Origin of the sequence: Streptomyces sp. 7N604 (assembly GCF_052245475.1) — a bacterium.
GTDB lineage: Bacteria > Actinomycetota > Actinomycetes > Streptomycetales > Streptomycetaceae > Streptomyces.
Genome location: NZ_JBQQBX010000003.1, coordinates 112,003 through 166,958, shown reverse-complemented (window position 1 = coordinate 166,958; position 54,956 = coordinate 112,003). Strand labels below are relative to the sequence as shown.

Sequence of the window (54,956 nt, the reverse complement as noted above, 5' to 3'; positions counted from 1 at the left end):
CCCACCAGCTCGGCCGCCGGCTCGTCCGCCTCCGCCTCCGTGCCGTCGTATCTGCGGCCGCCGCCGATGGCCACGGTGAAGTGCAGCGGATCCGGCGGCCGCGGCACCGGCTCCGCGCGCAGCCGCCGCAGCCGCTCCCGGGCGTTGCGCACCCGCCCCGACAGCTGCCCCTCCACCGACCTCTGGTGCCTGGTCCAGGCAGGCCGCTCGCTCATCCGCCAGCCGGCCGCGATCCGCGCCGCGCCCGCCGAGGCCAGCTCCTCCTGCCGCTCGACCTCCTCGCGCCACTCGCGGTACCGCTGCTCCCAGCGGTGCCGGACCGCGGCCTTCTGCTGCAGGAAGCCGGGCCAGCCGCCGCCGTAGCGCTCCACGGCCCGCCGGTCGCCGTCCACCTCCACCACGGTGTCGGCCACCCGGTCCAGGAACTCCCGGTCGTGGGTGACCGCCACGACTGTGCCCTTGTGGGCCCGCAGCCGCTCCTCCAGCCAGCCGACCGCATCCTCGTCCAGGTGGTTCGTCGGCTCGTCGAGCAGCAGCAGCTCGGGCGAGGAGGTCAGTACGCAGGCCAGCGCGAGCCGGGACTGCTCGCCGCCCGAGAGGGTGCCGAGCCGCCGGTCGCGATCGAGGTGCGGCAGGCCGAGCGCGTGCAGCGCGGTGTCCAGGCGGGTCTCGGCGAGATAGCCGTCCCGCGCCTCGTACGCCGCGACCAGGTCGCCGTACGCCGCCACCTGCTGCGCGTCCGCCGTGCCCAGGGCGGCCTCGGCCGCGCGCATCCGCCGCTCCAGGTCCCGCAGATCCGCGAGCGCCTCGTCGATGACCTCCCGTACGGTCGCCCGCGCCGGAAGTTCGAGGCTCTGCGGCAGATAGCCGGTGCCACCGTCGGCATTCACCGTCACCCGGCCCTCGTCCGGCGCCTGCCGCCCGGCGATCAGCCGCAGCAGCGTGGACTTGCCCGAGCCGTTGTCGCCGATGACGCACACGTGCTCGCCGGGAGGTACGCGCAGCGAGACGTGCTCCAGCACCGGGCGGCCGGGGTATCCCACCGACACCTGGTCCACCACCAGCTGGGACGTCATTCGCGGTCCTTCCCTGGGGCCGTCCTTCCGGCGGCGCTCTCACTGTACGGGCCCGGGCCGGTGCGGCCGGGCCGGCTCAGGCCGAGGGAGCCTTCCCCACCAGCTCCCGCAGGACGTCTTCCATGGTGACGAGCCCGCCGAGGCGCCCGTCGTCGCCGATCACCGCGGCGAGGTGCGTACCGGTGCTCTGCATCGCCCCCAGCGCGTCGTCCAGCGGCAGCGACGCCTTCACGCGCGCGATGGGCCGCATCGCCCCCCTGGCGAAGGGCAGGTCCCTGGGCCGCGCGTCCAGCGCGTCCTTGACATGCAGATAGCCCACGATCCGGCCGTCGTCGTCGACGACGGGAAACCGGGAGTAGCCGGACTCCGCGGACAGCTGCTCGAGCTCCTCGGGCGTGACCCCGAACCGGGCCGAGACGACCTGCTCCACCGGGACCACCACCTCGCCCACGGGACGGCGGCTCAGCTCGAGCGCGTCGCGCAGCCGTTCGGTCGCCCGCTCGTCCAGCAGCCCCGCCTGGCTGGAGTCGGCGACCATGCCGGCCAGCTCGTCGTCCGAGAACGTCGCGGGCACCTCGCCCTTCGGCTCCACGCGCAACAGCTTCAGCAGCCCGTTCGCGAAGGCGTTGACCGCGAAGATCACCGGGCGCAGCGCGCGCGTCAGCGCGACCATGGGCGGCCCCAGCAGCAGCGCCGAGCGCACCGGCTCCGCGAGCGCGACGTTCTTCGGCACCATCTCGCCGAAGAGCATGTGCAGATATGTCGCGGCGCCGAGCGCGATGACGAACGCGACCGGGTGGATCAGCCCGTCGGGCAGGCCCACCGCGTGGAACAGCGGCTCCAGCAGGTGCGCGATCGCCGGTTCTGCGACCACACCCAGCACCAGCGTGCACAGCGTGATGCCGAGCTGCGCCGCGGCCATCAGCGCCGAGACGTGCTGCAGGCCCCACATCACGCTGCGGGCGCGCCGGTCGCCCTGCTCGGCGAGCGGCTCGAGCTGGTCCCGGCGCACCGAGATCAGCGAGAACTCGGCGCCGACGAAGAAGGCGTTGACGACGAGGGTCAGCAGACCGATGAAGAGCTGCAGCAGAGTCATCGGGCCGCCTCCCCGTCATCGGAGGATTCGGTCCCGGGCAGCGGCGCGCTCAGCCGTACGCGCGCGGCCCGGTGGCCGGTGGCGTCCACCACGTCGATCCGCCAGCCGGCCACCTCCACGCTGTCCCCTTCCTCCGGGATCCGGCCGAGCTCCGTCGCGAGCAGGCCGGCGAGCGTCTCGTACGGGCCCTCGGGGACGCGCAGACCGATGGCCGCCAACTGGTCGGTACGGACCGCGCCGTCCGCGTCGTACAGCGCGCGGCCGTCCTCGTCGGTGCCCGCGGGCGCCAGGTCGGGCACCTCGAGCGGGTCGTGCTCGTCGCGGACCTCGCCGACGACCTCCTCGACGATGTCCTCCAGCGTGACCACGCCCGCCGTGCCGCCGTACTCGTCGATGACCACGGCCATGGCGTGCTTGGCGGACAGCCGGTCCAGCAGCCGGTCCACGGTCAGCGACTCGGGGACGAGGACCGGCTCGCGCAGGATCTCGGAGACCGGGCGCCAGGCGCGCTGGTCGGCGGGTATGGCCAGGACGTCCTTGATGTGCGCGGTCCCGATGACGGTGTCGAGGCTGTCCCGGTAGACCGGGAAGCGGGAGAGGCCGGTCGCGCGGGTTGCGTTGGCGACGTCCTCCGCCGTGGTCTGCTCGTCGAGGGCGACAACCTGGACCCGCGGCGTCATCACGTTCTCGGCCGTCAGCTCCGCGAGGCCGAGGGTGCGCACGAACAGCTCCGCGGTGTCCGCCTCCAGGGCGCCCTCCCTCGCGGAGTGCCGGGCCAGCGCGACCAGCTCCTGCGGCCCGCGCGCGGAGGCCAGCTCCTCGGCCGGCTCCAGGCCCATGCGTCGCACCAGGCGGTTGGCGGCATTGTTGAGGTGCCCGATCAGCGGGCGGAAGGCCGTACTGAAGGCGTGGTGCGGCCCCGCCACCTGCCGGGCCACCCGCAGCGGGCTGGAGATCGCCCAGTTCTTGGGGACCAGCTCGCCGACGACCATCAGCATGACCGTCGAGACGGCCGTGCCGAGGATCAGGGCGACGGAGGAGGAGGCGGAGGCGGGTACGCCGACGGCCTCCAGCGGACCGGCCAGCAGCCTGCCGAGCGACGGCTCGGCGAGCATGCCGATGACCAGGCCTGTGACGGTGATGCCGAGCTGTGCCCCGGAGAGCTGGAAGGTGAGGGTCCGTACGGCCCTGAGCGCGGTGTCCGCGCCCCGCTGGCCCTCGGCCACGGCCCGCTCCAGCACGCTGCGCTCGACCGTCGTCAGCGAGAACTCGGCCGCGACGAAGACGCCGCAGGCGAGCGTCAGGAGGATGGCGAGCGCCAGCAGAAGCACTTCGGTCATCGGTACACCTCCCACCCATGATCCGGCAGGGGAGGGAGGACTGCGCGATCGGCTCGAGGACGGGGACTACTGGGAGGCTCGCCCATGGGCGGACGCTCACACCTTTCACATCGCGGAATGTGCACCCATGGTAAAGGACGGGCAAAGGGTGCGGCCCGGGTTCCCGGGGGAGGGACGGCGGTTCAGGCGCCCAGGGGCTTGACCCAGCGGCTCCACTGGGGCTGCCGCGCGTAACCGGCGGCGCTCCACGCGTGGTGGGCGAGCGCGTTGCGATCCAGCACCATCGCATCCCCGCGCCGACCGCCGAGCGAAGTGAACCGGTCCTCGGCGGCCTTCAGCAGCGCGCTCGCCACGCCCTGCCGCCGGTGGTCCGGGTGCACCGCGAGCCGGTAGAGGTGGCAGCGCCAGCCGTCGAACCCCGCGATCACCGTGCCGGTGAGCGCGCCCGCACGCTCGGCCAGCAGGAGGGCCCCGGGGTCGCGGGAGATCAGCCGCGCCACCCCGTCCGCGTCGTCGCTGATACTCGCGCCCTCCGCCGCTTCTTTCCAGAAGGCGAGCACGGTGTCCACATCCGCGGCCGACGCGGCCCGTATCCGGAGATCGCTCATGGCGCCATCCCACCACCGCGAGCGGCGCGGCGGCGACCGGATTTCCGGCATCCGGTCGCTGCTCCTCGGAAAGGTCCGGCGCGTGTGCGGCGAGTTCGCCCGCCGCCCGCGCATTCCGGACGACCCGGTGTCCGTGCCGAGGGTGAACACCGGCCTCACTCATGGGCGATGGCGGCGAGCACGTTCATCCGCGACGCCCGCAGCGCGGGCAGCAGAGCGGCCGCCAGACCCACCAGGACGGACCCGGCGACCACCGCCGCGACCACCGGCCAGGGGACCGCGAAGGCCTTCATCCCCTCAAGCGCCAGCACCTGCTGGACCGCCACGCCCCACACGAGCCCGAGTGCCAGGCCCAGTACGGCGCCGAAGACCGCGATGACCACCGACTCCAGCCGGATCATTCGCCGCAGCTGTCTCCGGGCCAGGCCGATCGCCCGCAGCAGGCCGATTTCGCGGGTGCGCTCGACGACCGACAGGGCGAGGGTGTTGACCACACCCAGCACCGCGATGACGATCGCCAGGCCCAGCAGCGCGTACACCAGGTACAGCAGGACGGCGATCTGGCCCCGGATCAGCTCCTTGTAGTCGGCCTGGTCGCGCACCTGCACCTGCGGGAAGGCGTCGAGGGCGCTCTCCAGCCGGTCGCGCAGCGCCTGCGGATCGGTGCCGTCCGCGGCGTTGGCGTACACCGCGGCGTCCTGGCCGCCGGGGATGTGCTTCTCCAGGGTGTCCATGCTCATGAAGAAGCCGCCCTGGGTCCCGAACCCCTCGCCCGACTCCATGTCCGTCAGAGCACCCACCGTCAGGTCCGCCCTCTGCCCGTTCGCGAAGGTGGCCTGGATCCTGCTGCCGATGCGGATCCGGTGGTCGTCCGCGTACGCCTTCTGCAGCCCGATCCGGCCGTTCCCGAGGGCGGAAGCCGTGTTCCCGGCCGCGTACTCCATGTTCACGACCTCGTCCAGGCCACGGTCGAAGCCCGCGCCCGTCGTTCTGGCCGTCGTCCCGTCGGGCAGCTTCAGGCGCATCGGTGCGAACCGCTCCCGTACGACCGTGCCGACCCCGTCCACCTCCCGCACCCGCTCGGTGATCTCCTGCGGGAACGGCGCGAAGTTCCTGTTCTGCACCACGAAGTCGGCGCCGAGCTGCCGGTCGATCTGCCGGTCGAAGGACTGCGTCATCGACTCACCGGCCACGGACATGCCGGTGACGAGGGCGAGTCCCACCATCAGCGCGGCCGCGGTCGCCCCGGTGCGGCGCGGGTTGCGCAGGGCGTTGCGCTGGCTCATCCGGCCCACCGGGCCGAACACCCGCGGGAAGGCCCCGCCCAGCACCCGGATGACCGGGCGTACGAGCAGCGGGCCCGCGACGACCGTGGCGACCAGGGTGAGGACGAGCCCGAGCAGCAGCAGCGAGGATGCCTGCTGGGTCTGTGTGGCCTTCGCGCAGCCCGCCAGCGCCGCCGCCCCGCCGGCCCCCAGCACCGCGCCCGCGACGGCGCGGATCCGCAACGGCCGCCCCACGCCCGCCACTTCGATGTCGGCGAGCGCGGCCATGGGGGAGACCCGGGCCGCCCGCCGGGCGGGCAGATAGGCGGCGACGAAGGTCACGCCCACCCCCACCACGTACGCGGACACCGGCGTCTGCCAGCCGATCACCATCTCGGCCGCGTCGAGGTTCATCCCGAGCAGGCTCATCAGCGATATCAGCCCGGCCGCGAGGCCGACTCCCGCGGCCAGACCCAGCGTTGAGCCGGCCAGGCCGAGGAGCAGTGCCTCGGTGAGCACCGAGCGCCGCACCTGGCGGCGGTCGGCGCCCAGCGCGCGCAGCAGCCCCAGCTCGCGGGTGCGCTGAGCGATCAGCATGGAGAAGGTGTTGACGATCAGGAAGACACCGACCAGCACCGCGATCCCGGCGAAGCCCAGCATCACGTACTTGATCACGTCGAGGAAGCCGCCCAGTTCTGCGGCCTGGGACTCCGCCCGCTCGTCACGCGTGCTGAGCTCGTAACCGGACCCCAGCTCGTCGGCGATGCGCTGCTTGAGCACCTCGTCACTGGTGGCGGGCGCCGCGTCCGCCATGATCGCGGTGGCGGCCCCGGGCTTGCCGAGCAGCTTCGTCTGGGACGTCGGCGTGTCGAGGGCGACCAGCGCCGCGCCCGGGTTGGTCGTGGTGAAGGCCATGATGCCCACGACCTTGACCGGGAAGGTGCCCGGCGGTGCCACCACCCGCAGCGTGTCGCCGATCCCGATACCGTCGCGGTCGGCCGTGTCGGCGTCCAGCAGCGCCTCGCCCGCGCCGCGCGGGAGGTGCCCGCTGCTCAGCTTCACCGGACTGCGCTCGGTGTCGTTCCAGTTGGTGGCGATGGTCGGCGCCCCCGACGTGGGCCCGACCGGCTCGTTCCGCTCGTCGACCAGGGTCACCCGCTCCACCCGGACGTCGACCTGCGCGTCCGCGACCCCGTCCACGGCGGCGACGCGCTCGCGCAGCGCGGCGGGCAGCGTCTCCACCCGGCCCGACGACAGGCCGCCGGCCTCGTCGAACTCCGACCGCGGTGCCACGGTCACATCCGCCGACGTCGAGGCGAAGAGCCGGTCGAAGGTGCGGTTGACGGTGTCCGAGAAGATCAGGCTTCCGGCGACGAACGCCACCGACAGCACCACGGCGAGCGCGGAAAGCAGCAGCCGTCCCTTGTGGGCGAGAAGGCTGCGCAGGGTGGCCCGGAGCACCGGGACTCAGCTCTTCCCGGCCGAGCTGATCGAGTCGAAACGCTTCATCCGCTCCAGCACGGCCTCCGCGGTCGGTTCCGGCATCGCGTCGACGATCCGCCCGTCTCCGAGGAACAGGACGAGGTCGGCGTGTGCCGCGGCCCCCGGGTCGTGCGTCACCATCACCACCGTCTGGCCGAGATCGTCCACCGCCTCGCGCAGGAACCGCAGCACCTCGAGGCCGGACCGTGAGTCCAGGTTGCCGGTCGGCTCGTCGGCGAAGATCAGCTCCGGACGCGAGGCCAGCGCTCGCGCACATGCCACGCGCTGCTGCTGGCCGCCGGACAGCTGCGCGGGGCGGTGGCTGAGCCGGTCCCGCAGCCCGAGGGTGTCGATGACCTTCTCCAGCCACTCCCGGTCCGGCTTGCGGCCCGCGATGTCCATGGGGAGCGTGATGTTCTCCGCCGCGTTCAGCGTCGGCAGCAGGTTGAACGACTGGAACATGAAGCCCACGCGGTCGCGCCGCAGCCGGGTGAGCTCCCGCTCGTTCAGCCCGGTGATCTCCGTCTCGCCCAGCCACACCTGACCCGCCGAGACCGTGTCCAGACCCGCGAGGCAGTGCATGAGCGTCGACTTGCCGGAGCCCGAGGGACCCATCACCGCCGTGAACCGGCCGCGCGCTATCGCCACGTCCACCGCGTCCAGGGCGAGTACGGCCGTCTCGCCCGAGCCGTACGCCTTCGTCAGGGCAGAGGCGCGGGCGGCGATCTCCGCACCCTCCGCCACGCCGTATGCCTTCTGTGCCGCAGGTGTGGACAAGGCCGCCTCCCTGGACCGGGATCCACCGTCCGTACGCGACCGAGAGTAAGGCGGTGCCCGGACATCGGCATCCCCCTCCGGTACGGTCTCGCGCGCCCCGTCTCGTACCGGCGTATGACCCGGCCCCCAAGGGCACCCCGGGCGCCCCGCCCTCTGCGCTTGCCATTGCTAGCGGATGGGCGCTAGCTTGGTGCCGTGGCCAAAACCCAGCTGAACGTCCGTGTGGACGAGTCCACCGCCGAGACCGCGAGACAGCGCGCCCTCCAGCGGGGCCTGAGCATGAACCGCTACATCGAAGAGCTCGTCCGCCAGGACGCGGGCGAGGCGGGCCATACGTTCGTGGAAGCCGCGGCCGACTTCATGAAGCAGTACGAGCACGTGTTCGCTGAGGAGTTCGGCGAGGAGCGCAAGCCCCGTTGACCCTGCGCATCGATCTTGCCTGGCTCCTCATGATCGCCGAACAGCACATCCCCGGTGATCCGCCCGTCACCGACTGGGGGTCACTGGTCGCCGCCGTCAGCAGGCACGAGGCGGAGATATTCGGCGTGCCGGTCTACACCGACCCGCAGGACCGCGCGGCGGCCCTGCTCCAACTCCTGCTGCACGTACCGGCCTTGGAGCGGTCGAACGCGATGTTCGCCACCGCGGTCGCGTACGGCTACCTCGTCGCGAGCGGACTGAAGGTCACCACCTCGCCGGAGCAGGTCCGTGATCTCGCCCGCCTGGTCAAGGACGGCACGGCCGACGTCCGCGCCATCGCCAACGAGTTGCGCAGCTGGAGTCTTTGACGCGCTTCACTGCGACCGTCGCGTTCGGCGGGGGCTACGCGCTGGGCCGCCGGGCCACGCCGAGCACGTGCGCGGAGGTCGGCAGCTGCGGGCCCTGCTCGGGAACCCGCAGCCGCCGGTACGCGCCGATCTCGAATCCCGCGTCCTCCAGCGCGGAAAGGGTGTCCCGGCCCGTGTGGCAGCCGCCGAACAGCAGGGGCCACACGGTCCTGTCGAGGGCCTGCTGCGCGGTCGCCATGGCCCTGCCCTCCGCGCGCCCGTGCTCGAAGAAGCGCAGCTCGCCGCCCGGCCGCAGCACCCGGCGGATCTCCCGCAGGGCCCGCGTCAGATCGCGCACGCTGCACAGCACCAGCGAGGTGACCGCCGCGTCGAACGCCTCGCTCTTCACCGGCAGCGCCTCCGCCACACCCGGTACGACATCGACCGGCACGTCGGCGCGCAGGGCCGACGTGGTCGCCATCCGCCGCAGGGTGCGCTCCGGCTCGATCGCCACTACCTCGGAGACCTGCCGGGGGTAGTGCGCGAAGTTCAGACCGTTCCCCGCGCCGATCTCGATCACCCGCCCGGACAGCCCGGCGAGCAACTCCTCGCGGTGCGCGCCGATCCCCGCCCTCTCCTCGGCGACCACGCTGACGCGGGCGTAGACGCGGGCGAACAGCGGGTGGTGTACGGCATCCCGCGGAAGTCTGGTGCTGCGCAGTGGCATGGCGGACCCCTTCTTCTGCGGAGGGCGGCTACCAGGATTCTCCCCCGGCGGGGCCGGATTGCACCGCCGTGCTCTGCGGGTCGCGACGTGGGCCACGGGGGTTCACGTGTGCTGCATGATCATGATGCAGGTCGTGTCCGGCTCCAGCGCCTGGCAGATGTGCGGTACGTCGCCGGGGTACGAGAGGTAGTCCCCAGCGGCGAGTTCGACCGGCTCGTCGTCCGGACCCGCCAGCACCCGCCCGGTCCCGACGATCAGGTGCTCGACGGTGCCCGGCGTATGCGGATCCGACTCCCGCGCGGGACCTGGCTCCACGCGCAGGAAGTAGATGTCCCGGCGCGCGCCCGGCGGGCTCGCGGACAGCAACGTCGCGGCGTAGTCGGCCCGTTCCGAGGGTACGGTCGGCCCTTCCCCGGCCCGGATGACCTGGACCGCGGGCCGTGGCGGCTCGACCAGCGTGCTGAACGGCACCCCCAGCGCCACGCCCAGCGCCCACAGCGTCTCCAGGCTTGGGTTGCCGGTCGCCGATTCGAGCTGGGACAGCGTGGATTTCGCGATCCCGGCGCGCTTCGCCAGCTCGGAGAGCGAGAGCCCGGCCCGGGTGCGCTCCCGCCGCAGGGACGCGGCGATCCGGTCGAGCGGCAGGCGGGGCGTGCCATCAGTCATGTTCGCTCCAGAAGTCCGATCGTTCGCCTTGACGAACAGTGCCTCTCTGTCCATCCTAGAAAACATGCGTTCGTTTCTCCGAACACAGGATCGCGGCCTGCTGCGCGACGTGGCCCTGGTGTGCCTGGCCGACGGGGTGATCGGCCTCTCGTTCGGCGCGATCGCGGTCGCCGGTGGGCTGCCGGTCTGGCTGCCGGTGGTCATGTCGCTCGTGGTGTTCGCCGGCGCCGCCCAGTTCAGCGCGGTCGGCATCCTGCTGGCGGGCGGCGGCCCGGTCGCCGCCGTCGCGGCCGCGCTCCCGCTCAACACGCGCGTCGTGCCCTTCAGCCTGGCCGTCGCGGACGTCCTGGGAAAGGGCCGCTCGGGCCGGTTCTTCGGGGCCCACCTGATCACCGACGAGACGGCCGCCTTCGCGCTCGCCCAGCCGGACCCCGCCCGGCGCAAGGCCGCGTTCTGGATCTCCGGCCTGGGCCTGTTCGTCACGTGGAACGTCTGCGTCCTGGCCGGCGCCCTGGCCGGGAAGGCGGTGGGAGACACCGGCGCGTTCGGCCTCGACGCGGCGTACCCGGCGGTGCTGCTCGCCCTCGTGCTGCCCACGCTGCGCGAGGCCGGAACCCGCCGCGCGGCACTGCTCGGCGCCGCCGTCGCCCTGGCCGCCACGCCAGTCCTGCCCCCGGGCCTGCCCGTACTGCTCGCACTCGCCGGACTTCTCACCGCCCGGAGGAAGCCGTGACGGGGAAAGCCGTGACGGGGGAAGCCATGACGGGAGAACCCGTGACGATCGCCGCGATCCTCGTACTGGCCGTGGGCACCTACGCGTTCCGGCTGGCCGGCCCGCTGCTCCACGGCCGGGTCGAGCTGTCCGCGCGGGTCCGGCAGCTGCTGTCCACCGGTGCCGCCGTGCTGCTCGTCGCCCTCGCGGCCACCGCGGCGCTCACCGAGGCCCAGGGCTTCGCCCACTGGGCCAGGCCCGCGGGCGTTTTGGCCGGCGGGGTCCTCGCCTGGCGCAGGGCGCCGTTCGTGGTCGTCGTGATCGCGGCGGCCGCCACGACGGCGCTGCTCCGCTGCGCGGGCGTGCCCTGATCCGGCGCCGCGCGGTCCGGCGCCCGTCCGAGGGGCAGGCGCCGTGCGATACCGCGCCATGCCGCGCGGGCACCCGTGATCACACCGCTGGATGCCCGGGCTGCATGCGGGCGGTGAACGCGGACGCGTCCCACGTGCCGCCCAGCTGCGGGGCCAGCCAGGACCTCGCCGCCGCGCGGAAGTCCGCGGGCGGCAGGGCCCCTGCGCCCTCCGGCACGGCGCCCAGCAGCGGGGCCGCCGCGGCTTCCGGAAGGTCGGCGAGGTTGCAGCGCTCCGCGAGGTCCGGGCGGGCGGGCCAGCTGCCGACCAGGACACCCGCGCACTCGATCCGCCGTGCCCGCAGCGCCTCCGCCGTCAGCGCTGTCGCGTTGAGCGTGCCGAGCCCGGCCGGGGTGACGACCAGCACGGGGGCGCCCAGCAGGCGCGCCGCGTCCGCCAGCGTCCCGCCCTCGTCGTCGAACCGTACGAGCAGCCCGCCCGCGCCCTCGACCAGGACCAGGTCGTGCTCGGCGGCCAGCTTCTCCGCCGCCTCGGCCACCGCCCCCGGCCCGACCGGAGCGAGCCCGGCCCGCCGGGCGGCCGTCGCGGGCGCCAACGGCTCGGGGAACCGGGCGAGTTCGGCGGCGGTCACCGGCCCGGCGAGCCGCACCACCTCGGCCGCGTCACCCGGCTCGTCCGCACCGACCCCCGTCTGCGCGGGCTTGAGCACGGCCACCGACCGTCCGTCACCGGCCGCGACGGTGGCCACCGCCGCGGTCGCGACCGTCTTCCCGATCTCCGTCCCGGTCCCCGTGACGACGAGAATCGCCATGCCGTGCCGCACCCTTTCCCTGTTGCGAATCCCTGTGTTGCGCAGCCCATAGCCGGCGCGGGCCGCTCGTCCGCCGCTGGACGCGCGGGCGTCCGGGCCGCCGCGGCGAGTGAGCCGGGAACGACCCCGGCCCGGCCCGTATCAGCTATCAGCCCGCCGCGGCTGCCGCCCGTACCGCCGCGCAGATCCGCGTGACGTCGTCGTCTCCCGTGATGTACGGCGGCATGGTGTAGAGGAGGTCGCGGAACGGCCGCAGCCACACCCCTTCGCGTACCGCGGTCCGCGTTGCCGCCTCCATGTCCACCTCGTGGTCGAGCTGAACCACGGCGATCGCGCCCAGCACCCGTACGTCCCGGACGCCCGGCAGCTCCTCCGCCGCCGCGAGCCCCTCCCGCAGCCCCGCCTCGATCCGCTTGACCTCCTGCCGCCAGTCGTGGCCCAGCAGCAGCTCGATGGAGGCGTCGGCGACCGCCGCGGCCAGCGGGTTGCCCATGAAGGTCGGGCCGTGTGCCAGCACCGGGACCTCGCCGCGGGAGATCCCGTCCGCCACCCGCGAGGTGCACAGCGTCGCCGCCATCGTCAGATAGCCCCCGGTCAGGGCCTTGCCCACGCACATCACATCGGGCGAGATCCCGGCGTGCTCCGCCGCGAACAGCGCCCCCGTACGTCCGAACCCGGTCGCGATCTCGTCGAGGACGAGCAGCACCCCGTGCTCGTCGCACGCCTCCCGCAGGACGCGCAGGTAGCCGGGGGAGTGGAAGCGCATCCCGCCCGCGCCCTGGACCACCGGTTCCACGATGACCGCGGCCAGCTCGTCGGCATGACGCCCGATCAGCTCCCGCAGGTGCCGTACGTACGCCTCGTCCGGCTCCGCGTCGAAGCCCGCGGGCGGCGGGTCTGCGAAGATCTGCCGGGGCAGCACGCCGGACCACAGCTGGTGCATCCCGCCGTCCGGGTCGCACACCGACATCGGCTGCCAGGTGTCGCCGTGGTAGCCGCCGCGCCAGGTCAGCAGCCGCTGCCTGGCGGGCTGTCCCACCGACCGCCAGTACTGCAGGCACATCTTGACCGCCACCTCGACGGACACCGAGCCCGAGTCGGCGAGGAAGACGTGCCGCAGCGGCTCGGGCGTGATCTCCACGAGCCGGGCGGCCAGGCGTACGGCGGGCTCGTGGGTGAGCCCCCCGAACATCACATGGCTCATCCGCTCCAGCTGCGAGCGCGCGGCCTCGTTGAGCGCCGGGTGGTTGTAGCCGTGGATCGCGGACCACCACGACGACATGCCGTCGATCAGTTCGGTGCGGCCCTCGGCCGGCTCGGCGAGCCGCAGCCGTACGCCGGAGGCGGACTCCACGACCAGCGGCTCGTGCCGGCCTGGCATCGGACCGTACGGATGCCAGACGTGCTGCCGGTCGAGAGTCAGCAGTTCGCCCGTGGACAGGGGGCCGGACATCGCAGGCGCACCCATGGAGGGCTCACGCATTGGGCGCGAGGTCGGTGCCCGCGCCGCGGCGCCGCACTGTGACCAGGTCCGTGCGGGCGGCCCCGGCGCCGGCCGGAGCCTCCTGGGGTGCGGCCGGCTCGGCGCCGTCCCCGCACGGTGCGCAGCCGCCGCCTCCGCCCGAACCGCAGCCGGACGGCGCATCCGCCTCCGCCCGGTGCGCGGGCAGCGTCGTCGTATCCGTGCCCTCCACCTCGAAGCCCGCGTCCGCGATCATCTCCAGGTCGGCCCTGCCCGCCTGCCCCTCGCTGGTCAGGTAGTCGCCGAGGAAGATCGAGTTGGCGAGGTGCAGGGCGAGCGGCTGCAGCGACCGCAGATGCACCTCGCGCCCGCCCGCGAGCCGCACCTCCACATCCGGGCAGACGAACCGCACCATCGCCAGGATGCGCAGGGCCCGCTGAGGCGTGAGATTCCACTCCTCGGCCAGCGGCGTCCCCTCGAACGGGATCAGGAAGTTCACCGGTACGGAGTCGGGATCCAGCTCGCGCAGCGCGAAGACCACGTCCACCAGGTCCTCGTCCGACTCGCCCATGCCCGCGATCAGCCCCGAGCAGGCGGACAGGCCCGCGGCCTGCGCCTGCTGGACGGTCTCCACGCGGTCCGCGTAGGTGTGCGTGGTCGTGATGTCCCCGTATGTGGCTTCCGAGGTATTGAGGTTGTGGTTGTACGCGTCCGCCCCCGCCGCCCGGAGCCGCTCCGCCTGCCCGTCGGAGAGCAGGCCGAGGCAGGCGCACACCTCGATGCCCTCGTTCCCTTCCTTGATGGCCTCGATGGTCTGCGACACGCGGTCCACGTCCCGGTCGGTCGGCCCGCGCCCGCTCGCGACCAGGCAGACGCGCTTGGCGCCTCCGGCCACGCCCGCGCCCGCCGCGGCCGCGGCCTCGTCCGGTTTGAGCCAGGTGTACTTGAGGATCTCGGCCTTGGAGCCGAGCCGCTGGGAGCAGTACGAGCAGTCCTCGGGGCACAGTCCGGACTTGAGGTTGACGAGGTAGTTGAGCTTCACCCGCCGCCCGAACCACTGGCGGCGCACCTTGCCCGCGGCCGCCACCACATCCAGCAGGTCGTCATCGGAGGTGGCCAGTACGGCGAGGGCCTCGTCCCGAGTGGGCAGCTCGCGTCGCAGCCCCTTGTCCACCAGCGTGTTCAGCAAGTCCATGGCGCTGATCCTCGCCTACGGCACCGCTCCCGGCCAAGGAGGGACCGCACAACAGCAGCCGAATGAGGTGTGTGTATTGCCACACCCTGACCAGCGCATCCCGCCACTACGGTTTGGGCACACCCAACAGAAGGCGAGGGATGGCCCGATGCCCCACGACCCGTTCGCCTGGATCGACGAGCAGGTGCAGGCGCGCCGCAGCGCCGGGCTCGTACGCACCCTGCGCCCGCGCCCGGCCGACTCGCCGCTCCTGGACCTGGCGAGCAACGACTACCTGGGCCTGTCCCGCCATCCCGAGGTCACCGGCGCCGCCGCGGACGCCGCGCGGCGCTGGGGCGCGGGCGCCACCGGATCCCGCCTCGTCACCGGCAGCACCGAGCTGCACGCCGAGCTCGAGGCCGAGCTGGCGGCGTTCTGCGGCTTCGAGTCCGCCCTCGTCCTGTCCTCCGGCTATGCCGCCAACCTCGCGGCCGTCACCACGCTCAGCGACCGCGGCACGCTCGTCGTCTCGGACGCGGGCAACCACGCCTCACTCATCGACGGTTGCCGGCTCTCCCGCGCCGAGACCGCCGTCGTCCCGCACGCCGACCCGGACGCCGTCGCCAAGTCGCTCGACGGCCACGACGGCAGGGCGCTGACCGTCACGGACTCCGTCTTCTCCGTCGACGGCGACGCCGCGCCGCTGCCGGAGCTGGCCGCCGCGTGCCGCACGCGCACGCACGGCGCGGCCCTGCTCGTCGACGACGCGCACGGCCTGGGCGTGCTCGGCGAGGGCGGGCGCGGCGCGCTGCACGCGGCCGGTCTCGCGGGCGCCCCGGACACCGTCGCCACCGTCACCCTGTCGAAGTCGCTCGGCAGCCAGGGTGGTGCGGTCCTGGGCCCGGCCCGGGTGATCGAGCACCTGGTGAACACGGCCAGGACCTTCATCTTCGACACCGGGCTCGCCCCGGCCGCGGCGGGCGCCGCTCTGGCGAGCCTGCGGCTGCTGGCACGCGGGCCGGAGCGCGCGGCCCGCGCCCGTACGGTCGCGGCGGCGCTGCACCGGCAGCTGACGGAGGCCGGGCTCGCCGCGGTCCGCCCCGACGCGTCCGTGGTGTCCGTACGCGCCCCCTCCCCGGAGGCGGCGGTGCAATGGGCCGCGGACTGCCGGGCCGCCGGGCTCGTGGTGGGCTGCTTCCGCCCGCCGTCCGTGCCCGACGGCATCTCACGGCTGCGGTTGACGGCGCGAGCGGATCTCACGGACCGCCAGGTCGCCGAGGCGGCCGGCGTGATCGCCGCGACGGCACCGGCCGCCTGACGCGCACGGCTCGGCTCGGAGCTCAGCTCCGCGCGTTCGGCTGCGCGCGCTCAGTTCTTGCCGTCGAACCGCCCCGCACGCACGGCGTCGACGAACGACGACCACGCGGCGGGGGAGAAGAGCAGCGCGGGCCCGGCGGTGTTCTTGGAGTCGCGCACGGCCACGCGTAAAGCCCCGTTCACGGGCGGCTGTTCCGACGCGAGCACGGCCGCTTCGACGCAGTTGTTCATGCCGGTGCTGCGGCTGCTGCGCCGCCAACGGACGCCGGGCAGATGGTCACTGCAGGCTATGTACCGGGTGTGGGGGGTGAGCATTCTTCCGCCTCCTCAAGCCATCGCCGATCGCGGCGATGAAAGCCAACGAGTCCTCGCACGGGAGGGCGCTCCCCCGCAGCGTGTCGAATGCATCGCTGTACGCCCTGAGGTCTTCTTTCCGTTCGAGGTAGAGGCTACTCGTCAAATGGTCGAGAACGACAACATCCAGATCAGCAATGAGCGGAAAGGAAAAGATAACGAAAGGACCTGTGACTCCGATGTGCACGCCGTGGGCGAACGGCAGGACCTGAAGCCGCACTTGGGGCAGCGAGCCGACCTCGACCAGGTGCCGCAGCTGCTCCGCCATCACCTCGGGACCGCCGACCTCCCGCCGCAACACCGCTTCGTCCAGCACCGCGTGGAGCTCCAGCGGCGGGTCGCCCCGCAGCACGTCCTGCCGCGCGATCCGCACCTCCACCAGCTCGTCCACCCGCTCCTGCGGAAGCTCCGCGAGTGCGGCCCGGGTCACCACACGGGCGTAGCGAGGCGTCTGCAACAGCCCCGGCACGACGAGCGTCTCCAGCGTCCTGGCCCGTACCGCCTCCGCTTCCAGGCTGATGAAGTCCCGGTACGCGGAGGGCAGCAGCTCGCGGTACGCGTGCCACCACGCCCGCTGCCCGCCGTTCGCATCGGAGTTGGCGAGCGCCGCCAGCAGCGCACGCAACTCGCGGTCCGTCACGCCGTACACGTCCAGCAGCCGCGTCACGTCCGTGGACTTCACTCCGCTGCGACCGGTCTCGATCCGGCTCACCTTCGACTGGTGCCAGCCCGCCAGGCGGGCCGCCTCGCCGCTCGTCAGACCGGCGATGTCGCGCTGGCGCCGCAGCTCTTCCCCGAGCTTGCGGCGGCGCACCGCGGGACCGTGCTGCATGGCTCCTCCCTGCGGTCGGCCGCTTGTCGGCGCTTCCCCGGGCCCGTGCGCCAGTGTGCGCCCAAATACGGTCTTCCGTAGCAGAGTTCACCGCTTCGAGCGACAGATATATGCACAACCTGGTGGATCGCCCACGCCATGGGCAACTTCGGTGGCACTCTGGGCGAAGCAGCCGTCCGAAGCCGACTCCGACCTCATCTCCCCATCGCGCTACGCGTCGGACCCCGGGCCTCGGTGGGAAAGGGACAGTGTCCGCCATGGCAGACCACCATGAAGCATCCGTCACCCTCCCGAGCGACCCCGCCTCGGTCACCGCCGCTCGCAGATACGTCACCGACGTCCTCGCCGAATGGGGACTCCCGGAGAGCGCCGAAGCCGCCGACACCGTACGGCTCATCGTCTCCGAACTCGCCACCAACGCCGTCCTGCACACCCTCGGCCAGTCGCCCACCTTCACCGTGGACGTCCATCTGGACCGCGACGAGCAGCTGCGGATCGGCGTCACCGACAGCCACCCGCGCCTCCCGAAGCGGCTGCCCGCCGCGGTGCAGCAGGACAACGGCCGGGGCATGGTCATCATCCGCTGGCTCACCGCGGAATCCGGCGGCAAACTCTCCGTCACACCGACTGCGGAGGGCGGCAAAACGGTCTGGATCGCCCTCCCGTGGACGGTCCCCGCGCCCTGACCGCCACGGCTCGCGGGCCATGGTCGCCCGTCCGCACCGCGGCCCGGCCGCCCCGACCGTCAGCCCGCCCCGCCGGTACGGCCGAAGCTGCCGCGCAGCAGGGCCCGCAAGGTGTCCGCCGCCGGATCCGGCTCGCCCGGCCGGTGCACCAACGAAATCGTCCGTCGCATCTCCGGCGGGTCGAGCCGCCGCACGCCCAGCGGCGTCGCGGACATCCCGGCCACCATCTCCGGTACCACGGCGACCCCGAGACCCGCACTGACCAGCGCGCACACGAGTGCGTAAACCGGCGTCTCCAGGACCACCGCGGGCGTCGCGCCCGACGCGGCCAGCAGCGCCTCCACCCCCTGCCGGGGTGGATGGGACGGCGCCATGCTGATCAGCGGCTGCCCCGCCAACTCCGCCCGCGGCAGCCGCCCCGAGCCCTCGGCCAGCATGTGGCCTGGGGCGGTCACCAGCACCAATTCCTCGACCAGCAGCGGCTCGGCCGCGACGCCCGAGGGGAGCGCCACCCGGGCAGCGGGCTCGTAGGCGTGGGTGAGGGCGAGGTCCACGTCCCCGCGCGCCACAGCCGACTCGCCCGACGGCGGCTCGTACTCCGCCACGCTCAGCTCCACCTGCGGGTGCGCCCGGCGGAACGCGCTCAGTACCGGCGGGAGCAGGTGGACCCCCGCGGTCGTGAACGTGCCCACCCGCAACCGGCCCCCGGACAGCCCGGCCAGCCGGGCTAGTTCGTGCCGCGCCCGGTCCATCTCGTCCAGCACCCGCCGGCCCCGCGCGGCCAGCAGCTCGCCCGCGGCCGTCATTCGCGTGCCGCGGTGATGACGTACGAGCAGCGCGGCGCCCGCCTCCCGCTCGAGCTTCGCGAGCTGCTGGGACAGAGCGGGCGCGGTATAGCCGAGCCGGGCGGCGGCACGGGTGATCGAACCGTCCTCGGCGACCGCGACCAGGGCGGCCAGGCGCGTGGCGTCGTACATTAAGCATTCCTTTAGCCCCAGCAATAAAATTCCCAATACACACTAAGGGCTCTGCTGGTCCAGGCTGACGACATGGATGGAGAGCTGATCGCCTTCACCGGGGTCGCCGCCGGCATGGTGGCCATGCCCGGTGCCGACTTCGCCGTGGTCGTACGCAGCGCGCTCGGCTCGCGCCGCGCCGGAGTGGCCGCCGCGGTGGGGGTGGCCGGCGGGTTGCTGGTGCACACCGCACTCGCGGTCGCCGGGCTCGCGGCGGTGCTGATCGCCGTGCCCGCGCTCTTCCGCGCCGTTCAGGTTCTCGGCGGGGCGTATCTGCTCTGGCTGGGTGGCCGGATCCTGCTCCCGGCAGTACGCCGTCCGCTCGACGCCGCGGAGCCCGAGGTCCGCGGATCGGGCGGACCCGGGAAGGACGGTGTGGTGGGCGGACCCGCGAGCGGCGGCATCGGCACGAGCCTGCGGCAGGGCTTCCTCACCAACGCCCTCAACCCCAAGGCGCCGGTCCTCTTCCTGAGCCTCCTGCCGCAGTTCGTGCCGGACGGTGCGCCCGCTCTGCCGCGCACCCTGCTGCTGGCCGTGGTGGTCGTGGCCATCGCGCTGGTGTGGTTCCCGGCCGTCGCGCTCCTCGTCGACCGGCTCGGCGGGCGGCTACGGCGGCCCCGTACGGCTCGTGGACTGGAGCTCGTCACCGGGGCGGTGCTCGCGGCGCTCGGACTGCTGTTGCTGCTGGAGCCGCTGACGGTCTGACATATGGCCTGATGCCTCAGACCCGGCCGTAGCTGACGTCGCGGGACCAGATCGGGTCGAGCCGTACGACGGAACCGGCCTTGGGGGAGTGCAGGACCTTCCCGTTCCCCGCGTACATGCCTACGTGGTAGACGCCGCGCCCGGCGCCGAAGAAGACGAGGTCACCGGGGCGCCGGGCGGAGGCGGGGACGCGGCGGGTCGAGTTGTACTGGCCCACCGCCGTGCGCGGCAGCTTCTTCCCAACGGACTTGTACGCGTAGGCCGTCAGCCCCGAGCAGTCGAAGCCTCCCGGTCCTGAGCCTCCGTATCGGTAGGGGGCGCCGCGTTTCGCGGAGGCGACGCGAAGGGCCTCGGCTCCCAGCGAGGTTGTCCTCTTCGCGTGCGCTTTCTTCTTCTTGGCGTGCGGCTTGGCGTGTGGCTTGATGTGTGGCTTGGTGTGCGGCGCCTTGGGACGGTGCGCGGCAGCCTGCTCTCCGGACTTGTGCGGCTTGGCGCCCGGCGTTTCCGGTTCGGCGGAAGGTGCCGCGGCGTCGGGTCTGGTACCGGGCGTCCCCGGCACGGATTCTGGTGGCTTGCCCTCGGGCGGCTCCGCGGCGGGTGGCTCGCTCCCGGGGAGGAGGGACGGCCCGTCGCCCGTCGGGGGCGCATCGGTCTGTTCCGGCTCGGTGCCGGGCATCGGGGCGGTGGAATCGGCGGCCGCCGGATCGGCCGTGCCGGACTGGACCTGGGACAACTCCGGCCACGGCGGCGGGGCCGCATACGCCGGCACCGCGGCGCCCGGTGCCAGCAGCGAGCCGCCGACGGCGGCCAGTGTCAGGGCCGAGGCGGCGCCGGCCCGGCCGAGCAGAGAGGGGACCTGTGTGTGCGCGGTCATGCGCAAACCCTTCGTCAGCCGCCTGTGAAGGGTGACCTGTCGGGTTCGGGCAGGCGAAGAATGCCCGGCCGCGGCTGCGGCTTCACCCCAAGGAGCGGCCGGTGTTCCCAGCGCGCCCCGCACTGCTCGGGTCCTCCACTCCTGCCGATCCACTCTGTCGACCGGACATCCGTGCGGCGGCAGGACTCGGCGTCCGCCCGGACCGCCCCGTCGCGGTGGCGGGGGCTTGTCGTCTCACGGATCGTCACGCACCGACGGGCCGATTTCCGAGTCGAAACCCCTTCATGTGGTCTTGATCACATTTAAGGCATTCGGGGGTCTATGGATGCTTTGTCGCGCAGACGTGACGGCCCGGCAGGCCTCGTACCAGCGGGGAAGCGTCCCGTGGCGGGCGGACCCCGACGGCCGGGCCGCAAGTCGATCAATGCCCTGTGTCGACTTGACGGTACGTCGATTGGTCGTACACGTTCGGCGGTACGGTGGGCCTGCCGAGTGACGGGCCATCAACTCCGCGGCACGGGCGGCAGGGTGACACGGGCCGCACGGCGCTCCCCGTCCAGCACCCGCAGCGCCCGCGCCAGCGTCTGAGTGTGCACCACGCTCTCACCGCGCTCGTGCATCAGCGTCAGCGCATCCCGCAGTGCGACGGCCTTGCCGACGAGGGCCTGGGCCGCGCGCAGCCCGCCGTACGTGTCGCTGGACCGGGCCGGATTGATGCGCCCCAGCAGGTCGAGCACCTCCAAGTAGCGGTCCACGAGGTCGCACTCGGCCCGGGTGAGGGCGGGCAGCGGGGGAAGTTCTGGCGGCAGCACCGCGGCTCACCTCGCGCCGAGCGGAGTGCTCGCCTGCTTGCGGCTCTGCACGATCCGGTCCGCGAGCCCGTACGCCACCGCCTCCTCGGCCTCGAAGATCTTGTCGCGCCCGATGTCGGCGGCGATCCGCTCGGGCGGCTGCCCGGTGTGCTTGACGAGCATCTCCTCGAGCATGTCCCGCATCCGCAGCATCTCCCTGGCCTGGATCTCCAGATCCTTGGCCTGGCCCCGGACGGGCTCGGAGAAGGCCGGCTCATGGATGAGCACCCGGGAGCCGGGCAGCAACAGCCGCTTGCCCGGAGTCCCGGCCGCGAAGAGCACCGCGGCCGAGGAGGCGGCCTGGCCCAGGCAGATGGTCTCGATGTCGCAACTGACGAACTGCATCGTGTCGTAGATGGCCGTCATCGCGGTCATGGAGCCGCCGGGGGAGTTGATGTAGAGCGAGATGTCCCGGTCGGGGGAGGCGTGTTCGAGGTGCATGAACTGCGCCATGACGTCGTTGGCCGAGACGTCGTCGATCTGCGTGCCCAGGAAGATGATGCGCTCGTCGAGGAGCTTGGAGTACGGGTCCATGGTGCGGATTCCGGAGGTGGTGCGCTCCGTGAACTCCGGCAGGACGTAGCGGGCGGTCGGTCGGTCCATCACTGCACCTCTCCCGTCAGGCCTCTCATCGAAGGCTCTGTTAAAAATGTACAGGACGTACATCCCGTTATGATGGGGAGCATGGCCTACGAGATTCCGGTGACGCAAGCCCGTGCCGAGCTGGCCGACCTGATCAACCGCGTGGTCTACGGCGGGGAGAGGGTCGTCGTGACGCGCCACGGAAAACCCCTTGTGGCGCTGGTTTCCGCCGCTGACCTGCAGCAACTCGAAGAGTCCGAGGCTGGGGCCGAGGAGCGGGTGATCAGCACGGTCTCGGCGGTCCGCCCCGGCGCGTCCGCTGCGGGCGAACGGCGGCGCTTCGGCATCGCGGCGGAGCACCGCAGCCCGGACACCGGCGACCGGCCGCGTCCGCGGCGGGGAGAGCGCTAGGGGCAGGGCCGGAGGGGGCCCGACCCCGGACACCCGGGCCGGGCACCCGGGCCAGACACCCGCCCCCGGACACCACCCCGGACATGCTGAAGGCCGTACGCCATCCGTCCGCTACAGCGGATGGCGTACGGCCGCTCCGGGTGCCCCGGTCGGGACCCGCCCTCAGGCCACCGGTTCGGGGAGCGGATGTTCCTGCTCCACGGGCGTCGGGGGCTTGCGGCCGCGCAGCCCGCCCAGGACCACAGCGGTCAGCCCGAGCGCGGCCCAGATGGCGAGAGCCGTCACCGCCGTCCCCGCGCCGCTGCCGCCGAAGAAGGCCACCGAGCGGATCAGGGTGCCGCCCGCGCCCGGCGGCAGCCACTGACCGATCGCGCCCACCGGTTCCGGCAGCAGCTGCGGCGCGGACGTCACACCGGACCAGGGGTTGCCGAGCAGGACGACCAGCAGCGCGCCGAGGCCGATACCGGCCGGCCCCAGCAGTGCCGCCAGCCCCGCGACCGCGGAGCTCCCGGCCAGCACGGTCAGTCCGAGCGCGCCGGCCTCCACCCACCAGTCGCCGGTGATGATGCCGAGCCAGCTGTCGGCGATCGCGGTTCCCGCCAGGCCGACCAGCGCCGCGGCACCCGCCAGTGCCGTCACGGCTCGCAGACCGCGCAGCCCCAGCAGCGTCACGATGGCTCCGGAGGCGACACCCGCGAGCGCCAGCGGCAGCACGCTGGACCCCAGGGCCGCGCCGCGCGGGTCGGCGGCAGGCGCGGCCACCACGTCGTCCGTCCGCAGCTCCGTGCCGGGCGGGATCTGCCGCGACACCGCGTCGTGCAGCAGCTGGGCCACGGTCGGGCTCGCCGCCGTGGCGGTCAGCAGCTTCGGGCCCTGCGGGGTGACGACCACGGCGCCGTAGACGTCGCGGCCCTCGATCGCGGTGCGGGCTGCGGGTTCGTCGGCGTAGCGGTGCAGGTCGAACGCGCCGTCCCGCTGCTCGAGTTGCTGCTGAAGCGGTGCGGTGGCGGACGCCGGCCCGGCCAGCCCGACGGGCAGGTCGCGGGGCGCGACGCGGGCCGCGGGCCAGGCGAAGGCCCATAGGGCCAGGGTGACGACGACCGGCACCAGCACGATCACCGCAAGTATCCGCCGGGCCGGGGGAGCAGGTGGCTTCGCGGCAGCTGTAGCCGACATGGTGGACTCCTCGATTCAAAGAGAAGGATCGTTCGTTTTTGTTGCCCCCACTGTCCTGTCGGAGGCGAGGCCTTGTCAAGAATGAACGTTCGTTTTAATTTGGGTGCATGGCCCGCGTATCCCAGGCGCACCTCGACGCCCGCCGCCGCCAGATCCTCGACGGCGCCGCCCGCTGCTTCGCCCGCAACGGTTTTCACGCCACGTCCATGCAGGACGTGCTGCGCGAGGCCGGTCTCTCGGCGGGCGCGGTCTACCGCTACTTCCGCAGCAAGGAGGAGCTGATCGCGGCCATCGCCGAGGAGGCCTTCACCACCATCCGCGCGGCTTTCGCGGACGCCGCCCGGGAGACCCCGCCGCCACTGCCGGACGTGATCCTCGGCCGCGTGCTGCGCCAGGTCTACGCGGGCCCGGCCGGCACCCCGGTGGACGACCAGTCCGCCTTCCCGCGCCTGATTCTTCAAGTGTGGGCCGAGACCCTGCGCAACGAGCAGCTCGCCGAGACCCTCCACGAGGGCTACATCGCCCTGCGGGCCTCCTGGGTCGAGGTCGTCGAGGGCTACCAGAAGGCCGGGATCGTACGGGCCGACGTCCCCGCCGACCACGTGGCCCGCACCCTCATCGGCACCGTCCAGGGCTTCATCGCCCAGCGCGCGCTGTTCGGCGAGGTCGGCGTCGAGGTCCTCCAGGACGGACTGCGCGGGGTCATGTCCATGGGCCGGGACCGTACGAGTTAACGCTGCCGAAACTCCGCGGAACTAGCCTGCGCGCACAAGGGCGCAAAACGACCGGAGGCGCAGGTGGCGCCAACGGGCCGGCGCCACCGGCTGTGTGGTACACCTTCTTCCGCGACGCGTCGGGCCCGCGTCCCGGGCCCGGCCCGGCCGCCGCCGGGCGGCTGCCGCCCCTGCGGACGGGAGTGTCGACGACTGTGAGGTGCGAAGCGTGCAACTGACCCCGCACGAGCAGGAACGGCTGCTCATCCACGTGGCCGCCGACGTGGCCGAGAAGCGCAGGGCCCGCGGGGTGAAGCTCAACCACCCCGAGGCGATCGCCCTCATCACCGCGTACATCCTGGAGGGCGCCAGGGACGGCCGTACCGTCGCCGAGCTGATGTCCTCCGGGCGCAAGGTGCTCAGCCGCGACGACGTCATGGACGGCATCCCCGAGATGATCCACGACGTCCAGGTCGAGGCGACCTTCCCGGACGGCACCAAGCTCGTCACCGTCCACCAGCCGATCGCCTGACGGGGGAGTGCGCGCATGATCCCAGGAGAGGTGCTGTACGGGGACGGGCCCGTGGCCCTCAACGCCGGCCGCCCGGTCACCCGTATCACCGTCCTCAACGCGGCCGACCGGCCCGTACAGGTCGGCTCCCACTACCACTTCGCCGAGGCCAACCCCGGCCTGGAATTCGACCGCGCCGCCGCCCGCGGCCTGCGGCTGAACATCGCGGCCGGCACCGCCGTCCGCTTCGAACCCGGCATCCCCGCCGAGGTCGAGCTCGTACCGATCGGAGGCCTGCGGATCGTGGCGGGCCTGCGCGGCGAGACCGGAGGTCCGCTCGATGGCTGAACTGTCCCGCGCCGCGTACGCGGACCTCTTCGGGCCCACCGCGGGCGACCGCGTCCGGCTCGCCGACACCGACCTCGTCGTGGAGATCGAGCGGGACCTGGCCGGAGGCCCCGGCTCCGCGGGTGACGAAGCCGTCTTCGGCGGCGGCAAGGTGATCCGCGAATCGATGGGACAGGCCAGGACCACCCGCGCGGAAGGAGCCCCCGACACCGTCATCACCGGCGCCCTCGTCCTCGACCACTGGGGCGTCGTCAAGGCCGACATCGGGATCCGCGACGGCCGGATCACCGGCATCGGCAAGGCCGGGAACCCCGACACGATGGACGGCGTACACCCCGACCTCGTCATCGGTCCCGAGACCGAAGTCATCGCGGGCAACGGCAAGATCCTCACCGCGGGCGCCATCGACGCGCATGTGCACTTCATCTGCCCGCAGATCGCCGACGAGGCCCTCGCCGCGGGGATCACCACGCTCGTCGGCGGCGGTACGGGACCGGCCGAGGGCACCAAGGCGACCACGATCACTCCGGGGCCGTGGCACCTCGCCCGGATGTTCGAGGCGATGGAGGCCTACCCGCTCAACGTCGGGCTGCTGGGCAAGGGCAACACCGTCTCCCGCGACGCCATGCACAGCCAGCTGCGCGGCGGGGCGCTCGGCTTCAAGATCCATGAGGACTGGGGCGCGACCCCTGCGGCCATCAGCGCCTGCCTGGACGTGTGCGAGGAGACCGGCGCCCAGCTGGCCATCCACACCGACACGCTCAACGAGGCCGGCTTCGTCGGCGACACCCTCGCCGCCATCGCGGGCCGCTCCATCCACGCGTACCACACGGAGGGCGCGGGCGGCGGGCACGCGCCGGACATCATCACCGTCGTCGCCGAGCCCCATGTGCTGCCCAGCTCGACGAATCCGACGCGTCCGCACACCGTCAACACCGTCGAGGAGCACCTCGACATGCTGATGGTCTGTCACCATCTGAACCCGGCCGTGCCGGAGGACCTCGCCTTCGCGGAGTCCCGGATCCGGCCGAGCACCATCGCGGCCGAGGACGTCCTGCACGACCTCGGAGCCATCTCGATCATCTCCTCGGACTCCCAGGCCATGGGGCGGGTCGGCGAAGTCGTGCTGCGCACCTGGCAGACGGCGCATGTGATGAAGCGGCGCCGCGGAGCACTTCCCGGCGACGGGCGTGCCGACAACCACCGTGCCCGTCGCTATGTCGCCAAATACACCATCAACCCGGCGGTGGCCCAGGGCCTGGACCACGAGATCGGTTCCGTGGAGACCGGCAAACTGGCCGACCTCGTGCTGTGGGATCCGGCCTTCTTCGGGGTCAAGCCGCAGCTGGTCATCAAGGGCGGCCAGATCGCGTACGCGCAGATGGGCGACGCCAACGCGTCCATCCCCACGCCGCAGCCGGTCATGCCCCGGCCGATGTTCGGCGGGATCGGCCGGGCCCCGGCGGCGAACTCGCTCAACTTCGTCGCTCCGGCGGCCATCGAGGACGACCTGCCGGAGCGGCTCGGCCTCGGGAAGCGGTTCGCGGCGATCCGCAGCACGCGGGGTGTCGGCAAGGCCGACATGCGGGAGAACGACGCCTGCCCGCGCGTCGCCGTCGACCCCGACAGCTTCACGGTCACGATCGACGGCGACCCCGTCGACCCGGCCCCCGCCACGGAACTCCCCATGGCCCAGCGGTACTTCCTCTTCTGACGGCCACCGAACGCACGATGACCACTCCACCGGACATCCGTAAGCCGGAGGCCCCCGGGCCTCCGGCCACGGACCCGTGTCCGCCCGGAGCAGCTGCCGGTGTCACGGGACGTCCCGCCGCCCGCGCAGCGCTCCTCGTGCTCGCGGACGGCCGGTTCCCCGCCGGGGGACACGCCCACTCCGGGGGTGCGGAGGCGGCCGTCGGGGCGGGGCGGATCAGGGACGCCGCATCCCTGGAGGACTTCTGCCGCGGCAGGTTGCACACCGCAGGGCTCGTCGCCGCCGGTCTCGCGGCCGCCGCGGCCGCCGGGCTCGACCCGCTCGTGCTGGACGAGGCCGCGGACGCGCGCACCCCCGTGCCCGCGCTGCGTACGACGGCCCGCCGGCTCGGGCGGCAGATGATGCGCGCCGCCCGCGCGGCCTGGCCGTGCCCCGAGCTCGACGCACTCGCCGCTGCCCGGCCGCGCGGCGCGCACCAGCCCGTCGTCCTCGGCGTCGCCGCCCGTGCCGCCGACCTGGTGCCGGGCGACGCCGCGCACACCGCCGCGTACGAATCGGTCAGCGGACCCACCACCGCGGCCGTACGGCTCCTCGGGCTGGATCCCTTTCAGGCCACGGCCGTCCTCGCCCGGCTCGCCCCGGAGCTCGACGGCGTCGCTCAGCAGGCCGCGGACGCCGCCGGCCGCGCGCTGCTCGAAGGCGTCGACGCCCTGCCTGCGACCTCGGCCCCGCTGCTCGACATCGCCGCCGAGCGGCACGCCGCCTGGCCCGTACGCCTCTTCGCCTCCTAGCCGCCGCCCCGACCACGTACGACTGAAGGAGCCGCCATGCACCTCGACCACGCGGAGGCCTTTCCTCAGCGGCACACCTACAGCGCCCCTGCCGCCCGGCGGCCCGACGGTACGCCCCGCGCCCTGCGCATCGGCCTCGGCGGCCCGGTCGGATCCGGCAAGACCGCGACCGTCGCGGCACTGTGCCGCACCCTCCGCGACGAGCTGTCCATCGCCGTCGTCACCAACGACATCTACACCCGCGAGGACGCCGAGTTCCTGCTCCGCAACGCCGTCCTGGCCCCCGAGCGCATCACCGCCGTCGAGACCGGCGCCTGCCCGCACACCGCCATCCGGGACGACATCTCCGCGAACCTCGAGGCCGTCGAGGACCTCGAAGAAGCCGTCGGGCCGCTGGACCTCGTCCTCGTCGAATCCGGCGGCGACAACCTCACCGCCACCTTCTCCAAGGGCCTGGTCGACGCCCAGATCTTCGTCATCGACGTCGCGGGCGGCGACGACATCCCGCGCAAGGGCGGGCCCGGCGTCACCACGTCCGACCTGCTCGTCGTCAACAAGACCGATCTCGCCCCTTACGTGGGCTCCGACCTCGACCGCATGGCGCGTGACGCCGGGGCCCAGCGCGGCGAACTCCCCGTCGCCTTCACCTCCCTCGCCGCCGAGGACGGCGTGAAGCCTGTCGCCGACTGGGTGCGCGAACGGCTCGCCGCCTGGACCGCGGACCCGGCAACCGCGGATCCGGCAACTGCCGACCAGGCAACCGCGCACGCGGCGCCCGCGCATGCGCCCGCGGACCCCGCGCCCGCGAACCCGGCGTGAACGCCACGGCCGTACGGGCCACCGCCCGGATCACCGCGGCCCCCGACGGGCGCGGCGGCACCGCCCTCCCCGTCCTCGAAGGCGAGGGCCCGCTCGCGCTGCGCCGCGTCCGCGCGCAAGGAGCCGAGGCAGGCGTCTGCGTCATCGGCGCCATGAGCGCGCCGCTCGGCGGGGACCGGCTGCGCATCGACGCCACCGCCGAGCCGGGTGCCTCGCTACGGGTGACGGCGGCCGCTGCGACCGTCGCCCTCCCAGGCCGGGGCGCCGCCGGACCCGCGACGTACGACGTGCACCTGACCGTGGGGGAGGGAGCGGAACTCCGCTGGCTGCCCGAGCCGTTGATCTCGGCCCACGGCAGCGACCTGCGCATGACGACCCGCGTCGACCTCGCTCCCACCGCCCGCCTCGTCCTGCGCGAGGAGCAGGTCCTCGGCCGCGCGGGGGAGCGGCCGGGACGGCTCACCAGCCGCCTCACCCTGCGCGTGGGCGGCCGGCTGCTCCTCGACCAGGAGACCTCCTACGGGCCTGGCGCACCCGGCTGGGACGGCCCGGCCGTTCTCGCCGGGCACCGTGCCTCGGGCCAACTGCTGGTCGTCTGCCCGGAGTTCTCGGACCATCCGCTCGAGGCCCAGGTGCTCGACGGCGACCCGGCCGAGGGCGAGGCCGTCCTCGCTCCGCTCACCGGCCCCGCCACGCTCGCCACCGCCGTCGCCCCCGATGCCCTGCGGCTGCGCCGACTCCTCGATGCGGCCGTCAAGTTGTCGTCTTGGTAAAGAACGACCGCATGTTCTATCGCTCCGAGGCGCGGAAGCGAAAGGATCCTCCTGCAAGCTCTGTGATCATCGCCGCCTCAAGTGGCGTACCCAGCAGGGGGAAACATCGTGAAACGCACAGCGGTGCTCGGTTCCGCCGGCACTCTGATAGCGGGAACGCTGATCGCCGGCGCCTTCGCAGCGCCGAGCGCAAGCGCCGGAACCACCGACCGAAGCACCGAAGGAAAGCTGCAGTCCCGTGATGCCGAGGCGCTCGGCGTCCGCCTCGCCGCGGCCAGAGCCGCGAAGGAGGGCATCGACTGGAAGGACTGTCCAGCCGACTGGGGGCTGCCCAAGCCCGTCCAGTGCGGCTGGGTCACCGTCCCCGTCGACTACGCCAGGCCGAACGGCCGTACGATCGAGATCGCCGTTGACCGGGCGCGCTCGACCGGTACGGCGGGGGAGCGCCAGGGCTCCCTCGTCTACAACCCCGGCGGACCCGGCGGTTCGGGCATGCGGTTCCCGCTCCGGGTGACCACCAAGAACCCGCTGTGGGAGAAGACCGCCAAGGCCTACGACTTCGTGGGCTTCGACCCGCGCGGCGTCGGCCACTCGGCGCCCATCTCCTGCATGGACCCGCAGGAGTTCGTCAAGGCGCCCAAGCTCGACCCGGTGCCCGACAGCGAGGCCGACAAGCAGGCCCAGCGCAAGCTGGCCAGGGAGTACGCGGACGGCTGCAAGGACCGCAGCGGCGCCATGCTGGCCCACATGACCACCCCGAACACCGCGCGCGACCTGGACGTCATCCGGGCGGCGCTCGGCGAGAAGAAGCTCAACTACCTCGGCGTCTCCTACGGGACGTACATCGGCGGGGTCTACGCGACGCTCTTCCCGGGCCACGTGCGCCGCATGATCGTGGACAGCGTGGTCAACCCGTCGCGGCAGAAGATCTGGTACGAGGCCAATCTCGACCAGGACGTGGCCTTCGAGACCCGGTGGAACGACTGGAAGGCGTGGGTCGCGAAGAACGACGCCACCTACCACATCGGCGACACCCCGGAGAAGGTCCAGCAGCAGTGGGAGCAGCTGCGGGCCAAGGCCAAGAAGCGCCCGATCGGCGGGGTCGTGGGCCCGGCCGAGCTGCTCGGCTTCTTCCAGAGCGCCCCGTACTACGACTCCGCGTGGGCGTCGGTGGCGGGCGTCTGGAGCAAGTACCTCGCCGGTGACGAGCAGGCGCTCGTCGATGCCGCAGGACCGGACATGTCCGACACCGCGGGCAACACCGCCTCGGAGAACGGCAACGCCGTCTACACCGCGGTCGAGTGCGCGGACGCCAAGTGGCCGACCAGTTGGAAGAAGTGGGACCGGGACAACACCCGGCTGCACCGCGACCACCCCTTCCTGACCTGGTCCAACGCCTGGCTGAACCTGCCGTGCGCCACCTGGGGCGGCCCGCAGCACACGCCGCTCGAGGTTCGTACGGGCAAGGGCCTGCCGCAGGTGCTCATCGTGCAGTCCGAGCGCGACGCCGCCACCCCGTACGAGGGCGCCGTCGAGCTGCACCAGCGCCTCAAGGGCTCGCGTCTGATCACGGAGAAGGACGCGGGTTCCCACGGCGTCACCGGCCTGGTCAACTCCTGCATCAACGACCGGGTCAACGCCTACCTGCTGAAGGGCACGGTCGACGGTGAGGACGTGACGTGCGCGCCGCACGCCACGCCGAAGCGGGCCGCGGCCGCTTCCGCCGCGAAGGCGAAGGCGGACGCCGCGGACCTGCCCGCCATGCGCTGAGGCGTACGGCCGGGGTGTGGGCATTCGTTCGTTCCTCCCCCAGCGGTAGCTGGGGGAGGAACGAATGCCCACAACGCGGTGGTGCCCCGGTCAGCGGCGCAGGAGGCGGGGCCTGTGCCGTGCCCTCTGCGCGGCCTTGGCCGCCTGCTCGGCCTTGACATCCGTGGCGTACCGGTCGACGTACTCCTGCCCGGACAGCCGCAGGATCTCGTACATGATCTCGTCGGTCACCGCGCGCAGCGCCGCGCGCTCGTCGGCCATGCCCGCGTAGCGGGAGAAGTCCATGGGCTCCCCGAAGCGGATGGTCACCCGCCCGATACGGGGGACGACGCGGCCGGGCGGCTGGATCTCGAAGGTGCCGACCATCGCGCAGGGCACGACCTTGACGCCCGCCTTGAGCGCCATGGCCGCCACGCCCACCCGCCCCTTGTAGAGGCGCCCGTCGTGCGACCGGGTGCCCTCGGGGTAGATGCCCAGCAGCTCGTTCTTCCCCAGGACGCCCAGGCCCTCGGCGATCGCGGACTGGGCGGCCGTGCGGCCGGAGCGGTCGACGGGGATCTGGCCGACGCTGCGGAAGAAGAACGCGGTGAGCCGGCCCTTGAGGCCGGGCCCCGTGAAGTACTCCGCCTTCGCGAGGAAGGTGATCCGGCGCGGCAGGATCGCCGGCATCAGGAAGTGGTCGGAGAACGACAGGTGGTTACCCGCGACGATCGCCGGCCCCTCCTCCGGCACGTGCTCCAGGCCCTCGATCCGCGGCCGGAACAGCAGCCGCAACAGCGGCCCCAGGAGCACGTACTTGAGCACGTAGTAGAACACGGGGAGCGCTCCTCACCCTGCCGGATCGGCTCTCTAGCTGCATTCTCGCAGGTCATAGGGCATCTCGGGGACCGTCAGTGTATGCGCAGGTGCGGTCGGGTGTAACCATGCCTGGTTGGACTCATGCTGACTCTTTGCTGACTTTTCTGAGTGTGTGTCAGTTGACCTGGCCGCATAGCGGAGAGTAGCGATGCTCCCGGCGCGCCTCATGCCAGTCTATGGCCGCTGCCCGCCCGGTCCCGGCACCACCGCCGATGCGAGGGCCTGGCGAGACTCGGGACTGGCCGCGCACTGCCAGGGAGGACGGTGGCTCGCGGGACGGCGCGCAGTCGAGCTCAGGCGGCGGCGAGGACTTCGCGGGCGGCGCGCTCGCCGGAGGGCACCGCCCTCTCCATCAGCCCGTGCATCCGTGTCGCCGACTCCCTACGGAGGTAGCGACCGCCACCGGCCCTTACCATCCAGACCTCGCCGGTACCCCGTCGGGCAGGCATCTGTCGTTATTTCAGGTGAACGAGGAATCGCGCATCCCGATAAGGCAATGGAGCGCTCTACTTTTTTGCCGTCCCCTCCTCCGCCGTCGAGGTTCGGGGATGAGGCATCTGAGCCGGAGACCGTCTCGGGGAGTTCGCGTTGCGTCTGGTGCTGAGGTGTGCTGACGGTGATGGTTCGCCACAGGGGGAGCTACGCAGCAGCTGGCCGTATGTGGCCGGAGCTGGCCAGGCCATCTGTATCGGCTCCGCGATCGCTGCCGCCGTGGGCGGGCGATTTGCCCACTCGGCACTGCTGGTGGCGGATGTCGGGGTGCCCGCCGCGCACGGTGTCGCTGCCTTCTCCCTCCTGGCGCGTGCGCGAACGGCCACGGGGCGGGTGCGGCTGCGCCTGACGTTGCTCGGTGTATCGACGGGTGCGGCCGGCGTGCACGAGCTTGTGCTGCGCCAACTCACCGCGCTGCTGGAGTCGTCCACGGGTGTGCTCTATCGGGCGATCGAAATGCTGGCCGTGGCGGGAATCGCCATCGCGCTCGGTATGGGCGTGGCTGCGTTGGTCGTCGCGGCCAGCGAAGGCGGCATGGTGCTGATCTGGCTGCGCCGGCTCCTCGACGGCTGGATGATCGCTGGATCGCTGTTCACGCTCGGCTGGGTGTTCCTTTTGCATCGGGCGGATTTGGGCGGCGACGTGCTCAGAGCACTGTCCGATCTCGGCCGTGTGGTTGCGGACATCCTCGTCCTGGGACTGCTGCTGGTCATGCGGTTCGCCATGCGGCCGGGGGAACGCGCAGCGGTCAACTTCGGAGCGGTTGGTCTCACCCTCTTCGCGGTGAGTGACATGCTCCGCATCTTCTCGACCGAGCCTGTGGTCGCGACCACGATCCCCCTCACGGAGACATGCTCGATGACCGGTATGTTCCTCATCGCCGCAGCGCCGTGGATGCCTGGCGGCGGCAGCGCCCTTGGGGTCCACCGGCGGCAGCTGCCCGTGGCTGGAGTGGTGGCTGCGTTCGTCCCCGTAGTCGTTTGTGCGGTTGCCGTGGCGGCGCACCTCTTGGCCGGTGGCCGCCTCGATGCAGTCACGCTGCTCGTCGGGGGCTCCGTACTGTTGGCACTGAGCGTGCGTGCGGGTGTCGCGCACGCCGAGAATCTATGCCTTGCGCGAGAGGTTGCCGTCCGTGAGGACCACTTCCGTACTCTCGTCCAGAGTTCGAGTGACGTCATCGCTATTGCCGGACAGGACTGTGTCCTGCTCTATATCAGTCCGTCGGTGCGACAGGTCTTCGGGTACCGACCTGAGGATCTGCTCGGCACCCACCTGGCCCTGCTCATCCATCACGACGACGTGGCGCCGCTGACGAATACCATGGGGAAGCTGCGGGAGGAAGGCGAACTCAGCAGCCACAGTCCCAGCCGCCGCGTGTCCTGCCGGATTCGGGCGGCCGACGGACAATGGCGCCACACCGAGTCAACGATCAGCCGCCACGCCAATGGATTGATCATCAATAGCCGGGATGTGAGCGAGCGCGCTGCGCTGCAGGCGCGGCTGGAGCATTTGGCGTTCCACGATACGTTGACCGGCCTACCCAATCGTGCTTTGTTCGCGGACCGGCTCAAGCACGCTCTGGCCAAGCGATCGGCCCACCGTGCCCCGCCCGCAGTGCTCTTCCTGGACCTGGACGGCTTCAAGTCGGTCAACGATTCGGCGGGTCACGCGGTGGGCGATGAGCTGCTCATCCAGGCCGCGCTGCGGCTGCAGGCCGCGGTACGCGCCGGGGACACCGTTGCCCGCCTCGGTGGGGACGAGTTCGCCGCATTGCTGGAGGGGGAGGCGGGGCTGTGTGGGTCCCGGACGCGGGAGGTGGCCGAGCGGCTGTTGTCCGCACTGTCGAAGCCCTACTGCATCGGCAGTACCGAGGCGGTGGTCGCGGCTTCGATCGGAATCGCGGTGGCCACCCCGGAGACCACCCCCGATGAATTGATGCGCAGAGCCGACCTGGCGATGTACGCGGCGAAGGCCGCAGGCAGGGGACGCATTGAGGTGCACCAGCCGCAGACGTACAGCAGTGAAAGTCCGGGTTCCACTCCTGCCGACAACGGTTCCTGTGTTTCCCGGGGTACAAGAGACCGATAGCAGGCACCCGGTGATGCTGTGTCTTCTTCATCTGGTTGAGTGGGCCCGGGCCGGCTCTGCGAGCAGCTGTTCGCGGACCGCGACGAATCCCTCGAGTGCTTGCGCGAGATGCTCCTCGGTGTGCACGGCGATATAGCTGGTTCTCAGGCGGGGCGACGCGGCCGGAGGAAGTACCGCGTTGACATAAACCCCCTGCTGCATCAGGAGATTCCACGCCAAGAGCGTGCGCTGTTCGTTCACCGTATCGATAGGGACTATGGGAGTTTGGCTGGTACCCATGGGGTAACCAAGGGACGCCAGCTCCCGTCGCATGAATGTGGCCTTGGAGATGACGGCTTCACAGCGCCAGGGCTCGTCCTGAAGGATGCTCAGAGACTCCAAGGTTGCCGCTGTGTTGGCCGGGCTCAAGCTCGCGGAGAACAACAGACTACGGGCGTGGTGGCGGAGGTACTCAATCACATCCTCATCGCCGAGGATTGCTCCTCCAGCCGATCCGAAAGCCTTGGAGAAGGTGAGCGTGACGAGTGGCACCTCATCCATGAGACCGTAGTGAGCGCAGGTTCCCCTCCCCTTGGCCAACACGCCCGCGCCATGTGCGTCGTCGACAAGCAGAGTGGCTTCATGCTGCCGGCACACGTGAATGAGTTCCGGCAGCGGGCAGAGGTCTCCCTCCATGCTGTAGACACCGTCGACCAAAACCATCCTGCCGACGTTCTCAGGGAGTCGCTCAAGCTTACGGGCCAGTTCCTCCGTGTCGTTATGAGCGAACCACTGGACTTTGGCGCGGCTGAGCCGAGCGGCGTCGATAAGGGAAGCGTGCGCCTGCTTGTCGATGAGTACGTAGTCGCCCGGACCGCAGAGCCCAGCGACAGCAGCGAGGTTGGTCTGATAGCCGGTGGCCAGCAGCAGGGCAGCCGGCTTGCCGAAGAACTGGGCGAGTTCCTTCTCCAGGTGGTCGTGGAGGGCGAGGTTGCCATTCAGGAGGCGGGAACCGGTGCAGCCTCCGCCGTACCGGTGCGAAGCTTCGGCGGCGGCATCGCTTACCCGCGGATCAGCACTCAGTCCGAGGTAGTCATTTGAACCGCACATGATGACTCTGCGTCCGTCAGGAAGCCGGGCAACGCCACGGTCCCGCTCGCTGAAATTTAAGTAGAAGGGGTACCATCCGCTTTTTTTGAGGTCTCGGGAACGGGTGTACGAGGCGCACTTTTCTATGACGCTCATCCATGGCCTTCTTCCGGCGCTTCCGGCATGGGTAACTCTTTGGCTCGTCTTGCATAGCGGCCCTCACCGCAAACATGCGGAGCGCATATTTCCGGATGAGAGGACGAAGCCACAATACGAAACTTTCACCCGGTCAAGATCGGTCAACTACAAGCCTCATCCTGCCGGAGTGCGCAATGCTGCGATCGTTGTTTGTCACCGGTTGCATCCGGCTTGGCGCGAACACTCGGCCAGGCACCAACGTCGGGGGAGAGGCTCACTCGGCAGGGGTGGCGTTGATAGAGCTGACACATGGCCAGCTCGTCGTCATGCGCGCGCAGGCGCTCGACGGCCTCCACGGGTGTGCGCTCCTCATGTGTGCTGTCCGACCAGCTGCAACGGAGCATCGATGAAAGGCTGATGGGCCAGCAGGCCGCCGTCGATACCGAGGATTTGGCCGGGTGATGTGGGCCGCCTCATCGGAGGCGTGGAAGACCAGTGCGGCCGCGACGTCCTCGGGCCTGCCAATGCGGGGGGTGACGGAGCATGGTGTCCCGCAGGGCGCCGTTGAACGGCCGTACGTGGCGCGTCGCCGCCTCGCGAAGGGCTTGTCCGTCCACAGCGGGCGACGAAGGCAAAGAGGAGAACCCACTCCTTGCCACTCTCAACTTATAGCGCGCTGGGGGGCTTGCGGCAAGATCCGGGTCGTGGGGCAGAATCGCGGGCCGGGGTCAGAACCTGCAGAAATAGGAGATTCACGAAGTGTGTTTTTTGTTGTCGGTTTATGGGTCGTGCGGTGACATCGAGCCGATGGTGGGACGCGCGCTGCGGTTGCGGGCACTCGACACCAAGGTGCGGGTGTGCGCGCCGCCGGACGTCGGGGCAGCGACCGCGGACCGGAGCTGTTGACATGAACCCCCTGACCACCAGCGTGTTCGACCTTCCCGACCGCCTCTCCCCCAAGGCCGACCCGGCGCTGATCGACGGCGACGAGCAGCACTTCGGGGCCATCGCGGAGAGCCTCGAGCAAGCGATCGCCGAACTGTCCGACCGCCTCGAGGCCGAGCGCAGGGCTCCCGGCGGCATCGGCCGGGAGGCGATGGACCGGGACACGGAGATCTACCGGCTGACCGGTCGCCTACGCGCTTTGCGCCGCTTCGGTTTGGACCTGTGCCTGGGACACATCGTCAGTACGGACAATCCCGAGCCCGTGTACATCGGACGCCTTGGCCTCACCGACAGCGCGGGGCGTCGGCTGCTGCTCGACTGGCGCTCCCCCGCGGCCGAGCCGTTCTTCGCAGCGACCCACGCCAACCCGATGGGTCTGGCAAGCCGCCGCAGGTATCGCTGGACCCGCGGCCGGATCAGCGACTACTGGGACGAAGTGTTCACCGCTGACGGGCTCGAGGGGCACGCCGCGCTCGACGACCAGTCCGCGTTCATCGCCGGCCTGGGCAGCAACCGGTCAGCCCGGATGCGCGACGTGCTCGCCACCATCCAGGCCGACCAGGACGCCGTCATCCGGGCGGGATCCCGCGGTGCTCTGGTCGTCGACGGTGGTCCGGGTACGGGCAAGACCGTCGTCGCTCTGCACCGAGCCGCCCACCTCCTCTACTCCGACCCTCGCCTCGGTCACCGTCGGGGCGGCGTGCTGTTCGTCGGTCCGCACCAGCCCTACCTGGCCTACGTCGCCGATGTCCTGCCCAGCCTGGGAGAGGAGGGCGTGCAGACCTGCACCCTGCGGGACCTCGTCGCCGAGGGAGCCGGAGCAGCGATCGAGACTGACCCGAGCGTGGCCCTTCTGAAGTCCTCCGCGGACCTGGTGAAGGCGATCGAGTCGGCGGTCGGTATCTACGAGGAGCCGCCCACCGAGGGGATGACGGTTTCGACCCACTGGTCCGACATCTGGCTGAGCGCCGACGATTGGGCGGCGGCGTTCGAAGCAGTGGAACCAGGCACTCCGCACAACGAGGCGCGTGACCAGATCCGGGAGGAGCTGCTCACGCTCCTGATGGACAAGGACGACAGCGACGCCCCGCCCGACCTGCTCCGGAGGTCGCTGCTGCAGGACAGAGAGCTGATCAGGACCCTCAACCGTGTGTGGCCGATACTCGAGGCTGGTGACCTCGTCGGAGATCTGTGGTCGGTGCCCGCCTACCTGCGCAAGTGTGCTCCCCGGCTCAGCCCTGATGACGTTCGCAAGCTGCAGCGCGAGGACGCTCAGGCCTGGACGGTGTCCGACCTGCCGCTCCTGGACGCGGCACGGCAGCGGCTCGGCGACCCGGAGGCATCACGACGCAAGCGTCGGCGCGACGCCTCTGTCGCCGCCGAACGCGCGCGCAGGGCCGACGTCATCGACGGCCTGCTGGAGGCCGATGACGACGGTGAAGGTGCGGTGACGATGCTGCGCGGACAGGACCTGCAGGACAGCCTGATCGACGAGACCGCACAGCCCAGCACCAACCCGGAACCTCTCGCCGGCCCGTTCGCGCACATCATCGTGGACGAGGCGCAAGAACTGACCGACGCGGAGTGGCACATGCTGCTGCTCCGCTGCCCGTCTCGGAGCTTCACCATTGTCGGGGACCGCGCCCAGGCCAGGCACGGGTTCACAGAGTCGTGGCAGGAACGGCTCGAGCGGATCGGGCTCGACCGGATCAACGTGGCCTCCCTGAGCATCAACTACCGCACGCCAGAAGAGGTCATGGCTGAAGCCGAGCTGGTCATCCGAGCCGAGCTCCCGGACGCCAATGTGCCGACCTCCATCCGCAGCGGCGGCATCCCCGTCGTCCACGGATCTGTCTCGGATCTGGACGCGATCCTCGACACCTGGCTCGCTGCGCATGCCGACGGGATCGCCTGCGTCATCGGCGATCCCACGTTCCGGGCGACGTCCCGCGTCCGGTCGCTGACCCCGGAGCTCTCGAAGGGGCTCGAGTTCGACCTGGTCGTCCTCGTCGACCCAGAGGAGTTCGGCAAGGGTGTCGAAGGAGCGGTCGACCGCTATGTCGCGATGACCCGGGCGACCCAGCAACTCGTCATCCTCACGAGCTCCTGACGTCGGCCAGGACAACGTGATCGCCGCCGACGATTATGAGAACCGGCGACGCTGCCGGCAGTGCTTCCACAGAAGTCGGCGGTACGTGTCGAAGTCATAGCCGCGGTCGGCGTACAGGCACTTGGGTCCGCGCACAGTCGTCTGGGCCGGGACAGGACGCGAGAGGACCGGCGCGCCCGGGGTGAGCCGGGGGAGCGCCGGGCCCTCCGGCAGGTCCCGAGGGGGCGTTCCTACGCGCTGTGTGTGTGGTCGGTCGCCATCACGCCGATCGTGATCAGGCCGAGCACCACCCAGCCGAACCAGAGCCAGCCGCTGCTCCCGAGGGCGACGGTGTAGGCGGTCACCAGAACCAGGGCCCCCACCGTCAGAACCGCCATGGTCTTCACAGATCCGGGCATCCCGCATCCTCCTCCCGGCCGCCCGGGCACCACATGCGCCGGGCCACGGGCCAGAAGACCATCGTCCCCCGCGGGCGGCCCGTACCGCTACTGGCCGGCCGGCCCCGGCCCGGCTGCCCCTTCCCCCCGGGGGCTATCGGCCGCGCGCCTGCAGCGACGCGAGGTAGGCGTTGTACGCCTCCAGCTCCTTGTCCCCATCGCGGTCCGCGGCCCGGTCCATACGCCGCGCCTGCCGCTGCTCGGACCGGTACCACTGGAAGACCAGCGCAACGAGCACCACCACCGACGGGATCTCGCTGAACGCCCAGGCGATACCGCCCGCCCACTGCTGGTCGTCCAGCGCGTCGATCCCCAGCGACGCCGGCGGGTGCATGTACGTGCCGACCATCGGCGCGGTGGCCATCATCAGCGCGATCCCGAAGAACGCGTGGAACGGCATGCCCGCGAACAGCTCCAGCATCCGCATCACGTAGCCGGGGCGGTGCGGCCCCGGGTCCACGCCCATGATCGGCCAGAAGAACGCCAGGCCCACCGCGAGGAAGTGCACCATCATCGCGATGTGTCCGGGCTTGCTGCCCATGAGGAAGTCGAAGAGCGGCGTGAAGTAGAGGGCGTAGAGGCTGGCGATGAACAGCGGGATCGTGAACGCCGGATGCGAGACGATCCGTACGTACCGGCTGTGCAGCAGGGCCACGAGCAGCTCGCGCGGCCCCTTGCGGTCCCGGCCCGCCGACGGCAGCGCTCGCAGCGCCAGGGTCACCGGTGCGCCGAGCAGCAGCAGGATCGGGGACAGCATGCTGATCACCATGTGCTGCACCATGTGCACGCTGAACATGACCATGCCGTAGTCGTTGAGGGCCGTGCACATCACCAGCGCGACCGTGAGCACACCGATGACGAACGAGACCGTACGGCCCAGGGGCCAGGCGTCGCCGCGCCGCCGCAGCCGCGCGACCCCCCACCCGTACAGGCCCAGTGCGAGCAGGCAGCCGACCAGGAAGAACGGATCTCCGGTGAACTCCAGGCCCCGGCCCAGCGTGAACGGCGGCAGATCCATCGTCATGCCGTGCCCGCTGTGATCCATCCGCCCCGCTCCTGTTTCGCACCGATGTGTCCGCACCAGACTAGAACCGCCCCCGGCCGGGCCTGAGGCCGGGGGCAGCCGGTGCGAACGCCTGGTGCCGAGCCTGGTGCGGGGTCAGCTCACATCGAGCTCACAGACCGAGCCACCGATCGAGCCCACCGGCCGAACTCACAGCACGCACTCGGCCTCGGTGTACCGCTCCTGGGGCACGGTCTTCAGCGTCTCCACCGCCTCCGCGAGCGGCACGAGCGTGATCTCCGTGCCGCGCAGCGCCGTCATCATCCCGAAGTCGCCCCGGTGCGCAGCCTCCACGGCGTGCCAGCCGAAGCGGGTGGCGAGCACGCGGTCGTACGCGGTGGGGGTGCCGCCGCGCTGCACATGGCCCAGGATCACCGGGCGGGCCTCCTTGCCCAGGCGCTCCTCCAGCTCGATGGACAACTGCCGGGCCACGCCCGCGAACCGCTCGTGGCCGTATATGTCCTTGCCGCCCTCGTCGAACTCCATCGAGCCCTCGCGCGGCTTCGCGCCTTCCGCGACCACGACGATCGCGAACTTCTTGCCCGCCGAGAAGCGCCGCCCGACGACCTCCGTCAACTCGCCGATGTCGAAGGGCCGTTCGGGCACGACGATCGCGTGCGCGCCGGCCGCCATGCCCGAGTGCAGCGCGATCCAGCCCGTGTGCCGCCCCATGACCTCGACGATCAGCACCCGCTGGTGCGACTCGGCCGTCGTCTTCAGCCGGTCCAGGGCCTCGGTCGCCACGCCCACGGCCGTGTCGAAGCCGAAGGTCACATCGGTCGAGGCGATGTCGTTGTCGATGGTCTTGGGCACGCCGACGATCGGCAGGCCCGCGTCCGACAGCATTCGCGCCGCCTTGAGCGTGCCCTCACCGCCGATCGGGATGATCGCGTCGAGGCCGAGGTCCGCGACATGGCCCTTGGCCCGCTCGACGCCGTCCCGCAGGTGCGCGGGCTGCACCCGGGACGAGCCGAGGATGGTGCCGCCGCGGGCCAGGATGCCGCCCACCGCGTCCAGGTCGAGCTTCCGGTAGTCGCACTCCAGAAGCCCCTTCCACCCGTCGTGGAAGCCGATGACGTCGTCACCGTGATCCGCCACGGCGCGGTGCACCACGGACCGGATGACGGCGTTCAGACCGGGGCAGTCGCCGCCGGATGTGAGCACACCAATGCGCATTGCTCGAAATACCTCAGGAACCTTAAAGACCGGCGGCCGGACCCCGTCGTCCGGCTGGACTCGCTCAATCTACAAGCGCCCCGCCACCCTACAAGCGCCGGGCGGCGGGCGAAGCATCCGACCGTCAGGCGGACACGGTTCTGTCAGGTGGACAGGGTTCTTGTCAGGTGGGACGCGGTTTCTGTCAGGCGGGCTGGGTGGCGGCGGCGATCCGCTCCTGGCGCAGCGCCTCGTACCAGCGGTCGTCGACCGGCGGCAGCGCGTTCACGTCCAGCGCCAGCTTCAGCAGCATGTCCGCGATGTGCGGATTGCGGGCCAGCACAGGGCCGTGCATGTACGTGCCGAAGACGGTGTCGTTGTACGCGCCCTCGAAGCCGTCGCCGTTGCCATTGCCGTTGCCGAACCGGACCTTGGCGAACGGGCGGGCGGTCGGGCCGAGGTGCGTGATGCCCTGGTGGTTCTCGAACCCGGTCAGCGGCGGCAGGTTCAGCTGGGCGTCGATGTCGGCCAGCACGTCGCCCACGCACCGCGCGCCCTCGCCCCGGGTGCTGACCACGTCGAGCAGCCCGAGGCCCGGCTCCCGCTCGCCGAGGTCGTTGATGAACTCGTGGCCCAGGATCTGGTAGCCGGCGCAGACCGAGAAGAGGATCGCACCGTTGGCGACCGCGCGGTTCAGCCCGCCGTCGCGGCGCAGCCGCTCGGCCGCGAGCCGTTGCGGCCGGTCCTCGCCGCCGCCGATCAGATAGATGTCGCCCGAGGTGGGCAGCGGCTGGTCGGAGCGCACGTCGACGCGCGCCACCTGCAGACCCCGCTGCCGGGCCCGCCGCTCCACGACCAGGACGTTGCCCTGGTCACCGTATGTGCTCAGCAGGTCGGGGTAGACCCACACCAGGCGCAGGCCGGTATCGCTCATGCTCGCTCGTCCTTGTCCGGTTCTCGTGATCAGGTCTCGTCGGTTCCCGGTCAGTTGCCGACGCGGCGGCGCAGGTCCTGGAACGCGGTGTAGTTGGCGATGGTCTCGATCCGGCCGGGCGGGCACAGCTGCACGGCCTCGTCCAGGGTCTCGCAGACCCGGAAGTCCAGGCCCGCGACCTCGAGCCGTACCGCCAGGTCCAGTCTGCGGTCGCCGATGACGCAGATCGGGTGGCCGGCCAGCCGCGTGTAGTCGACGTCCCACAGCCAGGAGGTGTCGGTGCCGTCCGCGCCGCGCGCGTTCACGGAGAGGATCACCGGCGTGGGCGGCGGGTCGATCAGGGAGAAGGTCTCCAGCCAGCCGGCGGGGTTCTTCGCCAGCAGCAGCCGCAGCTCGCGGCCCTGGAAGCCGACGACGTCATAGCGCCCGGCGACCGCCTGCACCTGGTACATCCGCTCCAGCGCCACCTGCGGCGGCACCCCGAAGGCGGCGGCCACGGCGGCGGACGTGGTGGCGTTCGCCTTGTTCGCCCGGCCCGGGAGCTGGAGCCGGATCGGCCACGCGGAGCCGTGCGGGTCGAGGACGTGGTCGCCGTTGAGCGCCCAGGTCGGCACGGGGCGGCGGAAGCCGCAGTCGCCGCACATCCAGTCGTCGCCGGGGCGCTGCAGCACGCCGCCGCAGGACGGGCAGGACCAGGCGTCGTCCTTCCACTCCTGCCCTGCCGCGACCCAGACGACGTTCGGGGAGGAGGAGGCGGCCCATACGACCAGCGGGTCGTCGCAGTTGGCGATCACCGTGGCCTTGACGCCCGACAGGCCCTCGCGCCACTTCTCGGCGAGCATACGGGTCTCCGCGGCGCGGTCGAGCTGGTCGCGGGAGAGGTTGAGCAGGGCGATGGCCTTGGGGCCGACGTCCCTGGCCACGCCCGCGAGGTACTTCTCGTCGACCTCGATGACGCCGAACCGGGCGTCGGAGCCGCCGGCGAGCGCGGAGGTGATGCCCGCCGGCATGTTCGCGCCGAGCGCATTGGAGACCACCGGGCCGCTGGCCCGCAGCGCCTCGGCGATCAGCCGGGTCGTTGTGGTCTTGCCGTTGGTCGCCGACACCAGAACGACGTCCAGGTGCTGGGCCAGCCGGGCGAGGAGGTCGGGCTCGAGTCTGAGGGCCACCCGGCCGCCGATCACCGATCCGCTTCCGCGGCCCGCCGCCCGCGACACCGCCGCCGCGGCCTTGCCCGCCGTCACGGCCAGCTTGGCCCGCGGCGACAGCGGCTCCGAGTTGCCTGCCATCGTCCTTGTTCCTCCTTGCATCCGGCGCCGCGCCCGCCCCCGGTCCGTCGGTGGAACGCCCCCCTCCGCGCCGAATCGCCAGCCGGGAGGCTTCGGTAGAGGGTCAGCCTATCGAGATCCTCCCGCGGGCCAGAACCCGCAACCCCCGGCCGACCTGCCGGTCCCGGCCCGGACCTACCCTTGGGCTGTGCGACACAGTGCGATTCCCGGCAGTTCCGGACTCGTGCGGCCGATGCGGCTGCTGGGAGATCCGGTGCTGCACGCCCCCTGCAGCCCGGTCACCGCCTTCGACGGGGCCCTCACCCAGCTGATCGAGGACCTGTACGCCACCATGTACGCGGCCCACGGCGTCGGCCTCGCCGCGAACCAGGTCGGCCTCCCGCTGCGCGTCTTCGTATACGACTGCCCCGACGACGAGGACCGGCGGCACCTCGGCCATGTGGTCAACCCTCGTCTCGTCGAGGCCGACGGCGTGACCGTGACGGGCCCTGAGGGCTGTCTCTCCCTCCCGGGCATCGAGGCCGGGACGCGCCGCTTCGACCACGCGGTCGTCGAGGGCGCCGACCGGACCGGTGAGCCGGTGCGCGTCGAGGGCACCGGCTTCTTCGCGCGCTGTCTGCAGCACGAGATGGACCACCTGGACGGCAGGGTCTTCACCGACCGCCTGAGGGGCCTGCGGCGCCACCGGGCGCTGCGGGCGGCTCGCCGCGCGCCCTGGGCCCCGTAGGACGCACCAGCGGACGTACGGCGGGGCGGAACAGCGGGCCGTACGGCTACGGGTGCACGGCAGGGAAAGCAGGAGTCGTACGGCAGGGGGGAAGCAGGGGACGTACGGCCGTACGTCAGAAGCCGGGGCCGCCCATCCGGTCGCCCGCCGCGGCCAGCCGGCCCCAGAGCAGGTCGGCCAGGCTGCGCACCAACTGGGCGCGGGAGCAGGGGCGTTCGCGCAGCCACCAGTCGCCCGCCGCGTGCATCATGCCGACGATGCCGTGCCCCCAGACCCGCGCCAGCTCGTCGCCCCCGGGGCCGAGGTCGACCCGCTCGGCGATCACCTGAGCGAGCTCCTCGCCCATCCTGCGCAGCAGCGGGGCGGAGTGGCGGCCCACGTCGAAGCCCTGCTCCCCGGGCTGGGTGTCGTCCGAGGGGTGCATGAGGAAGCGGTAGACCTGGGGCCGCGCCTCGATGGCGGCGAGGTACGTGTCCAGGGTGTGCTCGACCCGGTCGCGGCGGTCCGTGGGGGCGTCGAGCGCTGCGCGCAAGCTGTCGAGCAGCGCGTCGGTATGGCGCGCGGCGAGGGCCCGGTACAGACCGCCCTTGTCGCCGAAGTGGCGGTAGAGGATCGGCTTGGTGATCCCGGCCTCGGCGGCGATGGCGTTCATGGACGCGCCGGGCCCGTCGCGCAGCACCACCCGGTCCGCGGCCTCCAGCAGTTCCCTGCGCCGCCGCTCCGTGGCGCGCTGCTGATCATCCCGCTGACTGGTCTCCATGAGGTGTCTCCCCGCCCGTCCGCCTGCTCGTGCACGCGCAACGTAACACCTGGCCACGGGGGGCAACGGGAGGGGAGTGGGGAGTTGACATGTGCTACTGACCGGTAACACACTGCAGTTACCGCAAGTAACAAGCAGGTGGAGGGGACATGGCAGAGTTCACGTTCGAACTCAACGACGACCAGAAGGCTGTCCGGGACTGGATCCACGGCTTCGCCGCGGATGTCATGCGGCCGGCCGCCGCCGAGTGGGACGAACGCGAAGAGACGCCGTGGCCCGTCATCCAGGAAGCCGCCAAGATCGGCCTGTACTCCCTCGACTTCTATGCCCAGCAGTTCTTCGACCCGACCGGGCTCGGCATCCCCATGGCCATGGAGGAGCTCTTCTGGGGCGACGCGGGCATCGGCCTGTCCATCGTCGGCACCGGCCTCGCGGCCGTCGGCGTCCTGGCCAACGGCACCGAGGAGCAGGTCGGCACCTGGATCCCCCAGATGTACGGGGACGCGGGCGACGTCAAGGTCGCTGCCTTCTGCTCCTCCGAGCCCGACGCGGGCTCCGACGTCGCCGCCATGCGCACCCGTGCGGTCTACGACGAGGCCAAGGACGAGTGGGTGATCAACGGCACCAAGACCTGGGCGACCAACGGCGGCATCGCGAACGTCCACGTCGTCGTCGCCGTCGTCGACCCCGGGCTCGGCTCCAAGGGCCACGCGTCCTTCATCGTGCCCCCGGGCACTCCCGGCCTCTCCCAGGGCCAGAAGTTCAAGAAGCACGGCATCCGGGCCTCCCACACCGCCGAGGTCGTCCTCGAGGACGTCCGCGTCCCCGGCCACTGCCTGCTCGGCGGCAAGGAGAAGCTCGACGAGCGCCTCGCACGCGCGCGTGAGCGGGCGAAGGCCGGCGGCGAGCGCGTGAAGAATGCCGCCATGGCCACCTTCGAGGCCTCACGTCCCGCCGTCGGCGCCCAGGCCGTCGGCATCGCCCGCGCCGCGTACGAGGTCGCGCTGGAGTATGCGAAGACCCGCGTGCAGTTCGGCCGCCCGATCATCGACAACCAGGGCGTCGCCTTCCAGCTGGCCGACATGCGCACACAGGTCGACGCGGCCCGCCTGCTGGTGTGGCGCGCCTCCTGGATGGCCGCGGCGGGCAGGCCCTTCACCTCGGCCGAGGGCTCGATGTCCAAGCTGTACGCCGGGGAGGTGGCCAAGTCGGTCACGGCCAAGGCAATGCAGATCCTGGGCGGCAACGGCTTCACGCGTGAGTACCCGGTGGAGCGTATGCACCGGGATGCAGCGATATACACCATTTTTGAGGGGACGAGCGAGATCCAGCGTCTGGTCATCGCCCGCACCCTCTCGGGCATGCCCATTCGCTGAGTGCCGCGGTGGGCGCACTGCGACGCCCGTGGACGGATCGCCGGATCAGGCCGCGGGCGGCGCGGCGTCCGCGTACGGGTTCGCGGGCTGCGGGACGCGCCGCACGCCGGCCGCGTCGAGCGCAGCCGCGGCCGAGGGCGTGCCCACCGTGCCCACGGGATGCCAGGTGCCGGTGACGGTGACCCATGCGTCGGCCGGCGGGGGAGCGGTGCCGAGCATCCGGACCTTGACCGACTGCGAGTCGGCTGCGCAGCAGCTCAGCACCAGTCGGGTCAGGTACCAGCCGCCGCTCTTGCCCGGCGTGACGAAGCCGGTCATCGAGACCGTACGGCCCTCCAGGCTCCGGCCGGGGTCCTGCCGCGCCCGCGAGCTGAAGTCCGACAGGGGCATGACGAGCGGGGACCCGCCGGGCAGCGGGGAGAACCGCCCTCCGTCCGCGACCGCTGTGTCGCTCTCCCGCGCGGCGGTGTACGAGCCGAGGGCGGGCGGCGTGAAGAACAGCAGGGTGATCGCGGGGAGGAAGAGCAGCCAGGCGATCCGCGGGCCTTTGCCATGATCGTGCCCGTGCCCGTGCCCGTGATCCGCGTCGGCGTCCCCGTCGGCGTCGTGGGCATCGGACGGGGCAGCGGGCTTGGCGAAGGGGAAGCCGTCCCGAGCCGCGCCCACCGTCCCCAGGACGACCAGCAGCACGCCCGAGACGATCAGCAGCGGCCGCAGGCCCTCCTTCACGTACCGCAGATACACCTCGCTGAAGAGCGAGATGTGCAGCACTCCGGCGCCCGACAGCAGGAGCAGCAGCACCTGGACGTTCCGCCTCACAGCACCCACCACCCGGTCAGCGCGCTGCAGGCGACGGCCACCACGGCGGTGGCCGCCGAGAACCGTACGGCGAAGGCGCGTCCGAAGGTGCCCGACTGCAGGGCGATCAGCTTCACGTCGACCATCGGCCCGACCACCATGAACGCCAGCCGGGCAGTGGGGGAGAACCCGGTCAGCGACGCCGCGACGAAGGCGTCGGCCTCCGAGCAGACGGCGAGCACGATCGCCAGCGCGGCGAGGAAGATGACGGAGAGCCAGGGCGATCCGGCGAAGGTGTCCAGCACGGAGCGCTCCACGGCGACGTTGAAGGTCGCCGCGGCCATCGCCCCGAGCACCAGGAAGCCGCCGGCGTGCAGGAAGTCGTGCTGGAAGCCGAGCCGGAACTCCTCCCACCTGCTGTGTCCCGGCCGGTGCCCGGTCCGGTGCGCCGGCAGCCGCAGCCACTCCGCGCGGCCGAGGCGGATCCAGAGCCAGCCCATGACCGCCGAGGTCGCGAGCGAGGCGAGCAGCCGGGCCGCCACCATCTCGGGGGCGCCCGGGAAGGCGACCGCCGTGGAAGCGAGCACGATCGGATTCACCGCGGGCGCGGACAGGAGGAAGGCCAGCGCGGCCGCGGGCGGCACCCCGCGGCGGATCAGGCTCCCCGCTACCGGCACGGACGCGCATTCGCACCCCGGCAGGACGACGCCCGCGGCGCTGGCGACGGGGACGGCGAGCGCGGGCCGCTTCGGCAGGGCGCGGCTGAAGACGTGCGCGGGGACGAAGGCGTTGATGGCTCCCGAGAGCGCGGTGCCCAGCAGCAGGAACGGCAGGGCCTGCACCGTGATGGCGAGGCAGATCGTCCGCCAGGCCTGCACGGCCCCGGGCTCCGGCCATCCGACCACCCCGGTGGCCGCAGCGGCCGCCACCGCGACGGCGAGCGCTCCGGCCGCGGCGAGCGGCCACGCCCGGCGGTCGGCGCCCGTACGGCGGTCGGGGCGCGTACGGCGGTCGGGGTGCCCCGCGCCGGAGCTCGTACGGGATGGATTCGCACCGGCTTCCGGCGGCGCCTGTGACCTGGTGTCGATCAGCTCTTCCGCTCTCTGCACTCCGACTCCGCAAGATCCGCGACCGGGGGTGATCACGATAGCCGCGGGAGAGGGCCCGGCTGTGGCGCATCTCCGGAACTTGGTCCGTATTCATCCGTTTCGCCGGGTAGATTCTCGTGCGGCAAAGAGGCTTCTAATGCCTGCAATCCGCCAAAGCTGAATTCAGATACCAAATCGGACAATTAGTCGGCCGGTGACCCATCTCACAAAGACCGCCGGTTAAATGTGACTTCGCGCACTCGAATGGCGGCGATTTTCCCAACTTGGTTACGTACTGCCCACTGTGAGAGCCGTTCAGTAGTAATGCCTATTGCTCTGGGACCAAGATCGGCAGCGCAGCGTGACGCATTACCGAGTCGATCTGTTCAATGGCGAATCAGGCGAATGCACGCCACTTGTGGCGAAGAAATGGATGTGTTTACTTTTCCGCTGCCTGCCCATCGAAAGGGGCGGGCGCCCTGTTGCCGGAGCGCCGAGTCCTGCCGCCGGCGGAGGGGGAAACGACAACGCACCACGGCAGGAGCGGGGGAACCAAAGGTAAGTGCCGTACCGCGCTCGGCGTGGTCCGGCTTGGGGTGAAGACGTGCCGCAGCGCTCGCCGCTGCGTAAGTCACGGCCGGGCAACTCCAGCCCGAACCCGACAGCTCACCTCGCAGGCGTAGGAGAGGAAGATCCCTATGTCTGCACGCGGACGTCATCGCCGCTTCAAGCCCGGCCGGATTTCCCGGGCCACTTTCGCCGCCGCCGCAAGCGGCGCCGGTATCGGTCTGTCCTTCATCACCGCCGGCCAGGCGAGCGCCGCCTCCGTCGACACCTGGGACAAGGTCGCGGAGTGCGAGAGCACCAGCAACTGGAGCATCAACAACGGCAACGGCTTCTTCGGAGGCCTGCAGTTCACGCAGAGCACCTGGGAGGCCTTCGGCGGCACCGACTACGCCGAGCGCGCCGACCTGGCCACCAAGGACCAGCAGATCGCCGTCGCCGAGAAGGTGCTCGACACCCAGGGCCCCGGCGCCTGGCCCGTGTGCGGCCCCAAGGCCGGCCTGGCCAAGGGCGGTCCGGCCCCCGCGATCTCCACCGGCGGCGAGCAGGCCCAGGGCAAGCCCGAGACCAAGCCCGCCCCGGCCCCCGCCGAGGACAAGGCCGACACGGCGGACAAGGGCGCGGCGAAGCCCGAGTCCTACACCGTCGTCAAGGGCGACTCGCTCTACAAGATCGCCACCGCCAAGCACATCGACGGCGGCTGGCAGCGGGTCTACCAGGACAACCGCCAGGTCGTCGGCGGCGACCCGGACCTGATCCACCCGGGCCAGAAGCTGGCCCTGGGCGGCGGCAAGGCCGAGGCCGCGCCGCAGCAGCAGGCCCCCAAGCAGGAGGCTCCGAAGAAGCAGGCCCCCAAGCCCGCGGCGCCCAAGGCTCAGGCCCCCAAGCAGGAGGCCCCGAAGCAGGAGGCCAAGCCGGCTTCCGAGCAGAGCGCCTCCGGCTTCACCGCCCCGGTCTCCGACCCGGCCCTCGGCACGCCGTACCACCAGGCCGGCTCCATGTGGTCCAGCGGCTACCACACCGGTGCCGACTTCCCCGTGCCCACCGGCACTTCGGTGAAGTCCATCGGCCCGGGTGAGGTCGTCTCGGCGGGCTGGGGCGGCGCGTACGGCAACCAGGTCGTCATCCGCCACACGGACGGCAAGTACAGCCAGTACGCCCACCTGTCCTCGCTGTCCGTCTCGGCCGGCCAGGCGGTGACCGGCGGCAAGCAGATCGGCCTGTCCGGCTCCACCGGCAACAGCAGTGGCCCGCACCTGCACTTCGAGGTGCGGACCGGCCCGGACTACGGCTCGGACATCGACCCGCTCGCCTACCTGCGTGCGCACGGCGTCAGCATCTGACACGGGTCGACGCGGCCGGAGTCTTCTCTCCTGACTCCATGAGGCGCCCGCTCCCCGCTATGCCGGGGGGCGGGCGCCTTCGTCGTGCTGTGCCGGTGTGGACACGGGGATGGATACGAGGGTGGATACGGAAGACGGGTCATGAGCTGCGGCACAGGGCCCGGATGAGATCACCGTGCCGCGGGTAGCGCGCGGCCAGCTCGTCCGCCTCGCCGCCCTCGTAGTCGGCGGGGAGGAACCCCGGGGCAAGCGTGCATCCCAGGAGCGCGTGGCTGCCGCCGGGCCGCACCCGCGCGCCCATCCAGGTGCCGCCCGGCACGACGTACTGGATGTGCTGCCCGGCGCGCACGTCCTGGCCGAGCACCTCCACCCGTGATGCGCCGTCCGGCTCCAGGAGCAGCAGTTCCACCGTGTCCCCGAGGTAGAAGTGCCAGACCTCGTCGTGCGGCAGCCGGTGCATCGCGGAGAAGAGGTCGTTCTGCGCCGACAGCAGGAAAAGGATCGCCGTGCCCTCGGGACGGCCTCCGGACTGCGGAGGACCGGCCCACGTTTCGCGGAAGAGACCGCCTTCCAGGGGCAGCGGCTCCAGGCCGTACATCGTGGCGAGTTCCTCGGCCGAGGGAATGGGATTCCTCATGTGCTGCCTCCGCATCGTGGTCCGGCGTAACGGAACTGATTGTTCACGGGCTTGCGAAGTGACAGCGTTTCATGGACCGTACCGGACTTGGATCTTCCGGAAAACGAGGCTCTTGTGGCGGGCGGAATGCCCGCCCTAATCTTGGCGCGGCCGCGCAGGAGAGGAAGCGCTCTATGCCCGCACGTGGACGCCACCGCCGGTACCAGCCGAACCGCATCTCCCAGGCATCCCTCACGGTCACCGCGGGCGGCGCGGGAATGGCTCTGCCGCTGGTCGCCGTATCCGGGGCCGACGCAGCACCCGTCGACACCGGGGACCATGCGCAGCGCGCCGACCTCGCCGCCAAGGCCCGGCAGTTAGCGACAGCGGCCAGCGAGCACAGGGCCGGCGAGCACCGGGCCAACGGGCACCGGAAAGAGCTCCCGAACCGTACAAAACCCGAGTCCTATACGGTCGTCAGCGGCGACACACTCTTCGCCATCGCCCGCGTACGGGACGTCGACGGCGGGTGGGAGCGGCTGTACGAGGACAACCGCGAGGTCATCGGCGGCAACCCGGACCTGATCCACCCCGGCCAGAAGCTCGTCATCGAGGAGAAAGGCGGGCAGGCGCGGAAGCCGGCGAAGGCGGAGCGGCCGGAGAAGTCCGGCAAGCAGTCCGGCTCCTCCGCAGCACTGGACTTCATCGCCCCGGTCGCCGACACCACCATCGGCACGCCGTACCGTGCCTCGGGCTCCGGCTGGTCCAGCGGCTACCACACGGGTGTCGACTTCCCCGTCTCCACCGGCACTTCCGTACGTGCCGTGGCGAGCGGGCAGGTGGTCTCGTCGGGCTGGGGCGGCGCGTACGGCTACCAGGTCGTCATCCGGCACAACGACGGCAAGTACAGCCAGTACGCGCACCTCTCAGCGCTCACTGTCCGCGAGGGGCAGCCGGTCAACGGCGGACAGCGCATAGGCAGGTCCGGCTCGACCGGGAACACCACCGGTCCGCACCTGCACTTCGAGGTGCGGACCGGCCCGGACTACGGCTCGGACATCAACCCGCTGGCGTATCTGCGCAGCAAGGGTGTCAGCATCTGACGGTCGGGGTGAAGCGACGGGGGGGAAGAAGCCCTCCGGCCCCTAGCCCTTGAAGGCCCGTCAGGCGAGCGTCAGGCCGCCCGGACGCGCCTGAGCGCCAGTACGGCGTTGTGCCCGCCGAATCCGAAGGAGTTGCTCAGGGCGAGGTCACCCGACTCCGGCAGCGGGCGCGGAGCCCCGGTGACCACGTCGAGCCCCAGGCCCTCGTCCGGCTCCTCGCACCCCACGGTGGGCGGTACCACCCCGTGATGCAGCGTCAGCACCGCGGCCACGGCCTCCACACCGCCCGCCGCGCCCTGCAGATGCCCCAGCGCGCCCTTCGGCGCCGTGACCGGCAGCTCCGCGTCGTCACCGAAGACGGTCCGCAGCGCCTCCGCCTCTGCGGCGTCGCCGCTGCCGGTCGCGGTGGCATGGGCGTTGACGTGCATCACCTCGTCCGGCCTGGCCCCGGCGTCGACCAGCGCCTTGTGCAGCGCGTCGACCACCCCGGCACCGTCGGGGCGCGGCGCGGCCATGTGGAAGGCATCGGCCGAAACGCCCCAGCCCGCCGCCTCGCAGTAGATCCGCGCGCCACGCGCGCGTGCGTGCTCCTCGGACTCCAGGATCAGCAGCCCCGCACCCTCGCCGACCACGAAGCCGTCCCGTGCCCTGTCGAACGGCCGCGACGCCTTCTCCGGCCCCTCCGCCCCCGGTGACAGGGCGCGCATCGCGGTGAAGGACGCCATGATGGCCGGGATGATGACCGCTTCCGTGCCGCCCGCGACCATGACATCGGTGTGCCCGTCCCGGATCCGGTCGATGGCCTGACCGATCGCCTCGGTCCCCGAGGCGCAGGCGCTCACGACCGTACGGGCCTCGGCGCGCGCCCCCATGTCGATGGCCACCTGCGCGGCGGGGCCGCTGGGCACGATCATCGGCGCCGTGTGCGGCGAGACGTGGCGCTCGCCACGCTCCTTCAGGGTGCGGTCGGCGTCGACCAGGACCGGAGCGCCGCCGATGATGGTGCCGATCGAGACGCCGACGCGCTGGGCGTCCAGTGTGCCCTCGGCCACTTCCGCCTGGTCGAACCCGGCGTCGGCCCACGCCTCCCGGGCGGCCAGCACCGCGAACTGGGCGCAGCGGCTCATCGTACGGGCCCGGGCCCGCGGCAGCTGCTCCGCCGGATCCACGGCGGAGGGCGCGGCTATCCGTACACCCAGCCCTTCGAACTCCTCGCCGTCGAGCCGCCGGACACCGCTCCGGCCCTCGAGGAGGCCCTGCCAGGTGGCAGCCGCATCGCCGCCGAGCGGTGTGATGGCGCCCACACCCGTGACGACCACGCGCCGCCCACCGCGCCCGGGGCGCGGCACCGGGTCGAGCCGGCAGACGATGGCCCGCGGGTCGAGTGCCATCAGCGCCCGCATCTCGTCGTCCGGCATGGGTGCGCCCGCGCCGCCGCCCGCGCCGCCGCCCGCGCCGCGGCCCTCGCCCTGGCCCTGACCGCCCTCGAGCTGCCAAGCGCCTTCGCGCCGCACGTAGTGACGTTCCTCACGCTCCGGCTGGGCGGAGCGCAGCACCGTCATGCGGTCCCCGTCACGGAAGTCCGCGCCGGGCCCCGTCGGGACGACCAGCGGGATCGCCTGCGGATCCACCCGCTCGCCCGCCACCTCGACCATCCCGGAGCGCGGGTGCACCGCGTGGAAGTCCGGGCCGCCGTGGAGCGCCCGCAGCGTCAGCCGCACGTTCTCCTGGTCCTCGGGGGCGGCGTCCAGTACGGCGAACCGCTTGGTGCGCTCGACCACGAGCACGTCACCGGGCACCAGCTCACCGCAGGTGCAGGAATGGGAGTTCTCGGATATCCAGGGCGTGTTGGGCTGTTCCGTCACGTTACTGTCCTCTCGGCCTCCGCGCGCATGACGACGGATCGGTAAAGGGCGATATGCCCCGCACCGTAAATTCGCCCTGCGGTGCCGGTAAGTGACGCAGATCCCAATCAACGGCAATAAAGCGCCAATGTGTCCGGATTCACTCAGTGTCGGGTGTTCCGCCCGTACTGCCTGTTCCGTCCGCGCGTCTGGTTCCGCGCGCCGGGCCGTCGGTGTCCGGGTGCAGCTCCAGGGCCTCGAGCAGGAGGGCCAGATCCTCCGGGCTCTGCGCGTACCCGGCGACCACCCTGCGAGCCGCCCGCCGCTGGCCGCGCCACTCGTTCGCGGCGCGCTCCGCTTCCTGGTCCTGGCCCTTGTTCGCCTCGCCGGGGTCGAGATGGGGTGCCGGGTGGCCGGATGGAGGGTTCATCGGACGATCCTCGCGCCGCCGTGATCCGTGGCAGCACAGGGCGCGGCCGAAGGTCACCGGATCGGCGCAGCGGCCGTTCAGCCCGCATCGCGCCGCCGCTCCCGCTCCGACCGCTCCCGCTCCGCCGCTCCCGCTCCGAGCGATCCCGCTCCGACCGTTCCCGCTGCGGAAGCACCGTGCACTTGGGGTCCCGAGCGGACGCGAGACCGGCTGCGCCTCGTGCCAGGCGGGGACGGCCGTGTCCGCCGCCAGCACCGCCGTATACGTCGCCACGCCCAGCGGGCCGGCTCCCGTGAGCTGCCGGTAGGCCGGCCAGCTCTCGAGCCGGCTGCGCACGCCCATGACAACCTCCAGCGGGGAATCGCCTGCTTCTGCCAGGGAACCCGTACCGCACACCTCGCCTGCCGAGTCGAGAGAGAAGGGCGGCTGCGCAGCGTGACCGGTCCACTGGACGACCTGCCCGCCGAGGAGCGGAGGCTGCTCCGGGGCGCCCCGCGCCCGGACCCCCGTGAAGTGCGCCCCATGCTGGCCACCCTGACCAGCGACTACTTCTCCGACCCGGGGTGGCTGTTCGAGCGCAAGCTCGACGGTCAGCGGTGCCTCGCCGTACGGGATCCTGAGGGAGCGGCCCTGTCCTCCAGAAGCGGCCTTCCGCTCTCCGGCACCTACCCGGAGGTAGCTGAGGCGCTGGCGCGGCAGCGGAACACCGGCTTCGTCGTGGACGGCGAGGTGGTCGCCTTCGAGGGCAGCCGTACGAGCTTCGCCCGGCTGCAGCAGCGCATGGGCATCGAGAACCCCAGAGCCGCCAGGGCTACAGGTGTCGCGGTCCGCTACTACGTCTTCGACCTGTTGTGGCTCGACGGCTACGACCTGACGCGGCTGCCTTTGCGCACCCGCAAGGCACTTCTGCGCCGCTCCCTCACCTTCTCTTCACCGCTGCGGTTCACCGCCCATCGCAACGCGGAAGGGGAGGCCTACCTGCGCCAGGCGTGCGGGTGGGGCTGGGAAGGCCTGATCGCCAAGCGCGCGGACAGTACGTACGCGGCCAGGCGCTCGCGCGACTGGCTGAAGTTCAAGTGCGCGCAGCGGCAGGAGATGGTGATCGGCGGCTTCACGGAACCGGCGGGCAGCAGGACCGGGTTCGGGGCGCTGC

General features: G+C 71.6%; 54 protein-coding genes, 1 pseudogene and 1 riboswitch (2 of these 56 only partly in view). Of the genes and pseudogenes, 23 read left to right on the top strand and 32 right to left on the bottom strand.

Annotated features, from left to right (window positions below):
* From abc-f to ACTWP8_RS04580, 6 genes are all read right to left on the bottom strand, one after another.
* On the bottom strand, positions 1-1,076 hold the 5' portion of the coding sequence (gene abc-f, locus ACTWP8_RS04605; protein WP_443320855.1) for a ribosomal protection-like ABC-F family protein. The gene continues 565 nt to the left of window position 1, outside the view; 1,076 of the gene's 1,641 nt are visible here — the first part of the coding sequence; it begins with the start codon at positions 1,074-1,076; its stop codon lies beyond the left edge, outside the window.
* A 76-nt stretch (positions 1,077-1,152) separates the two neighbouring features.
* Positions 1,153-2,172: a hemolysin family protein gene (locus tag ACTWP8_RS04600; RefSeq protein WP_443320854.1), complete on the bottom strand. Its 1,020-nt coding sequence runs from the start codon at positions 2,170-2,172 to the stop codon at positions 1,153-1,155.
* Positions 2,169-3,512: a hemolysin family protein gene (locus ACTWP8_RS04595; RefSeq protein WP_443320853.1), complete on the bottom strand. Its 1,344-nt coding sequence runs from the start codon at positions 3,510-3,512 to the stop codon at positions 2,169-2,171. The genes ACTWP8_RS04600 and ACTWP8_RS04595 overlap by 4 nt, the downstream gene beginning before the upstream one ends.
* 182 nt (positions 3,513-3,694) lie before the next feature.
* Positions 3,695-4,120, bottom strand: coding sequence for a GNAT family N-acetyltransferase (locus ACTWP8_RS04590; RefSeq protein ID WP_443320852.1), 426 nt, complete (start codon positions 4,118-4,120; stop codon positions 3,695-3,697).
* A 155-nt stretch (positions 4,121-4,275) separates the two neighbouring features.
* Positions 4,276-6,846 carry an ABC transporter permease gene (locus ACTWP8_RS04585; RefSeq protein WP_443320851.1) on the bottom strand — a complete coding sequence of 857 codons (2,571 nt, stop codon included), beginning with the start codon at positions 6,844-6,846 and terminating at the stop codon, positions 4,276-4,278.
* A 6-nt stretch (positions 6,847-6,852) separates the two neighbouring features.
* Entirely contained in the window at positions 6,853-7,644 is a 792-nt protein-coding gene (locus ACTWP8_RS04580; protein WP_443320850.1) for an ABC transporter ATP-binding protein, read from the bottom strand.
* 195 nt (positions 7,645-7,839) lie between these two features.
* On the opposite strand from ACTWP8_RS04580, the gene ACTWP8_RS04575 reads away from it, so the two are divergent.
* Both ACTWP8_RS04575 and ACTWP8_RS04570 read left to right on the top strand, forming a co-directional pair.
* Complete coding sequence (locus ACTWP8_RS04575; protein WP_443315133.1) at positions 7,840-8,064, top strand: antitoxin; 225 nt, start codon at positions 7,840-7,842, stop codon at positions 8,062-8,064.
* Positions 8,061-8,432: a fic family toxin-antitoxin system, toxin component gene (locus tag ACTWP8_RS04570; protein ID WP_443320849.1), complete on the top strand. Its 372-nt coding sequence runs from the start codon at positions 8,061-8,063 to the stop codon at positions 8,430-8,432. The genes ACTWP8_RS04575 and ACTWP8_RS04570 overlap by 4 nt, the downstream gene beginning before the upstream one ends.
* A 34-nt stretch (positions 8,433-8,466) precedes the next feature.
* On the opposite strand, the gene ACTWP8_RS04565 is transcribed toward ACTWP8_RS04570, so the two are convergent.
* Together ACTWP8_RS04565 and ACTWP8_RS04560 are read right to left on the bottom strand one after the other, a co-directional pair.
* Positions 8,467-9,138 carry a class I SAM-dependent methyltransferase gene (locus ACTWP8_RS04565; protein ID WP_443320848.1) on the bottom strand — a complete coding sequence of 224 codons (672 nt, stop codon included), beginning with the start codon at positions 9,136-9,138 and terminating at the stop codon, positions 8,467-8,469.
* 102 nt (positions 9,139-9,240) lie between these two features.
* The gene (locus tag ACTWP8_RS04560; protein ID WP_443320847.1) at positions 9,241-9,804 is read right to left on the bottom strand and encodes a helix-turn-helix domain-containing protein; all 564 of its coding nucleotides are present in this window, start codon (positions 9,802-9,804) and stop codon (positions 9,241-9,243) included.
* A 64-nt stretch (positions 9,805-9,868) separates the two neighbouring features.
* On the opposite strand from ACTWP8_RS04560, the gene ACTWP8_RS04555 reads away from it, so the two are divergent.
* Positions 9,869-10,537: an AzlC family ABC transporter permease gene (locus ACTWP8_RS04555; protein ID WP_443320846.1), complete on the top strand. Its 669-nt coding sequence runs from the start codon at positions 9,869-9,871 to the stop codon at positions 10,535-10,537.
* A gap of 26 nt (positions 10,538-10,563) precedes the next feature.
* Positions 10,564-10,887 carry an AzlD domain-containing protein gene (locus ACTWP8_RS04550; RefSeq protein ID WP_443320845.1) on the top strand — a complete coding sequence of 108 codons (324 nt, stop codon included), beginning with the start codon at positions 10,564-10,566 and terminating at the stop codon, positions 10,885-10,887.
* Positions 10,888-10,966: 79 nt separating this feature from the next.
* Here ACTWP8_RS04550 and bioD read toward each other — a convergent pair whose 3' ends face one another.
* The 3 genes from bioD to bioB form a co-directional block, all read right to left on the bottom strand.
* The gene (gene bioD / locus ACTWP8_RS04545) at positions 10,967-11,698 is read right to left on the bottom strand and encodes a dethiobiotin synthase (RefSeq protein ID WP_443320844.1); all 732 of its coding nucleotides are present in this window, start codon (positions 11,696-11,698) and stop codon (positions 10,967-10,969) included.
* A 148-nt stretch (positions 11,699-11,846) separates the two neighbouring features.
* The gene (locus tag ACTWP8_RS04540; RefSeq protein WP_443320843.1) at positions 11,847-13,151 is read right to left on the bottom strand and encodes an adenosylmethionine--8-amino-7-oxononanoate transaminase; all 1,305 of its coding nucleotides are present in this window, start codon (positions 13,149-13,151) and stop codon (positions 11,847-11,849) included.
* 22 nt (positions 13,152-13,173) lie between these two features.
* The gene (bioB, locus tag ACTWP8_RS04535) at positions 13,174-14,355 is read right to left on the bottom strand and encodes a biotin synthase BioB (RefSeq protein ID WP_443320842.1); all 1,182 of its coding nucleotides are present in this window, start codon (positions 14,353-14,355) and stop codon (positions 13,174-13,176) included.
* Positions 14,356-14,503: 148 nt separating this feature from the next.
* On the opposite strand from bioB, the gene ACTWP8_RS04530 reads away from it, so the two are divergent.
* On the top strand, positions 14,504-15,652 hold the full coding sequence (locus ACTWP8_RS04530; RefSeq protein ID WP_443320841.1) for an 8-amino-7-oxononanoate synthase: 1,149 nt from the start codon (positions 14,504-14,506) through the stop codon (positions 15,650-15,652).
* A gap of 50 nt (positions 15,653-15,702) precedes the next feature.
* Here the strand turns inward: ACTWP8_RS04530 and ACTWP8_RS04525 are convergent, their stop codons facing one another.
* Together ACTWP8_RS04525 and ACTWP8_RS04520 are read right to left on the bottom strand one after the other, a co-directional pair.
* Positions 15,703-15,966, bottom strand: a complete 264-nt coding sequence (locus ACTWP8_RS04525) for a DUF397 domain-containing protein (RefSeq protein ID WP_443320840.1) — start codon at positions 15,964-15,966, stop codon at positions 15,703-15,705.
* Positions 15,929-16,837 (bottom strand): helix-turn-helix domain-containing protein, encoded by a 909-nt coding sequence (locus ACTWP8_RS04520; RefSeq protein WP_443320839.1) that lies wholly within the window; start codon positions 16,835-16,837, stop codon positions 15,929-15,931. Before ACTWP8_RS04520 ends, ACTWP8_RS04525 begins: the two co-directional genes overlap by 38 nt.
* A 257-nt stretch (positions 16,838-17,094) precedes the next feature.
* Here ACTWP8_RS04520 and ACTWP8_RS04515 point away from each other — a divergent pair, with 257 nt between their 5' ends.
* A complete protein-coding gene (locus ACTWP8_RS04515) occupies positions 17,095-17,523 on the top strand; it encodes an ATP-binding protein (RefSeq protein WP_443320838.1) in 429 nt (142 codons plus the stop codon).
* Between the two features lie 59 nt (positions 17,524-17,582).
* Here ACTWP8_RS04515 and ACTWP8_RS04510 read toward each other — a convergent pair whose 3' ends face one another.
* A complete protein-coding gene (locus ACTWP8_RS04510) occupies positions 17,583-18,500 on the bottom strand; it encodes a LysR family transcriptional regulator (RefSeq protein WP_443320837.1) in 918 nt (305 codons plus the stop codon).
* A gap of 72 nt (positions 18,501-18,572) precedes the next feature.
* Here ACTWP8_RS04510 and ACTWP8_RS04505 point away from each other — a divergent pair, with 72 nt between their 5' ends.
* Entirely contained in the window at positions 18,573-19,244 is a 672-nt protein-coding gene (locus ACTWP8_RS04505; protein ID WP_443320836.1) for a LysE family translocator, read from the top strand.
* Between the two features lie 16 nt (positions 19,245-19,260).
* Here ACTWP8_RS04505 and ACTWP8_RS04500 read toward each other — a convergent pair whose 3' ends face one another.
* The 4 genes and pseudogenes from ACTWP8_RS04500 to ACTWP8_RS04485 form a co-directional block, all read right to left on the bottom strand.
* Positions 19,261-19,668, bottom strand: coding sequence for a C40 family peptidase (locus ACTWP8_RS04500; protein WP_443320975.1), 408 nt, complete (start codon positions 19,666-19,668; stop codon positions 19,261-19,263).
* A 326-nt stretch (positions 19,669-19,994) separates the two neighbouring features.
* Positions 19,995-20,118 (bottom strand): annotated as a pseudogene (locus ACTWP8_RS04495) (NlpC/P60 family protein); the annotation flags it as partial.
* A 503-nt stretch (positions 20,119-20,621) separates the two neighbouring features.
* Positions 20,622-20,930, bottom strand: a complete 309-nt coding sequence (locus tag ACTWP8_RS04490; RefSeq protein WP_443315118.1) for a hypothetical protein — start codon at positions 20,928-20,930, stop codon at positions 20,622-20,624.
* Positions 20,931-20,936: 6 nt separating this feature from the next.
* Positions 20,937-21,572, bottom strand: a complete 636-nt coding sequence (locus tag ACTWP8_RS04485) for an ATP-dependent Clp protease proteolytic subunit (protein WP_443320835.1) — start codon at positions 21,570-21,572, stop codon at positions 20,937-20,939.
* A gap of 81 nt (positions 21,573-21,653) precedes the next feature.
* On the opposite strand from ACTWP8_RS04485, the gene ACTWP8_RS04480 reads away from it, so the two are divergent.
* The gene (locus ACTWP8_RS04480; RefSeq protein WP_443320834.1) at positions 21,654-21,962 is read left to right on the top strand and encodes a type II toxin-antitoxin system Phd/YefM family antitoxin; all 309 of its coding nucleotides are present in this window, start codon (positions 21,654-21,656) and stop codon (positions 21,960-21,962) included.
* Positions 21,963-22,124: 162 nt separating this feature from the next.
* Here the strand turns inward: ACTWP8_RS04480 and ACTWP8_RS04475 are convergent, their stop codons facing one another.
* Positions 22,125-23,138, bottom strand: a complete 1,014-nt coding sequence (locus tag ACTWP8_RS04475; RefSeq protein ID WP_443320833.1) for an ABC transporter permease — start codon at positions 23,136-23,138, stop codon at positions 22,125-22,127.
* Positions 23,139-23,245: 107 nt separating this feature from the next.
* Here ACTWP8_RS04475 and ACTWP8_RS04470 point away from each other — a divergent pair, with 107 nt between their 5' ends.
* The 8 genes from ACTWP8_RS04470 to ACTWP8_RS04435 all read left to right on the top strand — a co-directional run bounded on the left by ACTWP8_RS04470 (position 23,246) and on the right by ACTWP8_RS04435 (position 30,577).
* Entirely contained in the window at positions 23,246-23,872 is a 627-nt protein-coding gene (locus ACTWP8_RS04470) for a TetR/AcrR family transcriptional regulator (RefSeq protein WP_443315114.1), read from the top strand.
* A gap of 208 nt (positions 23,873-24,080) precedes the next feature.
* Positions 24,081-24,383 (top strand): urease subunit gamma, encoded by a 303-nt coding sequence (locus ACTWP8_RS04465; protein ID WP_443320832.1) that lies wholly within the window; start codon positions 24,081-24,083, stop codon positions 24,381-24,383.
* Between the two features lie 15 nt (positions 24,384-24,398).
* Positions 24,399-24,710 (top strand): urease subunit beta, encoded by a 312-nt coding sequence (locus ACTWP8_RS04460; RefSeq protein ID WP_443315112.1) that lies wholly within the window; start codon positions 24,399-24,401, stop codon positions 24,708-24,710.
* Positions 24,703-26,424 (top strand): urease subunit alpha, encoded by a 1,722-nt coding sequence (locus ACTWP8_RS04455; RefSeq protein WP_443320831.1) that lies wholly within the window; start codon positions 24,703-24,705, stop codon positions 26,422-26,424. The genes ACTWP8_RS04460 and ACTWP8_RS04455 overlap by 8 nt, the downstream gene beginning before the upstream one ends.
* Before the next feature lie 17 nt (positions 26,425-26,441).
* Positions 26,442-27,215, top strand: a complete 774-nt coding sequence (locus ACTWP8_RS04450) for an urease accessory protein UreF (RefSeq protein WP_443320830.1) — start codon at positions 26,442-26,444, stop codon at positions 27,213-27,215.
* A 36-nt stretch (positions 27,216-27,251) separates the two neighbouring features.
* A complete protein-coding gene (gene ureG, locus ACTWP8_RS04445; protein ID WP_443320829.1) occupies positions 27,252-28,034 on the top strand; it encodes an urease accessory protein UreG in 783 nt (260 codons plus the stop codon).
* A complete protein-coding gene (locus tag ACTWP8_RS04440) occupies positions 28,031-28,807 on the top strand; it encodes an urease accessory protein UreD (RefSeq protein WP_443320828.1) in 777 nt (258 codons plus the stop codon). The genes ureG and ACTWP8_RS04440 overlap by 4 nt, the downstream gene beginning before the upstream one ends.
* A 108-nt stretch (positions 28,808-28,915) precedes the next feature.
* Positions 28,916-30,577: an alpha/beta hydrolase gene (locus tag ACTWP8_RS04435; protein ID WP_443320827.1), complete on the top strand. Its 1,662-nt coding sequence runs from the start codon at positions 28,916-28,918 to the stop codon at positions 30,575-30,577.
* Between the two features lie 90 nt (positions 30,578-30,667).
* On the opposite strand, the gene ACTWP8_RS04430 is transcribed toward ACTWP8_RS04435, so the two are convergent.
* Positions 30,668-31,393, bottom strand: a complete 726-nt coding sequence (locus ACTWP8_RS04430; RefSeq protein ID WP_443320826.1) for a lysophospholipid acyltransferase family protein — start codon at positions 31,391-31,393, stop codon at positions 30,668-30,670.
* Between the two features lie 639 nt (positions 31,394-32,032).
* Between ACTWP8_RS04430 and ACTWP8_RS04425 the strand changes: the two genes are divergently transcribed.
* Positions 32,033-34,015 (top strand): diguanylate cyclase domain-containing protein, encoded by a 1,983-nt coding sequence (locus ACTWP8_RS04425; protein ID WP_443320974.1) that lies wholly within the window; start codon positions 32,033-32,035, stop codon positions 34,013-34,015.
* Positions 34,016-34,042: 27 nt separating this feature from the next.
* Here ACTWP8_RS04425 and ACTWP8_RS04420 read toward each other — a convergent pair whose 3' ends face one another.
* Entirely contained in the window at positions 34,043-35,239 is a 1,197-nt protein-coding gene (locus tag ACTWP8_RS04420; protein WP_443320825.1) for an aminotransferase class I/II-fold pyridoxal phosphate-dependent enzyme, read from the bottom strand.
* An 889-nt stretch (positions 35,240-36,128) separates the two neighbouring features.
* Here ACTWP8_RS04420 and helR point away from each other — a divergent pair.
* Positions 36,129-38,276 (top strand): RNA polymerase recycling motor ATPase HelR, encoded by a 2,148-nt coding sequence (gene helR, locus ACTWP8_RS04415; RefSeq protein ID WP_443320824.1) that lies wholly within the window; start codon positions 36,129-36,131, stop codon positions 38,274-38,276.
* Positions 38,277-38,506: 230 nt separating this feature from the next.
* Here the strand turns inward: helR and ACTWP8_RS04410 are convergent, their stop codons facing one another.
* The 5 genes from ACTWP8_RS04410 to ACTWP8_RS04390 form a co-directional block, all read right to left on the bottom strand.
* The gene (locus tag ACTWP8_RS04410) at positions 38,507-38,674 is read right to left on the bottom strand and encodes a hypothetical protein (protein ID WP_443320823.1); all 168 of its coding nucleotides are present in this window, start codon (positions 38,672-38,674) and stop codon (positions 38,507-38,509) included.
* A 133-nt stretch (positions 38,675-38,807) separates the two neighbouring features.
* Entirely contained in the window at positions 38,808-39,758 is a 951-nt protein-coding gene (locus ACTWP8_RS04405; protein ID WP_443320822.1) for a cytochrome c oxidase assembly protein, read from the bottom strand.
* A gap of 168 nt (positions 39,759-39,926) precedes the next feature.
* Positions 39,927-40,952 carry a 6-phosphofructokinase gene (locus tag ACTWP8_RS04400; protein WP_443320821.1) on the bottom strand — a complete coding sequence of 342 codons (1,026 nt, stop codon included), beginning with the start codon at positions 40,950-40,952 and terminating at the stop codon, positions 39,927-39,929.
* 184 nt (positions 40,953-41,136) lie between these two features.
* Positions 41,137-41,865: a type 1 glutamine amidotransferase gene (locus tag ACTWP8_RS04395; protein WP_443317602.1), complete on the bottom strand. Its 729-nt coding sequence runs from the start codon at positions 41,863-41,865 to the stop codon at positions 41,137-41,139.
* Between the two features lie 50 nt (positions 41,866-41,915).
* Positions 41,916-43,154 carry a MurT ligase domain-containing protein gene (locus ACTWP8_RS04390; RefSeq protein WP_443317603.1) on the bottom strand — a complete coding sequence of 413 codons (1,239 nt, stop codon included), beginning with the start codon at positions 43,152-43,154 and terminating at the stop codon, positions 41,916-41,918.
* A gap of 187 nt (positions 43,155-43,341) precedes the next feature.
* On the opposite strand from ACTWP8_RS04390, the gene def reads away from it, so the two are divergent.
* Positions 43,342-43,881: a peptide deformylase gene (def, locus tag ACTWP8_RS04385; protein WP_443320820.1), complete on the top strand. Its 540-nt coding sequence runs from the start codon at positions 43,342-43,344 to the stop codon at positions 43,879-43,881.
* A gap of 115 nt (positions 43,882-43,996) precedes the next feature.
* Here def and ACTWP8_RS04380 read toward each other — a convergent pair whose 3' ends face one another.
* Complete coding sequence (locus tag ACTWP8_RS04380; RefSeq protein WP_443317605.1) at positions 43,997-44,641, bottom strand: TetR family transcriptional regulator; 645 nt, start codon at positions 44,639-44,641, stop codon at positions 43,997-43,999.
* Positions 44,642-44,790: 149 nt separating this feature from the next.
* Here ACTWP8_RS04380 and ACTWP8_RS04375 point away from each other — a divergent pair, with 149 nt between their 5' ends.
* Positions 44,791-46,017, top strand: coding sequence for an acyl-CoA dehydrogenase family protein (locus ACTWP8_RS04375; protein WP_443320819.1), 1,227 nt, complete (start codon positions 44,791-44,793; stop codon positions 46,015-46,017).
* Positions 46,018-46,062: 45 nt separating this feature from the next.
* Here the strand turns inward: ACTWP8_RS04375 and ACTWP8_RS04370 are convergent, their stop codons facing one another.
* Entirely contained in the window at positions 46,063-46,836 is a 774-nt protein-coding gene (locus tag ACTWP8_RS04370) for a TIGR03943 family putative permease subunit (RefSeq protein ID WP_443320818.1), read from the bottom strand.
* Complete coding sequence (locus tag ACTWP8_RS04365; RefSeq protein WP_443320973.1) at positions 46,833-47,744, bottom strand: permease; 912 nt, start codon at positions 47,742-47,744, stop codon at positions 46,833-46,835. Before ACTWP8_RS04365 ends, ACTWP8_RS04370 begins: the two co-directional genes overlap by 4 nt.
* A gap of 677 nt (positions 47,745-48,421) precedes the next feature.
* Positions 48,422-48,598, top strand: a riboswitch (cyclic di-AMP (ydaO/yuaA leader).
* Positions 48,599-48,601: 3 nt separating this feature from the next.
* Between ACTWP8_RS04365 and ACTWP8_RS04360 the strand changes: the two genes are divergently transcribed.
* Positions 48,602-49,810 carry a transglycosylase family protein gene (locus tag ACTWP8_RS04360; RefSeq protein ID WP_443320817.1) on the top strand — a complete coding sequence of 403 codons (1,209 nt, stop codon included), beginning with the start codon at positions 48,602-48,604 and terminating at the stop codon, positions 49,808-49,810.
* A gap of 139 nt (positions 49,811-49,949) precedes the next feature.
* Here the strand turns inward: ACTWP8_RS04360 and ACTWP8_RS04355 are convergent, their stop codons facing one another.
* Positions 49,950-50,447 (bottom strand): cupin domain-containing protein, encoded by a 498-nt coding sequence (locus ACTWP8_RS04355; protein WP_443320816.1) that lies wholly within the window; start codon positions 50,445-50,447, stop codon positions 49,950-49,952.
* Between the two features lie 173 nt (positions 50,448-50,620).
* On the opposite strand from ACTWP8_RS04355, the gene ACTWP8_RS04350 reads away from it, so the two are divergent.
* Positions 50,621-51,529 carry a M23 family metallopeptidase gene (locus ACTWP8_RS04350; RefSeq protein WP_443320815.1) on the top strand — a complete coding sequence of 303 codons (909 nt, stop codon included), beginning with the start codon at positions 50,621-50,623 and terminating at the stop codon, positions 51,527-51,529.
* Between the two features lie 71 nt (positions 51,530-51,600).
* Here the strand turns inward: ACTWP8_RS04350 and ACTWP8_RS04345 are convergent, their stop codons facing one another.
* Together ACTWP8_RS04345 and ACTWP8_RS04340 are read right to left on the bottom strand one after the other, a co-directional pair.
* Positions 51,601-53,394, bottom strand: coding sequence for a beta-ketoacyl-[acyl-carrier-protein] synthase family protein (locus ACTWP8_RS04345; RefSeq protein WP_443320814.1), 1,794 nt, complete (start codon positions 53,392-53,394; stop codon positions 51,601-51,603).
* Between the two features lie 139 nt (positions 53,395-53,533).
* Positions 53,534-53,803, bottom strand: coding sequence for a hypothetical protein (locus ACTWP8_RS04340; RefSeq protein ID WP_443320813.1), 270 nt, complete (start codon positions 53,801-53,803; stop codon positions 53,534-53,536).
* 435 nt (positions 53,804-54,238) lie between these two features.
* Between ACTWP8_RS04340 and ligD the strand changes: the two genes are divergently transcribed.
* Positions 54,239-54,956, top strand: the 5' portion of a protein-coding gene (gene ligD, locus ACTWP8_RS04335) for a non-homologous end-joining DNA ligase (RefSeq protein WP_443320812.1). The gene runs 302 nt beyond the window's last position; 718 of the gene's 1,020 nt are visible here — the first part of the coding sequence; its start codon is at positions 54,239-54,241; the stop codon falls past the right edge of the window.

Bases quoted from the DNA above. Each gene is read 5' to 3' on its own strand.
- ACTWP8_RS04600 (WP_443320854.1), bottom strand. From the start codon at position 2,172: ATGACTCTGCTGCAGCTCTTCATCGGTCTGCTGACCCTCGTCGTCAAC.
- ACTWP8_RS04595 (WP_443320853.1), bottom strand. From the start codon at position 3,512: ATGACCGAAGTGCTTCTGCTGGCGCTCGCCATCCTCCTGACGCTCGCC.
- ACTWP8_RS04590 (WP_443320852.1), bottom strand. From the start codon at position 4,120: ATGAGCGATCTCCGGATACGGGCCGCGTCGGCCGCGGATGTGGACACC.
- ACTWP8_RS04565 (WP_443320848.1), bottom strand. From the start codon at position 9,138: ATGCCACTGCGCAGCACCAGACTTCCGCGGGATGCCGTACACCACCCG.
- ACTWP8_RS04560 (WP_443320847.1), bottom strand. From the start codon at position 9,804: ATGACTGATGGCACGCCCCGCCTGCCGCTCGACCGGATCGCCGCGTCC.
- ACTWP8_RS04555 (WP_443320846.1), top strand. From the start codon at position 9,869: ATGCGTTCGTTTCTCCGAACACAGGATCGCGGCCTGCTGCGCGACGTG.
- ACTWP8_RS04550 (WP_443320845.1), top strand. From the start codon at position 10,564: ATGACGGGAGAACCCGTGACGATCGCCGCGATCCTCGTACTGGCCGTG.
- bioD (WP_443320844.1), bottom strand. From the start codon at position 11,698: ATGGCGATTCTCGTCGTCACGGGGACCGGGACGGAGATCGGGAAGACG.
- ACTWP8_RS04540 (WP_443320843.1), bottom strand. From the start codon at position 13,151: ATGTCCGGCCCCCTGTCCACGGGCGAACTGCTGACTCTCGACCGGCAG.
- bioB (WP_443320842.1), bottom strand. From the start codon at position 14,355: ATGGACTTGCTGAACACGCTGGTGGACAAGGGGCTGCGACGCGAGCTG.
- ACTWP8_RS04530 (WP_443320841.1), top strand. From the start codon at position 14,504: ATGCCCCACGACCCGTTCGCCTGGATCGACGAGCAGGTGCAGGCGCGC.
- ACTWP8_RS04525 (WP_443320840.1), bottom strand. From the start codon at position 15,966: ATGCTCACCCCCCACACCCGGTACATAGCCTGCAGTGACCATCTGCCC.
- ACTWP8_RS04520 (WP_443320839.1), bottom strand. From the start codon at position 16,837: ATGCAGCACGGTCCCGCGGTGCGCCGCCGCAAGCTCGGGGAAGAGCTG.
- ACTWP8_RS04515 (WP_443320838.1), top strand. From the start codon at position 17,095: ATGGCAGACCACCATGAAGCATCCGTCACCCTCCCGAGCGACCCCGCC.
- ACTWP8_RS04510 (WP_443320837.1), bottom strand. From the start codon at position 18,500: ATGTACGACGCCACGCGCCTGGCCGCCCTGGTCGCGGTCGCCGAGGAC.
- ACTWP8_RS04505 (WP_443320836.1), top strand. From the start codon at position 18,573: ATGGATGGAGAGCTGATCGCCTTCACCGGGGTCGCCGCCGGCATGGTG.
- ACTWP8_RS04485 (WP_443320835.1), bottom strand. From the start codon at position 21,572: ATGGACCGACCGACCGCCCGCTACGTCCTGCCGGAGTTCACGGAGCGC.
- ACTWP8_RS04480 (WP_443320834.1), top strand. From the start codon at position 21,654: ATGGCCTACGAGATTCCGGTGACGCAAGCCCGTGCCGAGCTGGCCGAC.
- ACTWP8_RS04475 (WP_443320833.1), bottom strand. From the start codon at position 23,138: ATGTCGGCTACAGCTGCCGCGAAGCCACCTGCTCCCCCGGCCCGGCGG.
- ACTWP8_RS04470 (WP_443315114.1), top strand. From the start codon at position 23,246: ATGGCCCGCGTATCCCAGGCGCACCTCGACGCCCGCCGCCGCCAGATC.
- ACTWP8_RS04460 (WP_443315112.1), top strand. From the start codon at position 24,399: ATGATCCCAGGAGAGGTGCTGTACGGGGACGGGCCCGTGGCCCTCAAC.
- ACTWP8_RS04455 (WP_443320831.1), top strand. From the start codon at position 24,703: ATGGCTGAACTGTCCCGCGCCGCGTACGCGGACCTCTTCGGGCCCACC.
- ACTWP8_RS04450 (WP_443320830.1), top strand. From the start codon at position 26,442: ATGACCACTCCACCGGACATCCGTAAGCCGGAGGCCCCCGGGCCTCCG.
- ureG (WP_443320829.1), top strand. From the start codon at position 27,252: ATGCACCTCGACCACGCGGAGGCCTTTCCTCAGCGGCACACCTACAGC.
- ACTWP8_RS04420 (WP_443320825.1), bottom strand. From the start codon at position 35,239: ATGAGCGTCATAGAAAAGTGCGCCTCGTACACCCGTTCCCGAGACCTC.
- helR (WP_443320824.1), top strand. From the start codon at position 36,129: ATGAACCCCCTGACCACCAGCGTGTTCGACCTTCCCGACCGCCTCTCC.
- ACTWP8_RS04410 (WP_443320823.1), bottom strand. From the start codon at position 38,674: ATGCCCGGATCTGTGAAGACCATGGCGGTTCTGACGGTGGGGGCCCTG.
- ACTWP8_RS04405 (WP_443320822.1), bottom strand. From the start codon at position 39,758: ATGGATCACAGCGGGCACGGCATGACGATGGATCTGCCGCCGTTCACG.
- ACTWP8_RS04400 (WP_443320821.1), bottom strand. From the start codon at position 40,952: ATGCGCATTGGTGTGCTCACATCCGGCGGCGACTGCCCCGGTCTGAAC.
- ACTWP8_RS04395 (WP_443317602.1), bottom strand. From the start codon at position 41,865: ATGAGCGATACCGGCCTGCGCCTGGTGTGGGTCTACCCCGACCTGCTG.
- ACTWP8_RS04390 (WP_443317603.1), bottom strand. From the start codon at position 43,154: ATGGCAGGCAACTCGGAGCCGCTGTCGCCGCGGGCCAAGCTGGCCGTG.
- ACTWP8_RS04380 (WP_443317605.1), bottom strand. From the start codon at position 44,641: ATGGAGACCAGTCAGCGGGATGATCAGCAGCGCGCCACGGAGCGGCGG.
- ACTWP8_RS04375 (WP_443320819.1), top strand. From the start codon at position 44,791: ATGGCAGAGTTCACGTTCGAACTCAACGACGACCAGAAGGCTGTCCGG.
- ACTWP8_RS04360 (WP_443320817.1), top strand. From the start codon at position 48,602: ATGTCTGCACGCGGACGTCATCGCCGCTTCAAGCCCGGCCGGATTTCC.
- ACTWP8_RS04355 (WP_443320816.1), bottom strand. From the start codon at position 50,447: ATGAGGAATCCCATTCCCTCGGCCGAGGAACTCGCCACGATGTACGGC.
- ACTWP8_RS04350 (WP_443320815.1), top strand. From the start codon at position 50,621: ATGCCCGCACGTGGACGCCACCGCCGGTACCAGCCGAACCGCATCTCC.
- ACTWP8_RS04340 (WP_443320813.1), bottom strand. From the start codon at position 53,803: ATGAACCCTCCATCCGGCCACCCGGCACCCCATCTCGACCCCGGCGAG.